The 46,356-nt window shown below is 47.2% G+C and carries 43 protein-coding genes and 1 pseudogene; 21 read left to right on the top strand and 23 right to left on the bottom strand.

The genetic code is table 11. From position 1 onward, the window contains the following. Positions 1–238 (top strand): annotated as a pseudogene (locus Q0986_RS12245) (transposase); the annotation flags it as partial. Positions 239–407: 169 nt separating this feature from the next. Here Q0986_RS12245 and Q0986_RS12240 read toward each other — a convergent pair. After that, a complete protein-coding gene (locus Q0986_RS12240; protein WP_299410518.1) occupies positions 408–1,568 on the bottom strand; it encodes a glycosyltransferase family 4 protein in 1,161 nt (386 codons plus the stop codon). Between the two features lie 481 nt (positions 1,569–2,049). Between Q0986_RS12240 and Q0986_RS12235 the strand changes: the two genes are divergently transcribed. The 5 genes from Q0986_RS12235 to Q0986_RS12215 all read left to right on the top strand — a co-directional run bounded on the left by Q0986_RS12235 (position 2,050) and on the right by Q0986_RS12215 (position 8,056). Beyond that, positions 2,050–3,564, top strand: a complete 1,515-nt coding sequence (locus Q0986_RS12235; RefSeq protein WP_299410524.1) for a lipopolysaccharide biosynthesis protein — start codon at positions 2,050–2,052, stop codon at positions 3,562–3,564. A gap of 40 nt (positions 3,565–3,604) precedes the next feature. Then, a complete protein-coding gene (locus Q0986_RS12230) occupies positions 3,605–4,354 on the top strand; it encodes a class I SAM-dependent methyltransferase (protein WP_299410515.1) in 750 nt (249 codons plus the stop codon). Positions 4,355–4,359: 5 nt separating this feature from the next. Then, positions 4,360–5,595: a glycosyltransferase gene (locus Q0986_RS12225; protein ID WP_299410513.1), complete on the top strand. Its 1,236-nt coding sequence runs from the start codon at positions 4,360–4,362 to the stop codon at positions 5,593–5,595. Positions 5,596–5,634: 39 nt separating this feature from the next. Further along, a complete protein-coding gene (locus tag Q0986_RS12220) occupies positions 5,635–6,360 on the top strand; it encodes a class I SAM-dependent methyltransferase (protein WP_299410510.1) in 726 nt (241 codons plus the stop codon). A 265-nt stretch (positions 6,361–6,625) separates the two neighbouring features. Further along, on the top strand, positions 6,626–8,056 hold the full coding sequence (locus Q0986_RS12215; RefSeq protein ID WP_299410508.1) for an O-antigen ligase domain-containing protein: 1,431 nt from the start codon (positions 6,626–6,628) through the stop codon (positions 8,054–8,056). Between the two features lie 92 nt (positions 8,057–8,148). Here the strand turns inward: Q0986_RS12215 and plsY are convergent, their stop codons facing one another. From plsY to Q0986_RS12170, 9 genes are all read right to left on the bottom strand, one after another. After that, positions 8,149–8,826: a glycerol-3-phosphate 1-O-acyltransferase PlsY gene (gene plsY, locus Q0986_RS12210; protein WP_299410505.1), complete on the bottom strand. Its 678-nt coding sequence runs from the start codon at positions 8,824–8,826 to the stop codon at positions 8,149–8,151. A 61-nt stretch (positions 8,827–8,887) separates the two neighbouring features. Then, positions 8,888–9,886, bottom strand: a complete 999-nt coding sequence (locus Q0986_RS12205; protein WP_366918576.1) for a rod shape-determining protein — start codon at positions 9,884–9,886, stop codon at positions 8,888–8,890. Between the two features lie 181 nt (positions 9,887–10,067). Beyond that, positions 10,068–11,162, bottom strand: a complete 1,095-nt coding sequence (locus tag Q0986_RS12200) for a DUF3086 domain-containing protein (RefSeq protein WP_299410500.1) — start codon at positions 11,160–11,162, stop codon at positions 10,068–10,070. 47 nt (positions 11,163–11,209) lie between these two features. After that, positions 11,210–11,596, bottom strand: a complete 387-nt coding sequence (locus tag Q0986_RS12195; RefSeq protein ID WP_299410498.1) for a DUF3119 family protein — start codon at positions 11,594–11,596, stop codon at positions 11,210–11,212. 50 nt (positions 11,597–11,646) lie between these two features. Beyond that, positions 11,647–12,444: an MlaE family lipid ABC transporter permease subunit gene (locus Q0986_RS12190; RefSeq protein ID WP_299410521.1), complete on the bottom strand. Its 798-nt coding sequence runs from the start codon at positions 12,442–12,444 to the stop codon at positions 11,647–11,649. Between the two features lie 289 nt (positions 12,445–12,733). Continuing rightward, positions 12,734–13,936, bottom strand: coding sequence for an argininosuccinate synthase (locus Q0986_RS12185; RefSeq protein WP_299410495.1), 1,203 nt, complete (start codon positions 13,934–13,936; stop codon positions 12,734–12,736). Positions 13,937–14,139: 203 nt separating this feature from the next. Further along, positions 14,140–15,435 carry a hypothetical protein gene (locus Q0986_RS12180; RefSeq protein ID WP_299410492.1) on the bottom strand — a complete coding sequence of 432 codons (1,296 nt, stop codon included), beginning with the start codon at positions 15,433–15,435 and terminating at the stop codon, positions 14,140–14,142. Positions 15,436–15,867: 432 nt separating this feature from the next. Further along, complete coding sequence (locus Q0986_RS12175) at positions 15,868–16,347, bottom strand: thioesterase family protein (protein WP_299410490.1); 480 nt, start codon at positions 16,345–16,347, stop codon at positions 15,868–15,870. 10 nt (positions 16,348–16,357) lie between these two features. After that, positions 16,358–16,675, bottom strand: coding sequence for a YkvA family protein (locus tag Q0986_RS12170; protein ID WP_299410487.1), 318 nt, complete (start codon positions 16,673–16,675; stop codon positions 16,358–16,360). Positions 16,676–16,976: 301 nt separating this feature from the next. Between Q0986_RS12170 and Q0986_RS12165 the strand changes: the two genes are divergently transcribed. Further along, positions 16,977–17,657: a MotA/TolQ/ExbB proton channel family protein gene (locus tag Q0986_RS12165; RefSeq protein WP_299410484.1), complete on the top strand. Its 681-nt coding sequence runs from the start codon at positions 16,977–16,979 to the stop codon at positions 17,655–17,657. Positions 17,658–17,694: 37 nt separating this feature from the next. Next, positions 17,695–18,360 carry a biopolymer transporter ExbD gene (locus tag Q0986_RS12160; RefSeq protein ID WP_299410481.1) on the top strand — a complete coding sequence of 222 codons (666 nt, stop codon included), beginning with the start codon at positions 17,695–17,697 and terminating at the stop codon, positions 18,358–18,360. Here the strand turns inward: Q0986_RS12160 and Q0986_RS12155 are convergent. Next, positions 18,357–19,397 carry a TrkA family potassium uptake protein gene (locus Q0986_RS12155; protein WP_299410478.1) on the bottom strand — a complete coding sequence of 347 codons (1,041 nt, stop codon included), beginning with the start codon at positions 19,395–19,397 and terminating at the stop codon, positions 18,357–18,359. The two genes, Q0986_RS12160 and Q0986_RS12155, sit on opposite strands and share 4 nt — an antisense overlap. A 332-nt stretch (positions 19,398–19,729) precedes the next feature. Between Q0986_RS12155 and Q0986_RS12150 the strand changes: the two genes are divergently transcribed. After that, complete coding sequence (locus tag Q0986_RS12150) at positions 19,730–20,158, top strand: phage holin family protein (protein ID WP_299410475.1); 429 nt, start codon at positions 19,730–19,732, stop codon at positions 20,156–20,158. Between the two features lie 40 nt (positions 20,159–20,198). On the opposite strand, the gene Q0986_RS12145 is transcribed toward Q0986_RS12150, so the two are convergent. The 4 genes from Q0986_RS12145 to Q0986_RS12130 are packed head-to-tail and all read right to left on the bottom strand — an operon-like array spanning position 20,199 to position 24,665. Continuing rightward, on the bottom strand, positions 20,199–21,908 hold the full coding sequence (locus Q0986_RS12145) for an NAD+ synthase (protein ID WP_299410472.1): 1,710 nt from the start codon (positions 21,906–21,908) through the stop codon (positions 20,199–20,201). 9 nt (positions 21,909–21,917) lie between these two features. Beyond that, positions 21,918–22,682, bottom strand: coding sequence for an NUDIX domain-containing protein (locus Q0986_RS12140; protein ID WP_299410470.1), 765 nt, complete (start codon positions 22,680–22,682; stop codon positions 21,918–21,920). Beyond that, on the bottom strand, positions 22,610–23,242 hold the full coding sequence (locus tag Q0986_RS12135) for a nicotinate-nucleotide adenylyltransferase (protein ID WP_299410468.1): 633 nt from the start codon (positions 23,240–23,242) through the stop codon (positions 22,610–22,612). Before Q0986_RS12135 ends, Q0986_RS12140 begins: the two co-directional genes overlap by 73 nt. A 40-nt stretch (positions 23,243–23,282) precedes the next feature. Then, positions 23,283–24,665 (bottom strand): nicotinate phosphoribosyltransferase, encoded by a 1,383-nt coding sequence (locus Q0986_RS12130; protein ID WP_299410466.1) that lies wholly within the window; start codon positions 24,663–24,665, stop codon positions 23,283–23,285. Between the two features lie 350 nt (positions 24,666–25,015). Between Q0986_RS12130 and Q0986_RS12125 the strand changes: the two genes are divergently transcribed. The 4 genes from Q0986_RS12125 (at position 25,016) to Q0986_RS12110 (ending at position 28,394) form a co-directional block, all read left to right on the top strand. Then, positions 25,016–25,762 (top strand): hypothetical protein, encoded by a 747-nt coding sequence (locus Q0986_RS12125; RefSeq protein ID WP_299410464.1) that lies wholly within the window; start codon positions 25,016–25,018, stop codon positions 25,760–25,762. Between the two features lie 116 nt (positions 25,763–25,878). Continuing rightward, positions 25,879–26,598: a rhomboid family intramembrane serine protease gene (locus Q0986_RS12120; RefSeq protein WP_299410461.1), complete on the top strand. Its 720-nt coding sequence runs from the start codon at positions 25,879–25,881 to the stop codon at positions 26,596–26,598. A gap of 305 nt (positions 26,599–26,903) precedes the next feature. Further along, positions 26,904–27,029: a hypothetical protein gene (locus Q0986_RS12115; RefSeq protein ID WP_299410459.1), complete on the top strand. Its 126-nt coding sequence runs from the start codon at positions 26,904–26,906 to the stop codon at positions 27,027–27,029. Positions 27,030–27,350: 321 nt separating this feature from the next. Beyond that, positions 27,351–28,394, top strand: coding sequence for an N-acetylmuramoyl-L-alanine amidase (locus tag Q0986_RS12110; RefSeq protein ID WP_299410456.1), 1,044 nt, complete (start codon positions 27,351–27,353; stop codon positions 28,392–28,394). Positions 28,395–28,427: 33 nt separating this feature from the next. On the opposite strand, the gene Q0986_RS12105 is transcribed toward Q0986_RS12110, so the two are convergent. The 4 genes from Q0986_RS12105 to Q0986_RS12090 all read right to left on the bottom strand — a co-directional run bounded on the left by Q0986_RS12105 (position 28,428) and on the right by Q0986_RS12090 (position 34,890). Beyond that, entirely contained in the window at positions 28,428–30,797 is a 2,370-nt protein-coding gene (locus tag Q0986_RS12105) for a hypothetical protein (protein ID WP_299410454.1), read from the bottom strand. Then, positions 30,794–31,573 carry a PP2C family serine/threonine-protein phosphatase gene (locus tag Q0986_RS12100; RefSeq protein ID WP_299410452.1) on the bottom strand — a complete coding sequence of 260 codons (780 nt, stop codon included), beginning with the start codon at positions 31,571–31,573 and terminating at the stop codon, positions 30,794–30,796. The genes Q0986_RS12105 and Q0986_RS12100 overlap by 4 nt, the downstream gene beginning before the upstream one ends. 107 nt (positions 31,574–31,680) lie before the next feature. Continuing rightward, positions 31,681–32,343 (bottom strand): VWA domain-containing protein, encoded by a 663-nt coding sequence (locus Q0986_RS12095; protein ID WP_299410449.1) that lies wholly within the window; start codon positions 32,341–32,343, stop codon positions 31,681–31,683. Positions 32,344–32,628: 285 nt separating this feature from the next. Further along, complete coding sequence (locus Q0986_RS12090; RefSeq protein ID WP_299410446.1) at positions 32,629–34,890, bottom strand: bifunctional (p)ppGpp synthetase/guanosine-3',5'-bis(diphosphate) 3'-pyrophosphohydrolase; 2,262 nt, start codon at positions 34,888–34,890, stop codon at positions 32,629–32,631. A gap of 246 nt (positions 34,891–35,136) precedes the next feature. Between Q0986_RS12090 and Q0986_RS12085 the strand changes: the two genes are divergently transcribed. From Q0986_RS12085 to Q0986_RS12070, 4 genes are all read left to right on the top strand, one after another. Further along, positions 35,137–37,731 (top strand): DNA polymerase III subunit alpha, encoded by a 2,595-nt coding sequence (locus tag Q0986_RS12085; protein ID WP_299410444.1) that lies wholly within the window; start codon positions 35,137–35,139, stop codon positions 37,729–37,731. Positions 37,732–37,759: 28 nt separating this feature from the next. Next, positions 37,760–38,155, top strand: a complete 396-nt coding sequence (locus Q0986_RS12080) for a hypothetical protein (RefSeq protein ID WP_299410441.1) — start codon at positions 37,760–37,762, stop codon at positions 38,153–38,155. A gap of 761 nt (positions 38,156–38,916) precedes the next feature. Beyond that, positions 38,917–39,453, top strand: a complete 537-nt coding sequence (locus Q0986_RS12075; RefSeq protein WP_299410439.1) for a hypothetical protein — start codon at positions 38,917–38,919, stop codon at positions 39,451–39,453. Between the two features lie 164 nt (positions 39,454–39,617). Beyond that, positions 39,618–40,193: a tRNA-(ms[2]io[6]A)-hydroxylase gene (locus tag Q0986_RS12070; protein WP_299410436.1), complete on the top strand. Its 576-nt coding sequence runs from the start codon at positions 39,618–39,620 to the stop codon at positions 40,191–40,193. 39 nt (positions 40,194–40,232) lie between these two features. On the opposite strand, the gene Q0986_RS12065 is transcribed toward Q0986_RS12070, so the two are convergent. After that, positions 40,233–40,466 carry a CTB family bacteriocin gene (locus Q0986_RS12065; RefSeq protein WP_299410433.1) on the bottom strand — a complete coding sequence of 78 codons (234 nt, stop codon included), beginning with the start codon at positions 40,464–40,466 and terminating at the stop codon, positions 40,233–40,235. A 157-nt stretch (positions 40,467–40,623) separates the two neighbouring features. Further along, positions 40,624–40,857 (bottom strand): CTB family bacteriocin, encoded by a 234-nt coding sequence (locus Q0986_RS12060; protein WP_299410430.1) that lies wholly within the window; start codon positions 40,855–40,857, stop codon positions 40,624–40,626. Between the two features lie 206 nt (positions 40,858–41,063). Here Q0986_RS12060 and Q0986_RS12055 point away from each other — a divergent pair, with 206 nt between their 5' ends. Together Q0986_RS12055 and Q0986_RS12050 are read left to right on the top strand one after the other, a co-directional pair. Then, positions 41,064–42,467, top strand: a complete 1,404-nt coding sequence (locus Q0986_RS12055) for a hypothetical protein (RefSeq protein ID WP_299410427.1) — start codon at positions 41,064–41,066, stop codon at positions 42,465–42,467. A gap of 37 nt (positions 42,468–42,504) precedes the next feature. Beyond that, a complete protein-coding gene (locus Q0986_RS12050) occupies positions 42,505–43,095 on the top strand; it encodes a hypothetical protein (RefSeq protein WP_299410425.1) in 591 nt (196 codons plus the stop codon). Positions 43,096–43,435: 340 nt separating this feature from the next. Here Q0986_RS12050 and Q0986_RS12045 read toward each other — a convergent pair whose 3' ends face one another. After that, on the bottom strand, positions 43,436–44,368 hold the full coding sequence (locus Q0986_RS12045) for a LysR family transcriptional regulator (RefSeq protein WP_299410423.1): 933 nt from the start codon (positions 44,366–44,368) through the stop codon (positions 43,436–43,438). Between the two features lie 108 nt (positions 44,369–44,476). On the opposite strand from Q0986_RS12045, the gene Q0986_RS12040 reads away from it, so the two are divergent. Together Q0986_RS12040 and Q0986_RS12035 are read left to right on the top strand one after the other, a co-directional pair. Then, positions 44,477–45,160: an SDR family oxidoreductase gene (locus Q0986_RS12040; RefSeq protein ID WP_299410420.1), complete on the top strand. Its 684-nt coding sequence runs from the start codon at positions 44,477–44,479 to the stop codon at positions 45,158–45,160. A gap of 9 nt (positions 45,161–45,169) precedes the next feature. Continuing rightward, a complete protein-coding gene (locus tag Q0986_RS12035; protein WP_299410418.1) occupies positions 45,170–45,715 on the top strand; it encodes a DUF924 family protein in 546 nt (181 codons plus the stop codon). Between the two features lie 343 nt (positions 45,716–46,058). On the opposite strand, the gene infC is transcribed toward Q0986_RS12035, so the two are convergent. Further along, positions 46,059–46,356, bottom strand: a 298-nt coding sequence (gene infC, locus Q0986_RS12030) for a translation initiation factor IF-3 (RefSeq protein ID WP_299410416.1), incomplete at its 5' end; no start/stop codon positions are given.

The raw sequence follows: 46,356 nt of genomic DNA, 5'->3' as shown, positions 1-46,356 counted from the left end.
CGAGTTGATGCTATGGCTGTGTGAACATGGCATTTTGCCTTTGTACACGCCGCTTTCTGGCAGTTGGTTGAATATGGCTGAGTCGATCCAGCGCATCCTTAAGCGACGCGCGTTGGATGGCCAACATCCCGAAACGCCTCAACAGATCATGGACCGATTTGAGGCCGTCGCCAAGGTATGGAATCAACATCCAACGCCGTTTGAATGGGGTGGCAAACGAGCAGTACGACGGCAATGAGGGCAAATAAGATGACAAGGCCATCGGCTAGGAGGCTCTGTAGCGGTTACTCTGGCTTTAGTTGCATGAAAAGTAATGGCAATGTTCACACCAAATGACCCACTAGAACGATATGTAAAGCTTTAGTGCCAGAGGGATAGGAGCGCGACTGCAAGGAACAATAATCTGACTATTTAGGGACAGTTTGATGTCTCTTGGTGTTGAGAGCCTGTTCATAAGTCGCAAGTCTTGCTGCAGCGATTTTTTTCCAACTATAACCTTGAGCAGTTGTATAGGCATTCTGGCGGAGTTGGTGTAACAAAGGCCGATCAATAATTAATTTTTCTAAGGCTACGCCCAGAGCGTTACTCTCGCGAGTTGGAACAACCAAGGCATCATAACCATCCCTCACAATTTCCATGGGTCCTGCAGCTGAGGTTGTGATTGGTGCTAAACCGCAAGCCATACCTTCAATTAACGCTTTGCCAAAGGCTTCGGATATCGTCGGAAACAGTTTAATGTGATGTCCTGCTAACAACTCAGGCAAGGATTCATGGTCATATCGAGGGATCACAGTAATGCGATCGCACACCTCTGGATCAAAATCAGCATAAACCATCTCAGAACTCAGACATTCACGACAGCTCGTCCCCAGAAAACTCACATGAACTTGAGGATATTGGCATAGAATTCGATTCAAAGCTGGCGTACTGTATTGAATCCCCTTACGTGGGATATAAGTTCCCACCTGAGCGATACGGATGATCGAAGATGCCTCTAAGGGTGTCGGTGCGAAGGGCAGCCCTAGGAAATCGTCAGGCAAACCATTAGCGACAATATGGATTTGTTCTGGAGGCAAACCAAAGTGCAGGGTCACATATTCAGCTTCTTGGCGATTGAGTAGAAAAGCAGCATCTGCAGTTCGAAAAGAAGTTGCCACCTCCCATAAATGGGGTCCCCCTCGATACAATCTATATTTCCAACTGAGTTGGCGATTCCCTCGGCGAACATCTTCTAGAATTTCTTTTGTTTCTAGATGTTCTAAACCATGACTCCGAGTCACCAATAAAGGTTGAGAAGATCGCTGGAGATGCTTAAAACTTCCCCATAACCACCCGTCCCCAGTCGACATATCAATGACATCGATCCTGAGCTTTTCTAACTGCCGTAAGAGATGAAATGCAACAAATTCTGGGAACAGCAAATCTTTAAATCCAGGAGGAATATTAACCCCAAAATCATCAAAGGAGTAATAGTACACCTGATGTCCCTGCTTTCGATAAGCGTCTCCCAGCTTCAAGGTACTTCCAGCCGCACCAGAATTAGGGTCCAAGTGTTCATGAATAGTCAACAAAATATTCATCAGCTGTCACAGAGACTAAGAGCGGGCAAGGCATCCAGAATAAGACGTGAGGTTAGTTCAAAGGGTTTACACCCGTTTACACCCTAATTTTCTGCACCACATCGAGATTACTATGTATAACTCAGAAACTACTATATAGTTGTCTGACTCAGATGACGCCTTCATAGTCCCTTGGACGTTACTGACTACAACGTTTTATGATGCTCTGCTCTCGACTCTGTCGATTTAACCAATAAGCCTATTGTTAGACTAGGATGCAAAGCTGGGGCTTGCCATCTATATGTTTTCTCTTGCTCTTTCGCCACTTTTACCTCAACGGATTAGCAACTTTTAGACACTAAGCTTCTTCTGAAAGACTAACTGAGTCTAAATGAATATCTGATCTAGCTAGCGACATTATATGGAGTAAAGCCATACTTAGTATCTCTTTGATATATCGATTGAGAAAGGAGCAGCCAAGTTGTCCAAAATGTCTAATCGGGGTGTTCCTAACGAAAAAAATAGAGAATTCTTCAAAACTGAACATTTACAGCCCAATTTAAAGAGACGTTCCATCCAGGGTGGCCTCATCACTGTCTCATCTCAAGGCGTCAAATTTGCGCTGACCCTGATTTCGAACATTTGTTTAGCCAGATTACTGACGCCTGCTGATCATGGCTTGGTGAGTATGGTGATGGCAGTGATAGGCTTTATGAAGCTCTTCAAAGACTTGGGGCTATCGATGGCCACTGTACAACGAAAAGAAATTAATCATGCTCAGGTAAGTACGTTATTTTGGATCAACCTAGCCTTTAGTCTTTTAATTGGGTTGATCACAGTGATCCTTGCACCTGTGATCGCTCAGTTCTATCAAGAACCTCGCCTAGTCTGGATTACCATTGCTTTAGCGAGTGGGATTGTAATCAGTGGTTTAGGGACTCAGCACATCGCTTTACTCCAACGCCAAATGCAATATTCAAAGCTTGCTGCTTGTGAACTTATCGCGCAAGTCTGTGGTGTTGGTCTAGCGATTGTGGCTGCCTTGCAAGGCATGGGATATTGGGCGTTGGTTATTTATCCCATTGCTACAGCCACAACCTTAACATTAGGTGCGCTGCTGAGCTGCGGGTGGATTCCAGGATGGCCATCTTGGGATCCAGAGATTCCTTCAATGTTGAAATTTGGAGGAAACTTAACAGGATTTACGGTCATTAATTATTGTGCTCGAAATGTTGACAACATTTTGATTGGTAAATATCTAGGTAAAACCCAATTAGGATTATATGCCAAGGCCTATCAGCTTCTCTTACTCCCCATCAAGCAAATCAATGGACCGATCAGAAGTGTTGCGATTCCGCTGTTGAGTCGCTTATCTGACTCACCCGAAAAATATCGAAGAGCCTACATTAAAATTGTCCAAAAGCTGATGTTATTGACAGTCCCTTTAGTTGCTTTTATGATGGCAACCTCTGATTGGCTGATCGCCATCTTATTAGGCAAGCAATGGATACCTGCAACACCGATATTTCTATGGTTAGGACTGGCAGGGGCCATGCAGCCTGTTGCTAACTCAGTTGGGTGGCTACTCATTTCCCAAGGGCAGACTGATCGAATGCTAATTTGGGGAATCATCAGCACTATACTGGCAGTCACCTCCTTTGGTATTGGTTTACCTTGGGGAGCAACGGGAGTCGCAGCCTCTTATGCCCTAGTGTGGATTTTGATCACGATGCCGCTATTATTTTGGTTTGTTGGCAAGTCTGGCCCCGTTCGCACCCAAGATTTCTATGTAGCCACTGCACCTATTATCCTGGCTCTCATAACTACTGCAGCCGCTTTACTATGCTTTCGATTTTACTTTCAATCACCTCATATCCTATTGGGCTGCCTACTTGCTGGTGTGATTACTATTTCAGTCTTTATAGGGACGTTGCTAACATTTCCCAGTGGTAGAGCAATCGTTCAAGATTCTAAGGATATTATGAAAAATTTCACCCGTACGTAATCTACATTTTTGAGAAAATAGTCTTTCAAGTCACATTTATATGCTTAACAAGGAAACATGGACTGCGACCAAGTTTGTAAAGACCAAGCAAGGCTATAGTTTTTCAACGGATCCTACACAAGTACTTATTGGTTCCCGATTAATTGCCTCTATTCAAGTATCACTGTATCAAGATTTAATTGAAAAACATGCCAGTGGTCTGCTGTTGGATTTAGGGTGTGGTAATGTTCCTCTTTATCAAATGTATAAAGATTATATAATAGATAATATTTGTGTTGATTGGAGTAGCAGCTTCCATGAAAACCCTTATCTCGATCATGAGGTAAATATCAATGATGGCATCCCTCTACAAGGTAAGATATTTGACACAATTCTGATGACAGATGTACTCGAACATATTTCTAACCCAGAGCTAGTTATGAGTGAAGTGTCTAGACTTTTAAAACCAAGAGGAAAACTAATCTTGACAGTGCCTTTTTTATATAAGATTCATGAAAAACCCTATGATTATTTTCGGTATACTGAATTTTCTCTTAAAATGTTTTGTCAAAAAAATAAGCTAGATATCTTACACTTAGAACCCTACGGCGGGACATTTGAAATTATTTTAGATATTACTGCAAAGCAATTAGCCCGTTTCTCTCTTATATCTTCAGCGCATCTTTTTCTGAGTCGGTTAGTCGTTAATTCTAGGTTTGGGAAAAAAGTCTCAGCTAAAACATCAAAGAATTTTCCGCTAGGATATGGTCTTGTTGCTCAAAAGCAAGATAATTCAGATAAACAACAGTAATTTTAATGAAAATCGCATTTTTAGTTGGCGAATTCCCTGCCATATCAGAAACATTTATCCTCAGCCAAATCACAGCATTGATTGATTGTGGCCATCAAGTTTCGATTTATGCTCAGAGGCCGTCTAAAGATGTAAAAATGCATAAAGACTTTGATAAGTATCAGCTTCAAGACTGTACTTTTTACTATCCCACTCTGTCCAAAAACATTGTTAAAAGATATATTTATGCTTTCTCTCAATCTGCTTCTTTCTTTTGGCAGCGGCCACTGCTAATTCTGAAGGCATTAAATATATTTAAGTATGGGAGAGAAGCGGCCTCGTTAAGAATATTATATCGAGCCATCCCTTTCCTTCATCGAAATCATCATTATGATGTGATCCATTGCCATCATGGTCATGTAGGGATCATTGGGGCTGCATTAAGAGAAATGGGTGCAGTAAAAGGTACTTTGGTAACCACCTTTCATGGTTATGATGTCAATGTTATCCCTATGCTGCGTGGGAGAGAGATATATACCCATCTTTTTCAAATGAGTGATAGGTTCACTGCGAATTCAAAATTTACGATATCCAAACTGATTGAACTAGGATGTCCAGTAGGAAAAATAGACTGTTTACCTGTCGGTCTTGATATCTCATTGTATAACTTTCAGCATAGAGTACTGCCGTTAGCAGAACAACCTATTCGAGTGATGACGGTTGCGCGCTTGGTTGAGAAAAAAGGGATAGAATATTCCATCAGAGCTATTGCAAAAGTTATTTCAGAAGTCCCGAATATAAAATATTATATCGTGGGTGAAGGACCATTGCTTGGCCAGCTTGAGGATCTGATTGTGGAGCTAAATATACAGAATTATGTATATTTATTAGGCCGAAAAACTAAAGAAGAAGTGCAAGAACTATATGCACAATCGCATTTATTTGTTTTATCGAGTGTAACGGCCAAAAACTTTGATCGAGAAGGCCAAGGACTTGTTCTGATAGAAGCACAAGCTATGGGTCTCCCAGTTGTGGCAACACTGCATAATGGTTTTCCAGACAGTGTTGTGGATGGTAAATCTGCGTTTCTAGTGCCAGAGCGAGATGTTGATGCCTTAGCTGAGCGTATTTTATTCCTGCTGAAACATTCTGAACGCTGGCCTGCAATGGGCCAGCAAGGCAGGGATTATGTTGCCGAAAAATTTGATATTCGAAATCTCAACCAAAGGTTAGTCGATATTTATCAATCTTGTCTTACCTGAAATCAGACTTTAACTTTAATGATTTTGCCATATAGTGTTATGCCTTCTATTAAAAAAATAGCTAGAATAAACATCAAGAAAACACTCAACTTTGGAATTAAAAAGTTCTGTCCAATTTGTGCTTCACATATCCGTAGTTTCAATCCCTATGGTGTTAACAAGCGGCCTAATGCAGTCTGCCCCATCTGCTTTAGCCTAGAAAGACATCGATTGATGTGGTTGTACTTTCGACAGGAAACCGATTTATTTCAACAATCTCCCAAAAAGATGCTTCATATTGCGCCAGAGGCTTGTTTTATGGATAGATTTTCTAGCTTATCTCATCTAGATTATTTGCCTGGCGATCTAGATAAGCCAGGAATACCAGTTGTAGATTTAACAGAGATTGATTTCCCTAATAATCATTTTGATATTGTATATTGCTCTCATGTTTTAGAGCATGTACCTAATGATATACAGGCGATGAAAGAGTTGGCTCGTGTTGTGAAATCTTCAGGATGGGCAATCTTGCAAGTACCGATTGTTGGCGATTATACCCAGGAAGATCTTTCTATTACTAATCCAACCGAGAGAGCTCGTCTGTATGGACAACCTGATCATGTTCGACAATATGGTAAAGACTACAAAGATCGCTTAGAGGAAGCTGGATTTCAGGTTCAAGTCATCCCTTATTTATCTCATTTTACTGACCAAGAATCTGAACAATATGGCTTTGGTACTGATAATCATGATATTTATTTGTGTCGATCCCTAGCTCACTCTTAAATAAAGGAGTAAATATGGATGACGTTGGTTTCTCTTTGGCTACTTGATACAAGACTTTATCAGGTTTGCTAATATCCTTTGCAAGGCCCTAAGAAAATAATATAGAGAACTTGAATATATAACTATTTTGTTTTCTATTGACTATGGAAAATTCAATACTATTATTCTAATTGTAGGTTAACTCACTTTATCACTATTAAGATATTCGCACCAAAAGGCAATCACACTGCAGTTTCAGGAATCTATACACTCTTCTGATTGATTAATGGATACCAATGCATCATTATCACTAGCAAATTCGCCTAACACAAAACAGGCATGGATTTTAATTAGTGTTTTTTCGCTTGTTTTGAGCTTACTTATTTTAGCTGGAGTAGGTCTGTCAGCTGCTCTTTTTTTCTTTCTAGGCTCTGTTTCTCTAGGAGGATATCTATACTTTAAACACCCTCACCTCTACGTGGGCTTTGTCTGGTGGCTATGGTTTGTTGGACCGTTAATTAGACGTCTGATTGATTTTAGAAGGGGTTCACTCACTCCTGGTCACTTTATGTTAACGCCTTCATTAGTCGCATTAATCAGTATTATTACATTTGTTAAGTATTTGCCTCGTTTTTATAAAAATCAAGCTTTACCTTTTGTTCTGTGTGCAGGCAGTATTTTTTATGGTTTTGTGATTGGCGTGGTTTATCGCAATCCTCTAAATAGCAATATATATGGCACATTGCAAATTTTAGGGCCTCTTTTCTTTGGCTATCATCTTTTTACGACCTCTTATAATTATCCTCTGTATCGAAAAACAATTTTGCGTGTATTTCTTTGGGGCGTAATTGTAATGGGAGTTTATGGTATCGCCCAACGATTATTTTTGCCCAGCTGGGATCAATTTTATTTACTCAATATTGAGAAAGAACACCAGATTGCTGAGGGGATTGATTCAACTTTCGGCCTTTTTAGTACCACAGAAGGACGCCAGCAGTTTGCCGGTTTGTTGGCAGCAGGTTTAATCCTTATCCTTTGTCAAGAAGGAAAACTACTGGGATTTATGGGGGCTGCCCTTGGATATTTAACCCTGTTGCTGTCTCGAGCTAGAGCAGGATGGTTAAGTTGGCTAGTTAGCTTGGTGCTGTTTATTCCTTCTCTGAAACCAAAACTTCAGGTACGAATCGTCAGCGTGGTTTGTATCTCGGGAATATTAGTGATTCCCTTAACCACCATGGAACCCTTCTCAACGTTCATCAGTGATCGTGTCGGTAGCTTGTCGGATATTGAAGGAGATAATAGTCTGTACACCAGGAGAGTGGCTTACAATTTCTTGTTCGCAAAAGCCATTACTGAGGTCGTGGGAAAAGGAATTGGTCTCAACTTGGCTAATTATGCTCAGATTTCTACTTTTGATGGCGCAATATTACCCATGTTTTTTTGGTTGGGATGGTTAGGAATAATTTTCTTTAGCGGTGGTATTGCTATGCTTTTATGTAAATTGCTAACGGCTAGCATTTCACGCACTGACTCTTTTGCGAATGCTTCAAGAGCAATTGCTATCGGAATTTTTATCCAAATTGGTTTTAATTTGATTTTTATTGCTTCGCTAGCACTGGTATTTTGGGGCTTTTTGGGGATGGCTCTAGCTGCAAACTCTTACTATAAAAGTCCAAGGCAAAATTTTGGATATGGCACATTGCCAAGCCATTATTAGCAAAATTTAGCGTAGCCTTAAACTCAAAAGACTAGAGTGAGCAACGTTGTCCTCGGGAATGGCTACTTTGTGAGGGATAGGTTACTCCAAACTTATGTTGCGTCAGTAGATACGGCTTTTTTCTGACCCAAGCGGGGTTCGGTTCCTGCTAATAACCGTTGAATATTCGCCCAATGTCGCCATACCACATAAACACCTGCTGTGATGCTAAAGAGAATGTAAGCCAGGGGTTGTTGGGCAACAAACATAAGAATCGGTAGTGAGATCGCTGCACTGATTGAACTGAGCGAGACAATCCGTGACAAGGATAGAACCAACGCGAAAATCCCCATAGCAGCTAGACCCACCGTCCAGCTCATCACTAATAGGACACCTAACCCCGTCGCCACGGACTTCCCACCTGTAAAATTAAGCCAAATAGATTTACTATGACCCAAAATCGCCATTAGCCCGGCCAAAATTACCAAGAAAGATAGCCATAATGCTGTATCGGTCGTCTCAGGTGCTTGACTCAAAAACGTGGTGTTTGTATAGGCCCATCGTACTAGAGCGGCTGATCCTGCCCCTTTAAGGATATCTACGACTAACGTGGCTAAGCCTGGTCCCTTGCCTAGAGTCCGCAAGACATTTGTGGCTCCTGTTGATTTAGACCCATGCTCCCGGATATCAATACCTTGAAGAATTTTACCGAGCAAATAGCCGGTAGGAAAAGATCCCAAAAAGTAGGCAATGCTTAACAATACACCGTTACAAAGTAGCCAAATCGCCATAGGGAAGACCAAACGCGCTCACCCTCTATTGTTCCATGCCTGGCAGCCCAGGCTAAAGGGTTTAAAGGCGTTTTTGCAAAACCCGCTCTAGTGTTTTGAAATTTTCTAAAACCTTACCCGTGCCTAAGGCCACACAACTGAGAGGATCCGGCGGCATATGCACCACCAGACCCGTTTCATAGCTAATCAGCGTATCCAGACCGCGGAGCTGGGCTCCGCCTCCAGTAATCACAATGCCTCGATCAATTAAGTCTGCTGCTAATTCTGGTGGAATTTTTTCCAAAACTCGTTTAATGGCCGCAATAATGCGGGCCAAAGACTCAGCCAATGCCTCTCGAATTTCTGCGCCCTGGAGGACGACACTGCCGGGCAAACCTGACAACAGCCGTAGACCCGAAATCTCTACCGTGGCTGCATCATATTCAGGGTGGGGATAGACGGTGCCGATTTTGATTTTGATGGTTTCGGCTGTTTTCTCTCCGATCAGTAAATCATGATTCTTTTTGACATGGCGGCAAATAATCTGGTCAAATGTGTTGCCTGCCACCCGTAGCGATTCCGTCACGACCGTTCCCATATAGCTGACGACCGCAATTTCCGTGGTGCCGCCTCCCATATTGACGACCATATTGCCAATCGGTTCTTCTACAGGCAGATCAGCACCAATGGCCGCGGCTAGGGGTTCATCAATTAAGTACACTTCCCGCGCTCCTGCTTGGGCAGCGACTTCGGATAAGGCCCGTTTTTCAATACTGGTAGACCCCACAGGGCTACTAATAATCACCCGAGGATACAGCAGCGTTTGCCCCTTCTGTACTTGCTGGATAAAGTGCTTGAGCATCAACCGAGCGGTCTCAAATCCCACAATAGCCCCATCTGCAAGGGGATGATTAACCACGATACTAGAAGGATTACGACGCCACATCGCCTCTGCTTCACTGCCAATGGCGAGCAAAGACTGACTCGTTTGATCTTGGGCAACCACAGAGGGTTCTCGCAGCACAATCCCTTGATCACTGAGGAAGATAAGGGTATTTGCAGTGCCTAGATCGATGCCAATGCCATGGGATAGATGATTTAACGGACCCAAATCCTAATACCTCCAGGACACCTGTCTCTTTAATGCAGATAAAACACCCGATATTGCCTAAAGACCTGTCAGGCCAACCCCTTGTGTGATCACTCAAGCCCTTGCTTAGTCTAGCGGTCTTTTTCCCACACCCGCGAAATATTCAGGATTGCTATTCAAACCAATCAAAGGTAGCTCGTTCCTTGCGAAGCTGTGGTTCTGGCGCAAAGGCTAACCAGAGAGGAAATTGCAGAATTGATAAACTGACTTCTTCTTCTGCATCATCGATCAGAATTAGGGGGAGTTGTTGTTCCTTGACGAGCCGATCGGCTTTTTGAGCCAAGGCACCGGGGGATTCAAATAAAATTAAGCCCCGTTCTGGGCCAAAATCTGAGCGATCAATGCCTAGACAGTCTTGCAGACCCCGGCGCCAGTCCCCTAAACGCTCGGGAGAATCTGCCAAAATCAGGGTGCGAACAGAACTACCGTATAGCTGCCGCAAAATCGAGATCGTGGCAGAAGCGACTAAGATATTCTGCAAGCGACTGCTTAAGGTCCGTAAGGCCCCCCGTCCGCCAAAGGTAAAAAACCAGCTTGCGACCCGCTCAGCATGAATGGGTTCAAAGGTCCGGCGCAACTGCCAGGGCGGACCATAGTAATTAGGATTGGTGCGGTATTGATCGAGAATTTGGCGAATTTGGCGAGTTTCTTCCGCAAATTCCTGGGTAGCAAATTTGGGACCCGACCGCTGAGGAGGTGTAGACTGCTGTTGAGGGGGGCGAGATTGCCGAGGTGCCGCCGAACGTGGTGGTCGCTGCTCTGCTGTGGAGGGCCGGGGGGCTGGTGGGGCCTGAGGAACTGTCTTGGGTTTGGGGGCTTCTTTTTCTTTAGGGGCGAGTTCTAACTTCTCTGCTGCAATCACCAGATCTTGTAGGCTAGTCACAAGATAGTCATGAAACCCATGAATCCGAATCGCTAAGTCTTGCGACACGCCAGCAAAGCTTTGGCGCATTTCTGTCTGGACCCGTTCTTGGCGACGCTCCAACTGATCGACGGCAATTTGTAAGGCTTGCTTGCGCTCTTCTAAGGTTTTGAGGTGGTCATTGGCAAACCGTTCTAGGGCTGTTTGGGTCGCCGAAAGCTGCTGTTCCAGGAGTTTAGCTTTGGTCCCTCTTAGTTCAGCAATATCGGCTCGGAGGGTTTGCGCTTCTTTTTGGAGTTGTTCCACAGAGGGGGTGTTGTTGGCGATACCGGAAGAATCAGTCACGTTAATCCACTTGAATCAGTAAAACAATGGCTCTTGAGCAGAATACCTTAGGATCTGGGGCATCGCTCTTCTAAGCAGGTTAATAGCGTGCGAGCATCAAAGAGCATGGGCATAAAGTGAATGCTTTTGACTTCTTTGAAAAAGAACAGGATGGGAACCGGGGGAAATAAAATTAGCCAATCTTGCCACTCGGCAAAGGGAAACTGGCGCAATTGTTGGTTGCCGCGATAGAGTTCAAAGGCCGTGGCTGTAAATTGAACCTGGATGGTGGCCGCCTGAAATCCAAGAAAGCAACTGATGAGGATAACGGGAATCCCAGCCCAAGGGGTGAGGACGGTGAGGAGAATGCCTGCGATCGCACCCCCAATCGGCACCCAATAGCGGGGCGCCAAAACGACCGTTGATTGTGTATTCGAAACCTGAGAAACAGCCATTACACGTTTATATGGTGAGCAAACTGATATCCATTCTAAGGGGTTCTGCTTCACAAGTTTTGTAAGGCCGTCCCCCCTGCACCTTGAAACATCACCCAGGATAAGAAGAAGTTGGTGATAAACACCAACACCAGCGCGGTCACCACTGCTGCAGTCGTGGATTGACCGACGCCTTTTGCTCCACCGTAAGTCGTCAATCCCCAGCTAGAACCAACAATGGCAATAATGCCACCAAAAATCGCCGCCTTAATCATGGAGTTCCAAATATCCCAAACCCCTAAAAAGCTATGCACCGAGTCTAAAAAGACACTATAGGGAATGTCATAGAGTACGGCAGCGACCACCATACCGCCAAGCACACCTGCGACCAAAGAAATAAGGGTCAAAATCGGCAACATCAGGGTACAGGCCAACAGACGAGGCACGACCAAATAGTCCACGGGGTCAGTATCTAACATCTGTAATGCATCAATTTGTTCCGTTACCCGCATCGTGCCAATTTCAGCAGCAAAGGCAGAGCAAACGCGACCCGTAATAATCACTGCTGTTAGGACCGGGGCCAGTTCCCGAGTCAGGGCAAGCGCCAGCACTCCTCCCACCGTTTGCACCAGGCCAAAGGCGATAAACTCTCGGGCAACTTGAATGGTAAAGACCATGCCTACAAAACTAGCCGTTAGAAGAGCGACTAAGAGAGACTCTGGTCCCACGATGGCCATTTGTTCAATGGTATTGCGGCGGTGAATCTTGCCTCTCAGTAGATGAACCACCACCTGCCCGCCTAGAAACAGGGCCGCAATCAAGCGACGGCTCCAAATATTAAATCCCGTCCAGGCCAGTAAGGATTTCAAAAACACCTAAACTGGGTCGCCACAATGGTGTTCAAGGGGTAGGGTTTGGAGGATATCAATCATACTGTTTCATCGCGTAACAAGTACTGAGCGGCAAACCACCACCAACATATTACTTTGGCACTGAGAATTGTGACACCACAGCCTGACAAGCTGAGAGGAATGGTTCACTTCAGATTGGCATTTTGATGAACTCTTTCTGTCTGTGGCTAACAGCGTTAACTTGGCAACGTGCTTCTGCTAACCACACGACTGCAACTGGCTGTTGAGTGTTTATACGAGTCAGCACTTAGGATCGTTGTTGTTGTGACCATACCCGAGTCGGCAGACCCCAAACGTAGATAAACCCTTCCGCCGCTTTGTGCTCGAAAGCATCTTCAGCCCCATAGGTTGCTAAGTCAGGCGTATAGAGAGAATGAGAGGATTGGCGACCCACCACTGTTGCCGAGCCCTTCAATAACTTGACTCGCACCGTGCCCGTAACTTGCTTTTGCGTTTGCTGAACAAAAGCATCTAGGGCATCTTTGAGGGGGCTAAACCAGAGGCCGTTATAGACCAGCTGACTATAGGTTTCTTCAATCCCTCGCTTGTAATGAGTGACATCTGCCGTTAGGGCTAAGCTCTCTAGTTCTCGGTGAGCCTGAATCAACACCAGCAGGGCAGGGGCTTCATAGATTTCGCGAGATTTAATGCCGACTAAGCGATTTTCCACCATATCAATGCGGCCCACCCCATGCTTACCCACCACTTGATTCAGCTGTTCAACGAGGGCAACAGGGCTAAGGGCTTGTCCATTCAGTTGGGTGGGAAGGCCTTGGGCAAAGTCAATGTCAACGTACTCAGGCTGATCCGGGGTATCGGCAATAGCCTGGGTTAGATCATAGACTTCTTCTAACGGCTCTACCCAGGGGTCTTCTAAGGGACCGGCTTCCACACTTCGCCCCAATAAATTACGATCAATACTGTAGGGAGATGATTTTTTCACAGGTGACTGCACCCCATACTTTTCCCCGTAGGCAATCGTTTCTTCCCGGCTCATCCCCCATTCACGGGCAGGAGCAAGGACTTTGAGGTCGGGATTCAGTGCAGCAATCGACACATCAAAGCGCACCTGATCATTACCTTTCCCTGTACAGCCGTGAGCGACGGCATCAGCACCGTGGGTCTGAGCGGCTTCCACGAGCAGTTTGGCAATTAAGGGTCGAGCTAAAGCCGTGGAGAGGGGATATCGATTTTCGTAAAGCGCGTTGGCCTGAATGGCGGGAAAGGCATAGTCAGCAATAAAGCGCTGAGTGCCATCAGCAATCAAAGATTGAGCAGCGCCAGCATCTAGTGCTTTCTTGCGGATGGGTTCTAGCTCATCTCCTTGACCTAAGTCCGCAGCAAGGGTGATGACTTCTTCAACACCCCATTCGTGCTTGAGATATGGAATACAAACGGAGGTATCAACGCCCCCAGAATAGGCCAATACAACTTTTTTAGCACGTCCCATGATGGCTCGTTCCCCAGGAAAACTGCGTTCCTTATTATGCAGGGTTAAAGGTCAGATTGCTACCAAATATCAGTAGTCATCTTTCTTGAGTCGTTTTGAGACCAGAAAACGGAAAAAATGAGACGAAGTGAGGCTCCTATAAAGATGAGCCACAGACTGAGTATTCCTGTTGAAGTTTTAGCTAAAAGCGATAGCCAGAAACGCTACAGAACAGATACATAGGAATAGTCAAACTTGCCAAACTGACTGCACCAAGCCAGGTTCAGTTTCTCAAAACAGTGGACTAACCATTGGACTGTTGACTGTTTGTGAGTTTCATAGTGGCTGAACAGAAGTGCAAAGCGCTTTTCTAGGTATGGTTTCACCTTCTTGCAGAGTAAAACAACCTTGAGTAGCAAGCTAATCGTTGAGGTCGAGCCGATATTGTTGATCAGGTCCATAAAGATCCAATGTTTGGGCTGTCGACGACTTTCAATCACCAGGAAATTGAAGACTTGCTGGCAGGTCCGCACCATGAGGAAGTCATTCATGTTGCGATCATTGCTTTCTGGAAACATCTCTTGTAAGCATTGATGCAATTGATTGTTAAACCGACATTGGCCAAACTTGGTATCGACGGATGCAACTAAGTATTCGTATAAGTCTTTTTTGAAATGCTTGTAGGATGATTGAGCTGCCCCTTGCCGTCTTAAAAAGTGCTGTGCTAAGTCTTGATGCGTGTTGCGAGCATCTACTTTGCCGACAAAGTGCTTTAAGGAACTGCGAAGATCAGAATCACTTAACAACGTAGGGTTATAGACCGGTTGAATAATTCTGCCAGTGCTCGGTTGTCCCACGGTTTGAATGATGGATGTAGACTGTCTAGCACTGCGTTTCAAGATATCTGTCATATACAGCGATAACTCGAGTTCAAACCTTTTCTGCGTCTGAATCTGAGCTTGGTGCACCACTTGTTGGTGTTCTTGCGTGTCTCCCTGAGACACCAGGCAGTGTTTATAGAGATAGGGATATCGCTGTAACAGCGTTACCAAAGGTTGTTGAGCAGAGGTAGCAGAACGAGGGTTGATAAAGTCTGAAAATCGCCTTAACCGTTGGAAGTGAGCACTTTTGACAAACTGCTTGACTAACAATCGAAGGCGGGTTGTGGTTTGGGTTCGCCCTAAGCTAGCGGGCATGCAACTCGCTTGTCCCAATAGTTCGATTAAATTTGGAATGGCGTACCGACAATCCAATTGAGTCTGCCACCGATTCACCAAAATATAGCAACACCGATTGAAAAATAACGAAAACTCTTCTTGCTTGCTGGCAGATTTAACAATGGCATTGACCGCTTGCCGAATCTCAGGCTCTTGATATCCTGAGGTTCCCAAAAAGAGGGATTGAAATCGGTGCAAAACCTCTTGGGGAGATTCGGTGCGCACGCAGGCAAGCAGGTGATCGTACACTCTTTGCGCGTTGGAAGTTGCGCGAGATTGATGCTGAGGCAACTGGGTATACACGTGATTTCTAAGTGAGATGATAAGGGTGACAGTTAAATGATCAGGACAATAAACACTGGCGAAGTAATTAACTGCTTCCTAATTCAAGGTGCTCCCAAACCCGCTGAATTATTTTGCGTGTGATTAGTATGCCCATACATGAACATAAATTAAAAACAATGATCAAATTGTGGTGTGATCAAGCGCACACCTAAAGGTGATCCAAATCACCTAAAGAACCCCAATATTTTTCTCTGGATATAATTTAATTCCAACGTAGCATTTCATTTTAGAAACTGTCCAAGAAACCCTTAATCTTTATGGATCTTAAGTTATGGGTCTTAAGCAGGGTGATGGGAAAACGGACACATATCCAAAACGCATAGGATGAATAGAACCTGCCCACCATGATCGATGTGGGTTCTAAATCACCCGCTTGTTCAAGGCTAGCGATCAAGCGCTTGGCTTAGATGACATTTGACTTACAGCATCTTGCAAACGCGGAGGAAATTTGCGTAAGATGCGCTTGCTCTCGGAATTTAAAGGCACTAACGTCACTTGGCCTAAGATACAAGGCTGATCACGGTTGGCGGTAAAAATATGTTGATCCCAAGATAAACGGATTTTCTCGACTTTATTTAAGCGAGATCGGACAATGACGGTGTCTTCCATCCACATCGCTTGTTGGTAGCGGAGCGATAGATCAATCACAGGTAAATCACATCCCTCTTTGACGAGGTCTACATATTCAAGACCCACACTGCGAAGGGCGTCAATGCGGGCTGCTTCCATCCACTCTATATAGGAGCCATGCCAGACAACGCCTGCATAGTCGGTATGTCGGGGTTGAACTCGGGTGCAATATTCAAACCAAATGGGAGACCAGTTAGGATTAGGAACCATTGTGTAGGGGGAATGATGATCAAGCCCCACCTACAATACCTCAATCCTGAACCGGGACGGCATCAACATCTACGGTTTCTGAGGTATCTGGTGTATGGGGGTTAGAGGCATTCGTGTCTGGCTGAGTTGAAACCTGGCGCTGTTTATAGTTCTCGATCCAGAGTTGGGATATCTCGGAAATAAACAATGTCAAGAGAGCAAGATCATCAATTTGGCCAACAATGGGAAAGAGATCAGGAGAAATATCAAAGGGGCTGAATAGGTATGCCAACGTTCCAACAATAATCCACGCACGATATTTGGGATTACGCAGGCTGTTTCGGTACCACTGATACAGTGCTTTGATGGAAAAATTCATAGGTTGGGTTGCAATCCTTTACGTCTCTATTGTGTCAGCAATCGAAAAATTCATCGGGTGTGGATTTCCACCAAAAGGCTGTCTGTGAGTTTTTTTAGGAAATTAGGTTGTTCCTGGAGAGGAATTTAATAATGCTGAAGATAATTCTCAAAAGAGTCTTCTAACGATTGATTAAGGGTAGGTGAGATTTATTTCACAAACGAATAAGTCATGCTATATCGTATACTTCATGATGAGATAAAAACGAACATAAAACTTCGTATATTATTCATCTCAGCGTCAGCTAGGCAAAAGGAACGCCGTGAGTATCATTGAGCTACTGGGAAAGGTAGGGCCAACGATCTGGCCCTTGCTCTTACTTTCTATCTTTGCGATCGCAACCATTTTTGAGCGCTTATGGTTCTGGAGCAATCTGCTCAGAGGCGAGCGAAAAACAGCACGACAAATCATTGATGCTGCTCGTCGAGATTGGGATGAAGCGACTCACCTAGCTAGACAATTTAGCAATCAGCCCATTGGCCGCTTTCTGTTTACACCATTGCGTTTAGCGAACCAGGAACCTGAAATTTTTCGATTAGCTTTAGAAGCCTCTGCCGACGAAGAATTGTCAGCCATGAAAAAGGGCAGCAAGATTTTAGAAACGGTGATTGCTTTAGCGCCGCTTCTGGGTTTGTTTGGAACGATTTTAGGTCTTCAAAATTCCTTGGGAAAATTGAACTTTGAAGAATTTGGTCAGATTGTCGGTAATCCTGCCTTGGGCATCGATCAAGCGCTCACGAGTACCTTAGTAGGACTGGCAATTGCCATTGTTTCCTTAGCCTTTTACCGTTTCTTTCAAGGCCTGGTTTTTAATCAGGCTCGCATCTTTCGCCGGATGGGTAATGAACTGGAACTGGTCTATCGACAATTTTGGTTGCAACCCACAGAGTCCCGGCCAACCTTAACGGCCAAAAGTGATCCACCTTCGATGGGCAATGAATAGTTGTGAGTGGCCTGTTGATTTTTAGTTTGCCTGTGATATGAAAACGTTTTTAGAAAATGAAGATGCCGACATTCAGGTCGAACTGATTCCATTGCTAGATGTTGTTTTCTGTCTGCTGGCGGTCTTTATCTTAGGAACAGTGGGTCTCAGCAGACCCGAAGGCATCAACCTCAACTTACCCATCGCCGAAACAGGCACGACTCAGTTTAGCAGTAAGTTTAGAGTGCAGGTCGGCAATTTGGGGGAGCTACTGGCCAATGATCAACCGGTCAACCAAACTCAATTAAAGCAGCTGGTCAGCCGATATCTGAGGCTCAATCCGCAAGGAGTCGTGATCTTAAAAGCGGATGGCGCGGCCCCTTACAACCAAGTGGTTGCCATCCTAGATCTTTTACGCTCTGTAGGAGGAGAGCGCGTGGCGTTGGAAACTAGACCCAGTGATCCCGTCACACCACCTGGATCGGTTCCAGGGCAGACGCCAAGTCAACCGGGTCAGAATCCACAATCCCCTGATCTATTGCCCGTTCCTTCCGTCGATCAGCCTGGAGCAGGAAATATACCGGGAGCGCCCACTCAGCCCGTTGCACCTACTCAGCCCATTGCGCCCAATCAACCCCTGCCGAACCAACCCCTGCCTGGACAGCCAGTACCCATTTTGCCTGGGACGACCCCAACGCCTCAACCCAGTCCGACCTCTCCTTAACTGAATCCTGCGGTAGACAGGGCCTGATTGAGAGCCTGAAGTTGTTGAGTGGTACCCATACAAATCAGTAGATCTTGGCTACAAAATTTGGTTTGAGCAGAGGGCGAACCAATCAGTTCTCCATTGGCTCGGCGGATGGCAAGGATGGATGCACCCGTCTGCGATCGCACATCTGCGACTCCCAAGGACTGGCCAATATATGGACAGCTATCGGTATCAATCAGCAGCTCTTCGATATAGAAAGCTGGTTCGCTTCCCGTTAAAGCCACATCCATAAAATTCACCACTTGGGGGCGCAGTGCGGCTGCGACCATCCGTTTGCCTACCGTCATATACGGGGCAACCACAGCATCTACGCCCACCTGCTGCATTTTTTGCAGAGCATCTTCACTGTTGGCTCGAACAATAGCCCTAATCTGAGCATTGAGATTTTTAGCAGACAACACGGTGTACAAATTATCGGCATCTGAGGCCAGGGTGGTAATCAGGCCAGTGGCTCGCTGAATGCCAGCTTGCAGCAAGGTTTGATCATTGGTGGCTCCACCTTGAATGCTCATGTAGCCAGCATTTTGGGCCGCTTCTATCAATTCAGCCTCTTGATCAATCACCACAAAGGGAATGGCTTCGGTGGACAATTCCTGAGCAATTTGCTGTCCAGTCCGGCCAAAGCCACAGAGGATAAAGTGTCCTGACAGCTCATCCAACAGTCGTCGTTGTTGTTGCAGCCGGACGCCATCGCGGAAATATCCTTGAATCACGGCTTCCGTAAAGCGATTGGCAATATAGCCCAGCCAAATCACGCCGACGATAATCAGGACAATGGTAAATAATCGACCGCGATCGCTGAGGGGATTCACTTCCATAAAGCCCACGGTGGAGAGGGTGATCACCGTCATATAGAGGGCATCCGTCAACGGCCAGCGCTCGACTAACCAATACCAAAGCGTGCCTGAGACAATGACGCCGCCAAAAGCTCCTATTCCTAAAAATAATTCCCGCTGAATCTGCTGATATTTTTTCTCCAAAATCGAGTACACGGCGATGGTCCATCAAGGGTAATGACTTGAATATCGTGAGGCATAGATGCTCGCTTCTCAATAGTAGGTCCAGAGCGGTGTGCTGTTGACGATGGCTCGAATTGAGTGACTCAACGATAATCCCAATGCCTAGGAATATGACGAAGTATTTCGCTTTTTTATAAACAAATCTAAATATTCTGAGGTTTAGTAGCAAATAATACGGTAGGAGTATTAAGAATCTGAATCAAAACAGTAGTCACTACATGTGGAGTAATCCACTGGGGGACTTATGCGAGTGGCTCCAATTCTGTTAGTTATTAACCCAGACTGTATCCGAGGAGGATAGACGAATGATTCCATTAGCGTATGGTATCAATACGATTTTGGGACTAGTCCTGAAACTGATTGTGACTGCCGTTAGTCTGTTTATTATTTCCAAATTGCCCTTTTTGGGGGTAGAAATTGATAGCCCGGGAAAGGCTGTCTTTTCCGCTTTTATTTTCGGTATCTTGAATGCTTTGGTCGTGCCTTTGTTCGCGCTATTGGAGTTAGGGCCAAAGCTCACAGATGTTGTGATTGCTGGTCCCATTCACTTTGTCCTGAATATCATTATTTTTGCCTTGGCCGCAGCATTGGTGCCTGGGTTTAGATTACAAAACAAAATTTTAGATCCCATCGTCGGATCCATCCTGCTCACCATATTGAATTCAGTGATTAATCACCTCTTACCTTTTGGTGAAACAGCCAAGGCAGCATTGGTTGTGGCTGGCATCGCTTAGCCTCCCCCTTCAATAGTTTATTTGCGCCACTGGCTAGCCATTAGTTCTCAACGGATACAGGCTGAGCTGTTGCAGATGGCCGGGTGGTGCGAGCCGCAATGGGCATACGCCAACCTGTCCCAAAGGCTCGATCCGTAATCTTGAGCCCAGGGGGGGCTTGGCGGCGTTTGAACTCAGCCCTTTTGACCATTTGAATAATTCGGTCCACGATCGCGGCGGGGTGACCTGCCGCGATTATTTGTTGGCTCGATTGATGATGATCCACATAGCGATAGAGGATATCATCGAGAACGTCATAGTCAGGCAGAGAGTCTTGATCCACTTGTCCGGGTTTCAGTTCAGCACTGGGGGGCTTGGTGATTACGGAGTCGGGGATAATGGTTTCCTGCGCTCCCAGTTCAGGTGGCGTGTGGGTATTCAGCCAACGGCATAGCTCATACACCCGAGTCTTAGGTACATCGGCAATGGCCGCCAAGCCCCCATTCATATCGCCATAGAGGGTGCAGTAGCCAACGGCCATTTCTGATTTATTACCCGTAGAGATCAGCAAACGGCCAAATTTATTGGCAATGGCCATCAGCAAATTCCCTCGAATCCGGGCCTGAATATTTTCTTCAGCGACACCGGGTTCAGTCCCGGCAAAAACAGCCCCTAAGATTTGGTCGTAGGTCTGCATTGCTGATGCGATCTCTAACTGTGTCGTGGGCATTCCTAGGTTCTGGGCCAGATCTTCCGCATCTCTGATGGAATGATCAGAACTGTAGGGCGAAGGCATCAGCACGCCCAATACATTCTCAGGACCCAGGGCAGCAGCAGCAATGGCGGCCACTAAGGACGAGTCGATACCGCCACTGAGTCCCAGAACGGCTTGGCTAAATCCACATTTTTGAGCATAGTCTCGCAATCCTAATACCAAGGCTGACCAGATTTCAGCATTGATATCAGAGACCGCAGGCTCAATGCGACTGGGCAGCAGATCATGGGCCTCGTAATCAAAGAGCAACAAGTCAGGTGCAAAGCCCTTGGCCCGCCCCACCACGTCTCCCTGGCGGTTGACGGCCACACTGCGGCCATCAAAAATCAAGTCGTCATTACCGCCCACCTGATTGGCATAGATCAGGGGACAGTGGTACTGCTGAGCATGGTGCCGTAACATAGCTTCTCGCAGGTCTTGTTTGCCGACACAGAAGGGAGAGGCAGATAAGTTGATAATCAAATCCACGTTGTAGCTCATCAGTTCAGCGACTGGATCCACGGCGTAGGCCTGTTTCTCCCAAAAGTCTGAGTTGTTCCACAGATCCTCACAAATGGTGACCCCAATTTTGCCTTCTTTCAGATCCAGGACATTGGCCTGGTTGCCAGGTTCAAAATAGCGATCTTCATCGAACACATCGTAAGTGGGCAGCAAATGCTTATGGAAACACTGCTGAATCTCACCGTTATGCACATGGACAATGCTATTGAAGAGGGGCTTACCGCCCTGGGCCTCGTTCTGCTGCACGCTGCCCACCAACACATGGAGTTTGGCTGGCAACTGGGTGGCCAACTGTTCCAAGGTGGTCTGGGTCGCCGCCACAAAGCTGGGGTCGAGCAACAAGTCTCTAGGGGGATAGCCACATAGGGATAGCTCTGGGGTTAAGAGTAAGGTCGCCCCCTGCTGGTCGGCTGCCGTGGCCGCCGCTGCAATAGCTTCAGCATTTCCGACCAAATCACCAATGGTGGGATTCAATTGTGCGATCGCAATCTTCATGTCTCGTTCCTACACAAAAACTAGTGGTTTATCCTGAAAAGGGGCAAAGGCTTCCACATCGAAGCGATATAACGTGGCCGGACGACCGGCCCCTCGGCAGATTTTCTCGCCCGTATCGGCCAAAAATCCTAATTTCAACAGTCGAGATCGGAAGTTCGAGTAATCCGTAAAGTTTGTGCCCAAAACCGTGCTGTATAGCTGATAAAGATCCGCTAGAGTAAAGCGATCGGGCAATACATCAAAGGCGACCGGGCTATACTCCAACTTGTTACAAAGCCGTCGATGGCCATAGTCGAGGATGTCGGGGTGATCAAAGGCCAGAGCGGGCAAAGTCTCCACTGGATGCCAATCGATTTCACAGCCTTCATCCACGATCAGCATGGCATCTTCAAAGCGAACCAGGGCAAAGTAGCTAACGGATAAGTAGCGGACCCCAAAACTATCGGGGGCTTCCCGTGGATCTCGATGGGGACCACCAAAACTGTAGAGCTGTTCTAAGTACAGGTTCTCCACCCGCAACTTTTCCGCCAGAACCCGATAGGCGGCGGCCTCCAGGGATTCGCCCTCTCGCACCAAGGTTCCCGGTAAGGCCCAATCGCCAGCATAGGGATCGCTGTGGCGCTTGACGAGCAGAGCCAGCAGGCGGTTTTGAGCCGTGTCTACCGAAAAGATGACATTATCGACGCCAACCTTAAACGCTGCTAGGGCTGGGGTGGGGTAGTCAAGAGTAGAGGTTGAGGGCTTTCGTCGAGGTGAGGATGGGGCGCGTTCCATGAGTACAGATGATGTTGTTGAATATAGGCGGCAATAGCGGGCGGGACATCGTTGATATCCCCCGTATGACGGTAGTGGCTGGAGGAGACGGGAGGGCCTTGAAAATTTGCGATGGCAAACCGAGCCCCCAACCGTTGCAAGGCGGTTAAGGCATTCGGATCGAGCTGGGCATCGGGGCGGTGCAAAATCAGAAGCTGGACCTGCTGGAATAAGGTTTCAACCCCGTACCAATGGGGCAATGTTGCCACCACATCCGAACCGACCACCAAGGTAAGCTCTGCCTGGGGCCAGAGCTGTTGGGCCTGCTGCACCGTGAACAGGGTCTTGGAATGACTTAACTCAGGCCGTAACCCTACCTGTTGATGTCGCTGTTGCGAATCCTGAACGAGCAGGGCCAACATCCGTTGGCGTTCAGACAAAATAGACTGGTGCTGCTTAAAGGGATTGTCTGAGGCCCAGACGGCCACATAATCGTAGAGCCCAGCTAACCATTCAATAATGGATTGATGTCCCACGGTGGGCGGATCAGCACTGGTGCCAAAAAGTGCAATTTTTGTCATGGATCGAATCATCTGAGCGAACTGGGCAAGAAGTTAAGGGCTAAGCAGCCTTTGATGTCCGGCGAGTTGCCGCTGTTAGGGCTTGCAAATCGGTCGATAACTGTATGGGCAAAGAAACTGGATTTGTCACACTACGGACGTCTGCTGGCAAGCTCTGCACAGAGCCTAAGGTGCGCTGGGCAATGGTTTCTAGGGATTCTGGGGGGGTGAGTCGTTGTCCTGCTTTCATCATCAGCTGCAAGAGGGGTTGACCCCCTGGGGCTGAATCATTGACTAATCCCAGGTGATCTTCACTCACCTGCCCCTGATCAACCTGGCGAAAAATCTGTTTGCGCCCTGGATAGGTGATCTTGCCATTGGCCTCCTTCATCACGGGCTTGCCGTCGATGTCGACAAGCTTATACACCCCGTTGACGGGGCTGCCGGTCACCAGCTTCGTGCCGACGCCATAGCCGTGGATATGGGCGCCCGCTTGGCGGAGTCGGAGGATTTCTGGTTCATCCAAATCACCACTGACCACAATTTTGGCTTCCGGCAAGAGCTGATGAATCTGTTGGGATAATTCCACCAAATCCCCTGAATCTAGGCGAATCGCCGGTACTTCTAGTTCCCCCGCATTAACCTTCTCCGCCAGAGTTTGGGCTGCTGCGAGGGTGTCATAGGTATCAATCAACAGCGCCGCCTGGGGAAAGGTGTGGTGAAAGGCAGTAAAGGCCTGAAGTTCTGTGCCTTGAGTGGCAGTCATAGCCATGACTAACGCATGGGCCATGGTTCCACTGGGCTGTCGGCCTAGCTTTTGGGCTGCTAAGACATTTGATGTCGCATTTAATCCGGCAGCCAAGGCAGCTCGGGCCGCCCATACAGACGCCTGTGGTCCAAATGCTCGACGGGTTCCAAATTCTAAAATCGTCGCATCAGGACCCGCCACATCTCGTAACCGAGCTGCACGGGTAGCGATTAAGGTTTGATAGTTGATGGTATTGAGGATAAATGTTTCGACCCACTGGGCCTGCCACAACGGCGCTTCAATCCTCAAAAAGGGTTCATTGGCAAAGATTGTTGTTCCCTCCGGAACTGCCCACACGTCACCGGTAAATTTTCCTTCTTCTAGCATGCGCCAAAATTGAGATGGGGCATGACTAAATAAATCGGTTTCTTGGAGATATTGAATTTGCCGATCTGAAAATTTTAGGTTTTGTAGGTAATCTAAAACCTGTGCTAAACCCATGGCGACTAAATAGCCAAACTGGGCAGGTAAGCGCCGAACCGTTAATTCAAAGCTGGCAGGGATATCTGCAAGATTTTCATTCAAATAGCAAGCAGACATAGTGGCTTGATATAAATCGGTTAAGAGATTATAGTCACTGGCAGAGAGGTTTAAAGATTGATCGACTCCCTGAGGGGGCTTAACCAGTCCCAACATTCTTGGACTCCTAGTAAATATAAATAAAACCCTTTTAGAATCAGGGTTAGGCGCTCATCCAAAGAAAAGTTTTAATTTATTTTTGAGACGCTTGTTTTAATTATAGTAAAAATTACCATAAATGCAAAGTCACCTGATGATTTAGGCAGATGATTGCTTTAGTTTGCTGGATCCGAACGGAACAATTTCGTGGGCCCTGCTCGTCAAGCAGAACGTTGGCGTATGGGGTGCAGGAGTCCAGAGATCTTTGCTACGACGGCAAATGATAAGATGGCCGAAACCTGAACTGATTACATCAGCGTCCTAACAGAGTTTATTGAACAGTGTTTATGCAACCCTTCCGCTCATTCATGCCCAGTAACCGATATTTAGCTCTATTGGTTGCGTCTGTCTCTTGTATCTCCTTTTTGCCGATATCAGTTCAAGCGCAGAAAGCGGGTGATCTGGATGGTTCTGGTCCGGGTCAATCCTCTACTCTTGATAATGTTGAAGTGCTCAGCCCCACGATCACGGGTGGTCTGTTTAGCATTCCCGCTGGAAAACGCCTGATGTCTGAAGCCGAAAGCGCCTATGACGGCCAAAATTTTGATGTGGCAGCCAATAAGCTCAAGGATGCTCGCCAGATCATGAATCAGCTTTCCAATTTCTATTCCACCTTGACTTCTAGTTTTTTAGGAGTTGACCGACGGGTGTCCGAAAGCCACCGCAAAAAAGCCCTAGAAACCGCACAACTGAGAGATCAATCAACCTACCAGCTGGCCTTGGTGTATCGGGCTCAAAACAAACCGGAAAAAGCGATTCCCCTGTTGATCGAAATTATTCGTAGCCAAAATCCATCTCGCGATTTAGGCAAGAAGTCTTATCAGCAGCTGGTTGAATTAGGATTTTCTGATGTTCCCTATCCCCGAACACCGGGGTCTAAGACCACCACTTCACCGGCTCCTGAAACGCCTCAGCCCCCTGCATCCGAGTCGCCAGAGGGTGGGGCCGTCAGCCCATCTGAAGTTGCGCCATCTGGTTCACCCGAAACGTCTCCCCCGGATGCACCCGATGTTGCGCCACCGAGCCCTCCAGAGCTTCCCATCCCTGGTCAGTAGATTTGTGGATCAGTCGAGTGGGGGGCAACTCTCCCCCGCTGAAGGATGGATAGATAGCTATCAGCTCAACGGATTAATGCACGTCCATTAATGCTTTGGATCAGGGAAAGAGACTCATGGTTCCTCTTCGTGATGAAAATCCAACCCAAATCACGCCTTATATCACCTATGGCCTGATTGCCCTCAATGTGTTGGTGTTTGGATATGAACTCAGTTTGTCTCCCAGCCAACTCAACCAATTTCTACAGCATTGGGCTGTCGTTCCTCAAGAACTCACCACCAGTTTTGGCGGTGTCTCGATGGCTGATGTAGGCGAATGGAGCACCTTGATTACCTCTCAGTTCCTCCATGGTGGTTTTTTGCACTTGGGGGGCAATATGCTCTACCTCTGGATCTTTGGCAATAATGTGGAAGAGCAGCTGGGACGGGTTCGATTCTTGGGGTTCTATGTCATCTGTGGAGCCTTGGCGGTTTTGGCCCAGTGGTTCTTTAATCCCCTCTCATTGGTGCCGTCTCTCGGGGCGAGTGGTGCGATCGCAGGTGTGATGGGAGCCTATATCTTTCGGTTTCCCCAAGTCAGAATTCTCACCCTGGTCCCCTTAGGAATCTATCTCACGACCTTGCGCATTCCTGCCATTTTGTACCTGGGCTTCTGGTTCTTGCAGCAAGCCTTTTACGGCGTCGCTAGCTTAGAAGCACCCGTTACGATTGGTATGGAGGGGGGAGGTATTGCCTACTGGGCCCATGCAGGTGGGTTCGTCTTTGGGGCGATACTTGGCCCTCTGCTGGGGTTGTTTAGCGCATCCGATTCGGCCCTTATCTCTCCAAACGAATAGATGTCATGACTCAGGCATATTCATTCTGAACGGGCTAGCCAGACTGGAACAATTTCCACCTGTCTGCATACTTGCCTCAATATTGAGCAAAAAGTTCTGAGTCTGTACCTAAACTTACAGATTTATCTAGTTGAAAGATGTAGTCTAATATCCTAAGAAAGGCAAGCATTACTCAATATCGAAATATCTATGCTCTATCTTTACGCCATTCCTTTCACTAATTAGGTTTATCGCTCCATCTCTGCTACTCTCTACTCCCCGACTGCTCCTGGTCGGGGTTTTTTGTTGCAATTGGCAGTGGCTGCATGTGCCAGGTGATTGATTTTCCGATGGCGGATCAGGGCGAGAGTCTAGCTTCTGATATCCGCGCCCGCTTATTCAACGGTTGTCTGGAAGCGTCCCCCCTTGAGCAACAAGGTGATGCGGGCTGAAGATCAGCACCAGGTTTGGGAATTAAGAAACGCTAAGCATATGTCTAAATCGTTGAATCGTTCTTTGAGGTATATCAGCAGAGAGTTTCAGCGTGTTTATTGATGCGTATTGATCCGTCAGCGATCGCAAAAACTTGCATCTTTGGTGAGGATCCATGATGATGGCGAGCGATAAACTCCAAGACTCAAACGGAGGATGACCCGTGCTGGAAACATCAACCGGCTCAAATCAGTCATTAGTTCAATCCTTCGTGATTTACCCCAAGCATAATTTGAGAGAGAGAGTTACCTGCTGAACGACGTATTTGGGATGGAAAGGCTGTGAAAGCAAGCTGGCTATTACCCCTCGCCTTATGTATGGTGGGATGGGCTGAAAGTGCCTCGGCAGGACAACTCACCTACTGGAAATTTAATCCCAGTCAAAGCCGCATTGATTTGATTACGAATTCAGCCATCAAACCGCGCGCTAAAGTGGTGATGAATCCCACCCGTTTGGTGATTGATTTGCCCAATACCACGTTTCGCAAACTGAAAGCCCGTCGCAAAATCAGTCGGTATGTGCGAGAAGTACGGGTGGCCCAGCATAGTCGCAGTACCACGCGCGTTGTGGTTGAGCTGAATTCAAAGTTTACCTTGAGTCCCCGCCGCGTCTTGGTTCGGGGCATTGCTCCTAACCGTTGGTACGTTCAACTCCCCAAATTTTTCCCCCTCAAGGATGCCAAGAAATCCTCTCGCCGCACGGTTGCCGTTAGTGTCCCTCCCCCCAAAATTCCTAAGCCTTCCATTTCCTCTCCTGGACCCATTGTGTCCCAGCCCGTTAAATCAGGGGCTAAGGTGGTGGTGATTGATCCGGGGCATGGCGGGGCTGATCCAGGCGCAGTTGGCATTGGCGGATTACAAGAGAAGCGGATTGTCTTGGATGTCTCCACCCAAGTCCATAATTTGTTGCGCAAGCGCGGGATTAATGCCGTATTGACGCGGGCAAGCGATCGCGAAGTGGACTTGCCGCCACGGGTTTCGAAAGCAGAAGGAGCTAGGGCGAATGCCTTTGTCAGTATTCATGCCAATGCCATTAGCATGAGTCGCCCCGATATCAACGGCTTGGAAACGTACTACTATGCGACGGGATACCGCTTAGCAAGGGCTGTTCATTCGAGTATTCGTGGTTCTGTCTCCGTCTCGGATCGGGGAATTCGACAAGCGCGTTTCTATGTGTTGCGAAAAACATCGATGCCAGCGATTCTCGTCGAACTGGGTTTTGTGACGGGCCGTACTGATGCAGCGAAATTAAGGACTGCAGCCCATCGTCAGCGCCTTGCTGAAGCCATCGCTCAGGGTATTGTCAATTATCTGCAAGGTCGATAGTTCTGGGTTCCCTGCAGGCTCCCCGGTCGCCATTTATGGGTTGAGCAGGGTGCGAATTAATTTTCCGGTCTGTAGATTCCAGATTTTGATGCTGCGATCTCTACTCCCACTCACGAGCCATTTATTATTAGGGCTAATGGCCAAGGCAGAAATACCCTCTTGATGGTCCGTTAAGGTTTTTAGGAGTTTACCTGTTTTTAGATCCCAAATCTTAATCTGCCGATCATCGCCACCACTTACAAACAGCTTGTTATCAAAGCTAACCACCAGCGCTGCGACCATTTTTTCATGGGCATTAAGGGTTTTGACCAATCTACCTGCTGGAAAATCCCATAGACCAATCGCTCCTCCCCAGCTGCCCGTGATTAATGTTTTGCCTTGGTTGCTGAGGGCAATTGCACTCGTAAGTTCAGAGGATTGCCAACCTTGGGTGTTGGGTAATCGCCTCAGCAACTTCCCAGTACTCACCGCCCACTGTTGGATTTGGCCATCACTATTACTGGTCACTAAGGATTTCGCATCGGGACTGATCACCATGGCTTGCTCAGAGGCCATCAGTTGTGAAGGAATGCGGATGACTTTATCAGTTTGGAGATTATAAAGTAGTATGGAGCCTCCCCAAGCACTACTGGCCATCACTTGCGTGTTTGGGTCAATCACCGTTGCCCGCACACCACCTGCAGGTCGCATGGCAGCATAACTCACAAAATTTTTACTGAGTGATGCGGTGGACAGGTCCCACTGCAAGACTTTGCCACTCACACTACTACTGATTAACGACTTTCCCTGATCGATAATATGACTCGATACGACGGGTTCATAGTGCTCAGATAACGTGTTGAGGAGTTGGCCTGTGTTTAAATCCCACACTTTGAGGGTAAAGTCTCTACTCCCACTCACGAGGGTATTGCTGTCAGGGCTAATGGATAACGTAGTAATGGTATCCCAATGGCCTTTTTGGGCATTAGACGGGTCTGCAGAGAGGCTGATACCCGGTTGATTGAGCGTCGAAACATGGGAGGCAATACCTAATTTAGAGGCCAGCCATTGTTTGGCGGCCCGCTCAGTGGAGGTGGATAAATAAGTAAAATTCTGAGGGGTGAGTTCTGGAGCTAGGAGTAAGCCCAATCCGAGGAAACTGAACCCACAGAGAATCATTCCCAAGACTGAATTAGAAATAGAAGGCAGCCAGCTTTTCCGCTGTCCTAAGGGCATTTGGAGGATAGAACGCGTGATCCTTGAGTGAGGAATTTGCATTTTTTGTAATTGCTGCATCCGTTGCGCATAGGCGGCAGCTAAAGCTGGGTTGGCACTGACAGGTGGCTTGGCCCAGGGGTTGGGTTGTTTGGCCTGACTTGGTTTAGGTGCAGGCTTGGGAATCACTGGCTTCGGGCTAAAGATATCAACCCCTAATTTAGATTTGCGATCGCACCAGTAACAATGACCATAACTTTGGCTGTATAGATGATTTGACTCTAAATGACAGGTACTAAGACTCGTAACCGCTTTTTGTAGTGCTTGCATCCATTGTTGAGCAGAAGGTCGCAGATGGGGATGGGTATGCCCTTGGGTAAAACATTGATGAAAACAGGACTGCAACTGCGGGTGGACAATGGATAGCGGAATTGTGTTGGGACCCGGCCGAATCAAACTTTGAGGGGCATAGGGCCAGAAGCCTTTTTCAATCAGCGATGTGGGTTGAGGAGACTCCCCTCGACCAATCCACTTGCCTTTAAAAGGCTGATCGCCAAACAGAAGTAGGAAAACAATCACACCCAACCGAAATCGATCATGAACATCGGTTTGGTCCACACTGGCTAAATCTTTCCCCAACAGCTCAGCAGGCGTAAACCCTTCTGATCCCACTAAGCATCGAAACACCTCGCGCGTATGAGGATCTTGCACCTGAAATGAGTCGGCATCGATGATAGAAATCAGGGCTTGGCTGTTCACCAATATATTTTGTGGTTTGACATCACCCACAACGTAGCCTTCTCGGTGAATCGCTTCCATGGTCGATGCGATATTTAAGGCTGCGGTATGCAGGTAATACCAGTTAAAACGAGGCGCTTTCCGACTGCGTAGCCTGGGATTATAAATCGTAGACAGCTTTACACTCTCGCCAATTTCGGGCATCAAGAAGCCCATGGGCTGGCCTTGTTGGCTTTCCAGTATATCTTGAGGCCAGGCTAAGGATACATGATGTTTTTCCTGCATGGGATCTTGCGGTGGATGGGCGATCATCACTCGCAATTTTTGAAACCGTTCAGGACTGCGCTCATGGTATAACTTGGCCAGGAAACCTTTTCGGCTGGTGGTCCAAACCGTGCCTTCGCCACTACTCGCAATTTTTTTAGTGAGAGATAGCGTCTGCCCAGACACCTGGCCCTTGAGAACCTTCATGCGTCTGCCTCTTGTCCATCCAGACACAGCAGCAAGGTTTTATCATCGTCGGTCTTGGCATTCAAACGATCCGACTCTAAAAATGCTTCTAGGTAAGCTTGGCGGTCTTCTGCGGCTGAAACACTGCGCAGACACTCTAAAAAAGGTCTAAAAAACGGGGCAAAGGCTTGCCAATCATGAAAACGAATGGCAACTTTCTCTAAGCCATCTGTCGCTGCACAGACAAAAGGATGATGTCCAGCACGCACAGATACCTGCATATACGCTACGGCATCCTCACTTGTGACAAACACCGTTTCATTGATATATTCCCCTTTGCTGGGTTCAAATAGGAGGTCAAAGGAATCCATTTGTTCTGATTGAGTAACAATGAAACCATCGCCAATCTGCATGCAAGCGAGCCAGTGAGGTGTCGCAATGAAGCTTAATAATGTACATCCTAACTCGCGGACATGATACTCACCTGTCTCTGCTTCCGCGTGTAAGGCGGCAATAACCGCTTGAATCATCTCTGTAAAAAAGAGATTAGCCTCAGCATTCATCCTCTGAACGTCGATGGCAGACCATTCGTCTGACTGTTGTCCCAGAGTGTTTAAGGCCGTTTTAACTGCGAGCTGGGCACCAACATCAGAGAATTTGGCACTCCCTGCGCCATCCGCAACAGCACCAATAATCGTGTCTCCTTGGAGCACGTAACTTCCATAATCTTGACAAGGTAATTGCTTCTGTTGGTGACGGGTACCAATTGCAGAGTGAACGATTGCTCTCCAGGCCACAGCCTCTCCTTTCGGGATGGGGGAATAACGATAAGAAAGGGGATGATATCGAATCCGCAGATACCTCATACGATGGCAGTATCTTGATGGACATCATCCCAGATCTGTTAGGTTGCAATTTGTCCCCAACCAACGGGAGGTAAAGCGACCATATCGCCCCCAACGGTGCTGCTGGACACGCGCACCATCGAATCACTTAACCAGAGGAACATGGATCGAAAATCCAATCCATGCAACATCAGCGGTGGACGTTCAGGTGGGGCAATCTGATTCAAGATGGACATATCTGCTCCCTGCACGCCCACGGCAAAGAAAGATAGCTTGCGTTGAGCCTCGGCATTCTTAAGACGTTCTGCCGCTTGTTGCCAAGGAGAGTCGGTATTGGGGGCTCCGTCTGTGATTAGAAAGACCCAAGGTCGGTAGTATTGGATGCCATTGTTGCGATAGGTGGTCTTGCGATTTTCCAGTAGATCCAAGGCATAACTGAGCGCTTCTCCCATCGGTGTCAGACCATGGGCTTCGAGTTGCATCGGCATAAACTGATCGATGGTGACGAAATCTTGAACAAGCTCCACTGGCCCAAAACCGACAATGGCGACATCCACTCGCAATGCGGCTTGCTCATCCTGGAGGACCGCTTCTTTGAAGGCTTCTAAGCCACTATTCAAAGCCTCCATCGGTGCTCCAGTCATGGAGCTGGACGTATCGACTAATAATATAACGGGGCAACGATTTTCAGGGTTTTCGACAAATTCTGGTTGTCCAATCATCTAGATATTCTCAAATTTCGGAGTGACTAACTGCATATTCATATACCCCCCAATTTTAAGAGTTGAACTGAACGCTTTAAACCAATGGAACCCATCACCGATGAGCCTGGATTGCTTGTTCAGTAGGTTAACACAGTACTATCCAGTACTAATAATTACTGAAGGCTTAGGGTGGTTTTGGCGTTACGGTTCTAAAAAAATGGCGATTTTCGCTCCATCATAGCCTATGCTTACCCTGATCATGCCACTATTGCTGCCTAGATCACCAGTACGAGTAGCGGTGCTTTAGTCCTCGATCTGACTAAGACGTCTGAGTTTGAGGACATCACTCATTTTTCGAATTTGCGCACACATTTGGTCGAGTTGATTGCAATGTTCGATATCTAGACCCAAATTAATCACCGCCGTTTGGCCGGGGAAGGTTTTGACTTGGGCATTATGGACATTGACTTTACTGTCGGTCAGGCGCGTCAAAATATCTTTAAGAATGCCTACCCGATCAATCACTTCAATTTGGATTTCGATAGGATAAGTGTATCGACGGCCTTGTGAGGTTTGATGGGCAGGGTTCCAACTCACAGGAATCAGCCGATCGCCTGGAATATTGCCAATATTCTTGCAGCCTTGACGGTGAATTGAGATACCCCGATTACTCAGGGTGACAGCCCCGATAATCGGCTCACCTGGAACAGGATGACAGCAGCCTGCCATATGGTAGACCAACCCTTCCACACCGGTAATCGGCGAGTCACTGGAACTAGGAAGGGGTCTGGGACTGGCTTGGGTGGGTAAATTAACATCCGTCAGACTTGAGGTTGTGGGCTCGGTATCAGCTTGTTGGCTACGAATCGTTTCCCGCAGGCGGTTAGCGACTGAATTTAGGGTCACTTCCCCATAGCCAAGGGCGGCCAGTAGGTCTTCAGGTGTTTGATAATTGCATCGATTGGCAACTATCTGCATCGGCTCAGATTTGAGTAGAGCGTCGAAGCCTTTTTTACCCAAGGCTTTTTCCAACATTTCCCGACCGCGCAAGATATTTTCTTCTCGGTGGGACCGTTTATACCATTGCCGAATGCGGTTGCGGGCGGCGTTGCTAGCGGCAAAATTGAGCCAATCCAGACTCGGGTGGGCACTCTTTTGGGTCATAATCTCGACAATATCGCCATTATCGAGGGGGGTATCGAGGGTCACCATGCGTCCGTTAACGCGAGCCCCAAAGCAGTGGTTGCCAACTTCCGTATGAATCCGATAGGCAAAATCGACAGGGGTGGCCCCTTGGGTGAGATCAATTAGATCGCCTTTGGGGGTAAACACATAGACTTCGCTGTCAAATAAATTGTCTTTGACGTTGTCTAGGTATTCTTGAGCGTCTTTGAGGTCACTTTGCCACTCTAGAAGTTGACGCAGCCAAGTGAATTTTTCGTCATTGGGACTCCAAGCCGTTTTCCCCGGCTGGTTGGAAGACTCTTTATATTTCCAGTGAGCGGCAATTCCATACTCGGCAATATGGTGCATGGCTTCGGTGCGGATTTGCACTTCCAGAGGCCGCCCCCCTAAGCCAATGACAACGGTATGGAGCGATTGGTAACGGTTAGATTTGGGCAAGCCAATATAGTCTTTGAACCGTCCAGGGATGGGACGGAAACAGTCATGGACCACCGCTAACGCGCGGTAACATTCTTCGTTGGTTTTGACGATTACCCGAACGGCGGCGACATCATAAATTTCATGAAATTCCTTCTGTTGCCGCTCCATTTTCTGGCTAATGCTAAACAGATGTTTAGGGCGGCCAGAAATTTCCAGGTGATTCGGACAAATGGGTTCCAGGCGATCATGCAGAATGGTGATCGCTTGCTCAATATGTTCTTCCCGATCCGTGCGCTTATCGGCAACCAGCTGCTGCATGCGCCGATAGGTATCGGGTTCTAGATACTTAAAGGCGAGATCTTCCAATTCCCACTTGAACCGCCAAATCCCGAGGCGGTTGGCTAGAGGAGCAAAGACGTCTCGCGTTTCTTGGGCAATGCGCCGCTGTTTGGCGGGGGGCAAATGCTCTAAGGTCCGCATATTGTGGAGACGGTCGGCGAGTTTAACCACAATCACCCGGATATCTTGGGCCATGGCTAAGAACATGCGCCGGAAGTTTTCGGCTTCCCGCTCGGTTTTGGTAGAGAAATTAAATTTAGAAAGCTTGGTGACGCCTTCTACTAGCTGGCGAACTTCTAGACCAAATTCCGCTTCGATGGTTTCGGGGGTGACGTCTGTATCTTCGACGACATCATGGAGGAAGCCAGCGGCGATCATGGCTGCGCTACCGCCTAAATCCCGGAGCAGCTCGGCGACGGATACGGGGTGGGCAATATAGGGTTCTCCGGAGGCCCGTCGTTGGCCTTCATGGAGTTGGTAGCCAAAATTAAAGGCGCGACAGATCAGGGTTTGTTCGGCAATGCCATCCTTGTCTTCAGCACCATCGACCTCCAGCATACATTCCTGTAGCCAAATAGGCAGTTCGAGATCGGTCGGTGAGACTGTAGCTTTCAGATTCATGCTACATCGGGGGGCGGAGAAGACAGTTAAACAAATCTTAACAGAGGCTTGACCCCTATGGATTAACTTTTATAAAAGTGCAATCTTAATTTATTTGTATAAACTCTATTCTACCCAACTCCAGGTTAGCTGCTGCAGGTGACGGGGAAACCCCTATGCAGTGGTCAATCACAAATAATGTCAGGACTGTAGTCGTTGGAATCGCAATCCGTTACCCTATAGCCAGGTTTAGCAAGGAAGTGGCCTATGTCTTTTGTGGGTTTACATATTCACAGTGACTATAGTCTCTTGGATGGAGCCAGTCAGCTGCCGGATTTGGTATCTCGTGCTGTGGAACTGAATATGCCCGCCATTGCCTTGACAGACCATGGGGTTATGTATGGGGCGATTGGCTTAATTAAGACCTGCAAGAAGCAGGGAATTAAGCCGATTGTCGGCAACGAAATGTACGTGATCAATGGCGATATCACCAAGCAGGAGCGTCGGCCTCGCTATCACCAGGTGGTGTTGGCGAAGAATAAGAAGGGCTACCAAAACCTGGTTAAACTCACCACGATTTCTAGCCTGCATGGGGTTCAGGGGCGGGGTATCTTCTCTCGACCCTGTATTAATAAAGACCTGCTAGAAGAGCACCATGAAGGACTGATTGTCACGAGCGCCTGCTTAGGGGGAGAAATCCCCCAGGCGATTATGAAAGAAAAGCCGGATATCGCTCGGCGGATTGCTAAGTGGTACAAGGAGCTTTTTGGCGATGACTATTATCTAGAAATTCAAGACCACGGCTCCCAGGAAGATCGGGTGGTGAACGTGGAGCTGGTGCGGATTGCCCAGGAACTGGATATTAAGGTTATCGCTACCAATGACTCCCACTTTATCTCTTGCTATGACGTGGAGTCCCATGATGCCCTGCTCTGTATCCAGACAGGCAAGCTGATCACCGAAGACAAGCGGCTGCGCTATAGCGGCACGGAGTATCTAAAAACTGCGGATGAGATGGCCCTGATGTTTCGGGATCATCTGACGGATGACGTGATTTCGGATGCGATCGCAACCACTCTAGAAGTCGCAGACAAGATCGAAACCTACGATATCTTTCGAGACCCCCAAAGTCCTGACTACGACGTGCCTGAGGGCTATACAGCAGAAACCTATCTTGAAGAAGTGACCTGGGATGGCCTGTTGGATCGCTGTAACTGCAAAGAGCGGTCTGAAATCACCGATACCTATAAAGAGCGCCTGGAATATGAGCTGGAAATGCTCCAGCAGATGGGCTTTTCCACCTATTTCTTGGTGGTATGGGATTACATTAAATATGCCCGCGACAACAATATTCCTGTAGGTCCGGGGCGGGGCAGTGCGGCGGGTTCCCTGGTGGCCTATGCTCTGGGGATTACTAATATTGACCCCGTTCACCATGGCCTCTTGTTTGAGCGTTTCCTCAATCCAGAACGGAAGTCCATGCCTGATATTGATACGGACTTCTGTATCGAAAAGCGGGACGCCATGATTGACTATGTGACCCGTAAATATGGCGAAGATCGGGTAGCTCAGATTATTACCTTTAACCGCATGACCTCCAAGGCGGTGCTCAAAGATGTGGCGCGGGTGCTGGATATCCCCTATGGGGAAGCAGATCGGATGGCGAAGTTGATTCCGGTGGCGCGGGGTAAACCCACGAAGCTGAAGGTGATGATCTCCGATGAGACGCCTGCCCCAGAGTTTAAGGAAAAATACGATAAAGATCAGATTGTGCGTCGCTGGCTGGATATGGCCATCCGCATTGAGGGCACCAACAAAACCTTTGGGGTGCATGCGGCGGGGGTGGTGATTGCCTCGGAACCCTTGGATCAGATTGTGCCTTTGCAGCGCAATAACGACGGGGCGGTGATTACCCAATACTTTATGGAGGATCTGGAGTCCCTGGGCCTGCTGAAAATGGACTTTTTGGGCCTCAAGAACCTAACGATGATCCAAAAAACCACGGATCTGCTGAAGCAAAATCGCCAGCTCGACCTGGATGTGGATCGGGTGCCGATGGATGACCCAGAAGCCTTCCAGCTCCTAGCGCGCGGGGAACTGGAAGGGGTCTTCCAGCTAGAGTCGTCCGGGATGCGGCAGGTGGTGAAAGATCTAAAGCCTTCCAATATTGAGGATATTTCTTCGATTCTGGCCCTCTATCGACCGGGTCCGCTTGATGCGGGACTGATTCCTAAGTTTATTAACCGCAAGCATGGTCGCGAAAGTATTGACTATCCCCATGATCTGATTAAGCCGATTCTGGAAGAAACCTACGGCATTATGGTCTATCAAGAGCAAATCATGAAGATTGCTCAGGATATGGCTGGATATTCTCTAGGGCAAGCCGATTTGCTGCGGCGGGCCATGGGTAAAAAGAAAATGGCGGAGATGGAGAAGCACCGCGAGATCTTTATTGAGGGTGCTGCTGAAAAAGGGGTCGATAAGAAGGTCTCCGAAAATCTCTTTGACCAAATGCTGTTATTTGCGGAATATTGCCTGAGTTATGACACGCCAGTGCTGACGTTGGAGTATGGTTGGCTGCCCATTGGTCAGGTGGTGCAGGAGCAGATTGAGTGTCAGGTGTTTTCGATTAATGAGCGGGGGCATCTGTATACGCAACCGATTGCCCAGTGGCATCATCGAGGGCAGCAGGAGGTGTTTGAATACACCTTGGCGGATGGTTCGAAGATTCAGGCAACGGCGGAACATCAGTTTATGACGACGGATGGGCAGATGTATCCGATTCAGCAGATTTTTGAGGAAGGATTGAGTTTGAAGCAGCTGCCTTTACCTTGGCAGGCAGGGTTGCAGCAGGCCAGTTAAAACTGTCCAGGAGATTTGGGGGTTGATTATGCGAACTGAGATGATGGACCCGATGCTTCAGGCGACTCCAACCTTTGAACCTGTTTGGAATGCGTTTTTAGCAGAATGGAATGATGGCAGAGAACCACTACCGATCTATCTCGTGTTCAGTGATTTAGCGAGGCATATAACCAAATTAATAGAGAATAGTTCAAAAGCAGAATTGGTAAAGGTTTTCAGAGTTGTTGAAATGTGGTGTGATGACGGGGATGACGAGGTCCAAGAATCAGTCACCGTTGGTTTGCTAGAGGATTTGCATAATACCAATGTGGTTGGCATGGGTAAACCTGAAAAGATAGAGCAATATCTTGGCCCTCAATCGAAGCGAGGGTGGCAAAAGGTGCAATCTTTTTGGGCCAAGGGAGAACTGATTAGTGACAATTAGAAGGAGATATTGGCATGGCACAAGAATTTATCACCCAAGAGCATATCGGCACAGATGGTATATTGCATCGGGAGCGTGTCACCTTTTTGAGAGAATATTCAGACTGCGCTCAAGCCCATTGATTTCGTAGTGGTTGAGACATGTAAAACTAGAGAATTTATTTTCCTTTCTAAAAGGTGACACGCTCCCTATTGCATCTCAATATCGACACAGCACTTCAAAATACCGATGTTGCTGTCAAGGTTGTTGTTGAGCCCAAAGCTGATCAGCAAGCATCATTAGACCTCACTAATAGAGTCCAAGCAATGGAGCAGTATTTTGCTACTCCATTTCCACAAATACCAATTCTTTCCAACACAGCTAGTAGCCGAGAAGAAATCTATGGCGAATGTGGATGAAGATTCTGGTAGATACCAAACGTTTTATGGTGTGAACAACTCAGGCCTACAAACGTTTCTCTCTATGGATAAGTATTGACTATCCAAAATTTATTTCCTCAGTATAAGTTAGACTCTACTATTGGCTGACACTGATGAGAAGAGGTTGAGGAATTCTAGGAACAGTAGAATTTTTTAAATGAAGATTATTTATTTGTTGCAACGCTAACTTTTGCTCATGTTAAATATGAGTTAATATGTCGTTTTAGAATTAGATCGATCAGATAGTTTTCTCATGGAATTATTAAACTAAACTTCTCCACTCTTGTGTAGCCTAAAAAATCTATTTCGGATTTCTCTTTTTGAATTTTTAATCTCATTAATATGAATCAGAATCAGATTGAAAGTAACAAAATCATTAATATGATGAGGCAACATATTCGAACATATATCGAACAGCCAAATGTTGTCTTTGGTGATATGCCAATTTGTCCTTTTTCTGCGAAAGCTCATCAAGGGAATAAGGTTAACTATATTGTTTATGATTTTCAGCTTTCTGAAAGCTTGGATATAGATTCTGGCTTGTTGGATGTGATTAAAGAGTTTTCAGGGAATGAGTCTAGTGAGGTTTTGATAGTAATTCATCCTGACAAGCAAGCCTTGTCATTAGAAGAAATGGTGAAGTTTATGCAGGGTTTAAATAAGATAATCGATTCGTTTGGATTAATTGCATTTAGTGGGCATCCGCTTGATGAATTTAATATTAAGGGTGTGTTCACTAGACGAGATCCCTATATAAGCTTTACAGTTCAAGATAGAAACACACTTGAATCTTTTTCAAAAAAATTAAAAAATACAGTTTATTATGATAATTGGACCCTAGAGAATTTGAATTCTCTTCAGTTCTCAAACAGCCTCTGAGTGATATAACGACTCCTTCCTCGAAGGGCTGACCACATACCCTATAGTTCGATAGATCGAGGCGAGTAGAGAGTACGGTACGTCAACACAATATTTAGCCAACTGCGAAGCGATATTCTCCCCGAAGATCGCGATAATGGATCAAGTTCATCCTGGGAAATGGTGTGACGATACCTCTAAAATGTGACAGCTCTGAAGCCTGGCTGCAAGCTGTTTTAGCTGACTTTAATACCTTCTTGCTCGATCATGCGGCTAATGAAAAGAAAGCATCCGGTGTTGCCCTTAACCTTGCCGCCCACTATCCCGACAAGCCGGATTTAGTGACAGCCATGATTGACTTGGCGATCGAAGAGCTCAGTCATTATCGCGATGTTTTTAAACTGATTCGGGAACGCCATCTGTCTCCCCTGCCGGATCAAAAGGATGTTTATGTCAATCAGCTGCGCAGTCTGATCCGTAAGGGGTCAGAAAACTACTTTCTAGATCGCCTGCTGATTGCCGCCATTATCGAAGCCCGAGGGTTAGAACGATTCACCAAAATTGCGATAGCGCTACCAAATGGCCCTTTAAAGGGGTTTTATCAAGCCATTGCTCATTCTGAGGCTCGGCATGCGACCTTATTTCTAACGTTAGCGGAGCAATATTGTGCCAGCGAAGCGATTTCACCGCGTTTAGAGACGCTATTAACCCACGAGGCCCAGATTCTGACCGATTTACCCCATCGAGCTATGCTCCATTAGCATGGGGGTGAGCGATAGTAATTGCTTTAGTCTTGAGAACTAGTCAACCGCACCAAACTGAATACTCTTGGCATCGGTATACACTTCTTGATTGGCTGCATCAATGGCACCAAAGGACGCTGAACCACCAGGGCCTGAAGCGGCACCCCCGACAGAGCTCAGCAACTCAGTATTGGAATAGAAGGATGTAGCGTTGATATTAAGCGTAGTAACAGCACCACCGGCAACGAGTTCTTGCTGTTGATCAGATAGCTCAGTAAATAATTCAGACATGGTTTTACCCCGCAGTAAGTAGATTTGAATTCAATCTGGGGGCGACTAAACGTGCAAACTTTCATGAGTGAGCGTAAGAAATGAGTGACGCATTCCAACTCATTCGACTGTTTAGTCGCCTTGCCGTTAATGTTGGTGACTGGACTCAGTGTTGAGATTAGTCAACCGCACCAAACTGAATACTCTTGGCATCAGTAAAGATTTCTTGGTTAGCACCAGCAATATTACCTGCAGCAGCTGAACCACCCGGAGTGGAAGCAGCTAATCCATTAGAACCCAACAACTCAGTATCAGAGTAGAAGCTTGTGGCATTGATATTGAGAGTGGTAATGGCTCCACCAGCAACGAGTTCTTGCTGTTGATCAGACAATTCAGTAAATAATTCAGACATGGTTTGACCTCAAAGGATAGATGATGAATGGCGCTTAGAGCGCGTATCAACTTGTTACTGAATGTATTAGACCATCCGGTTTTGAGTCATTCAGTGATGTCTGAGACGTTTCACGGTGATTGAGGACACATCTAAAGTGCTGTGGGTGTGTCTATCAGCAGAGACTTGTACTTAGGGGTGACATAAGGTATCGTGCGATCGCACAGTTGCCCCGCACTTCTTTCATGGTCGCCCAAGGCATTGATCGTTATCTAGAACGCTATGCCGAACCCATGGTCAGCGAGTTGAGAGAGGATCTCCAAACCGCATTGCATTCAACCTATGCATATGTCTTAGTCATTCCCCTCTTTGATGAAGCGCTCAACTGCCTCAATACCGTCCTCCCCGCTGGCATGAGCCATACCCTGACGATTGGCGTTGTTAATGCTGCGGTGGATGCAGACCCGGCTGCGATTCTGCGCACTCAAGCCTTTTTGGCACAATTTAGCCCCCAGTCTCCCGGCACGGTTATTCATCAGTCCTCAGGCAACACCTTGCTGCTGATCGATTGCTGTACCGCTCAGCGACAGCTGCCCCGCAAACAAGGGGTTGGTCTCGCCCGTAAAATTGGGGGTGATATCGCTTTAGCCTGTATTGCAGATGGCAGGGTGGATAGCCCCTGGATTCACTGTACAGATGGGGATGTGGTGCTTCCTGATAACTACTTTGAGACGCCAAAGTTGGCCCCCGATGTGGCAGTAGCTATTTACCCGTTTTGCCACCACCCTCCTCATGACGATATTGTGCGGTACGAAATATCGCTCCGTTATTACGTCACTGCCTTAGCGCAGGCAGGCTCACCCTACGCTTTTCAGACCATTGGGAGTTTGCTCAAAATTAATGCGGCTCACTATGCAATGGTGCGAGGATTTCCCAAACTTCAGGCTGCTGAAGATTTTTACATGCTCAATAAGCTCGCTAAAACGGGCAAAGTGATCCGTTTGAACCAGCCTGAAGTGATGCTCTCTTCCCGGATTTCCCAGCGAGTCCCGTTTGGGACAGGGGCTGCTATGGCTCGACTATCTAGAAACGAAGCGATGCACCTGTATCATCCCCAGATTTTTATTGCATTACACCGTTGGCTACAGCTTGATCAGTGGTTGTGGGATGAGCTGCGGGCCATGTGCTCTGAACCGTCTGAGGTCCACACACATTTGCACATGTGGTGGCAACAACAAGCGCTAAGCGACGCTTTATTGCAAACCTTACTTTATCTCAAGGTGGATCACGCACTGGCGCAAGCCTTTCGACAATGCCGCGATTTCACGCATTTTCGATTCTTCTTACACGTTTGGTTTGATGCCTTTCGAACCCTCAAATTTATCCACTACCAAAGAGATCAGTATTGGCCTTCTCTAGAGATTGTGGAGGCGATGGTCCAGTCTGGGGAAGGACAGCCCCAATTCCCATCAAAATGCATAAAATATTCTTCTGCTGAGAGAAAACAAGCAAAATGGCAGTCTTCTCAAGATTTTCTCAATATTTTGCAACACTTACAATGGAAAGAATCGCGGCTACCTGCAGCGGTCGGTCCAACTTGTTGGAAGAGCACCCATCGCAGTGATGGCTAGCCTCTAATCTATTGATCTGAGTTCTAGAGGGGATGTTATGAAAATAGCAGACGAAGAGTATACACTGAGCGTTCTCAAGATGGTGGTTAATGCGGATCTGGATAATACTATTTCCACTTCCATCCAAGATCTTGCATCGCTGGAATCAAACCGAGACCAAATCGTTTGGAAAATTGCTACACGCATTTATACCCATAGTGGCCATAAAATTGAACTGCCTATTGTGCGTGATCTCGTTGATGCTCGTATTCGCGACCTCAAACGCCAATTAGCGCAACCACAAAATCCTCATGAGCAGATCCAGCAAAAAGTGTCCACGGCCACCGAGGTCGAGTCAGCGCGAGTCATCTTTATAAAAATTTGCTCGATTATTTGTCGATGTACTGAGATCAGCTCCAGTCGAGTCAGCATGGATAGTCGAATTGGAGAGTTAGCGAATAAGCAAGAGCTGGCTAAAATTTGGGTCAACCTTGAAGCAGTCTTTGATATTCATATTCCAGAGCAAGCAGCGGCAGAGCTCCAAACCGTTAAACATGCTGTTGACTTTATTGCGAATCGGCAAATGATGAAACGGCGGCAGAAATCTCAGCCCTTAAGCAAAGCGCTCGTGTCCTTGGCCCTTAAGTAAAGCTGGGAACGGCTGTTCTATCTGGCCTGTTTCTGAACCGGGTGTCCATTGCTAACCAGGCTCCACAGACTCAGGACAGTAACTCTGCCTGTTCTAGCAACCCAATACTCTCCCTCTTTTGTCACTCTGGCCAGATAGAATCTGTAATAAAGGGGCAAAAGAGGGATGCCTTTGAGAAAACAGTATAGCTTTTGGCTGAGTCCCTGCAGGACGATTCACCTCAATAGCGTCGCAAGATTTACCTGTTTGCAACTGAAGACAGAGATGCGATCGCAAAAGCAACCGTTCCAGAACTCCAGAAATTATTCCCTACCCGTAAGGAAGCCAAAGTCTGCGCACCTCAATATCTATCCATGGTGTTCTTAGGTGAGATCTCCAAAACCTGCTTACAATGAACCTTCAAGAAATCAAGAAACGCCCTAACTCTCGGAGACAGGTGCTGCCTGTGAGTAACCAGCGCATGAACCATAAAACCCGGTTGTAACTGATCAGGAAGAATAACCTCTAGCTGTTGTTCTTCAATCTCTTTTTGAATTTGAAATCGCATTAGCCGAGTAATCCCTAATCCTGCAACTGCTGCATTCAGCAGCGCACCGCCGTTATCAGCATTGAAAGTCCCTTTAACTGGAACGGTTTCCCACGCTTCATTCACAAAGAAGTCCCAGACAACCGGACGACCATTGAACACATAGCACAAACAATTGTGATGCAGCAGGTCACCCAGACCTGTAGGCCTGCCGTGGGCGTCAAGATAGTCCGGTGAGGCGCAAAGCGCGAAGCTGGCATGACCGAGATGCGTACGAATCAAGCTAGAGTCGTCTAGGTCGCCTAATCGAATAGCAACATCAATTCCTTCAACAACTAGATCAACCAGGCGATCGCTTAGACGTAAGTCGATTTCTACTTCTGGATATAAAGACATAAACTGCGGAATCGACTGTACCAGCAGCCACTGGCCGAAGTCGAGTGAAGCGCTGACGGTGAGCTTTCCTTTTGGCCTACCGCCTGAGAGGATGCTTTGTTCAGCGGCCTCTAGTTCTCGCAATAATCTAGCGACCTCCTCGTAATAGGTGGTGCCTTCCGGTGTCAAGTTAAGCGAACGGGTCGTTCTTTGTAGAAGTCGGATACCAAGCCGATTCTCTAGCTTTGCAACCCGTTTGCTAATTGCAGATGGCGTTGTACCCAGAACCCGTGCAGCGGCACTGAAGCTATTAAGCTCTACGCTTTCAACGAAAGCCAGGAGTTCAGGTAATTGATTGTGAATTGCTAACATTATGTCTTTTCAGGCACAAGTGCTGTGCCCAAATGCATACTTCTCTTCTTTTTAAGCACAAATTAGCATGATCGTAAACATTTAAGTTTTGAAGAAGGAAACCTGACTATGCCTACCTATCTACTCATCGGCGCAAGCCGAGGTATTGGCGGTTCAACCGCTCAGTATTTGGTGTCCAAAGGGGCCGAGATTCTGGGCGTTTCAAGATCGCCAGCGATCGCTGGTACCTGGATTGAGGCGGATATCGGAACAGATCAGGGCATAGACCGTATCGCAGAAGCGGTTGGCGATCGCACCCTAGACGGGCTGCTGTTTCTCGGCGGAGCTTGGGAGAAAGGAGCCTTTACGGAAGAGTATGATTTTGTGTCTAGCCCTAAAGATGAGGTGCGATCGCTCATTTCAGTTAACCTCATTGCCCCCATCTTGCTGGCTCGGGCACTTGCTCAGAATCTAGCAAAGGCGGAAAACCCTAGGATTATCTTGAACGGCGCGCTCTCCGGGCTTCCAAATGCAGCAACACCAGAAGTTGCCAATACAGCTACCAAGTTCGGCATGCAGGGCGTCGCACAGTCGCTGAATATGTCCTTACGCGCTTATGGTATCGGTACAACGGTTGTTAATCCAGGCAATGTAGCGACGCCCGAAGTCATGGAGGATATTGCTGAAGGACGTTTCGGGAACCAAGTACCTATCCCAATCGAAGACATCTTGCATACCTATGAGTACATTTTGCACTTAAGCGCTAGCACCGTGCCCGTTGAGATCAATTTGGCTCAGAAAAAGCCTGGTTAGGAGTAAAGCATGCTGACCGAGTCAAACAAAATCTTGAATTTTTGGGCAGACGCAGGACCGGAGCGGTGGTGGAGCAAAGATCCGTCATTCGACGCATTAATATTGAGCCATTTTGGACGCTTGCATCAGCGTGCTGCGATGGGTGGCTGCGACGATTGGGAGTTTCAAGGTCCAAATGCTGCCCTGGCATTGATCATCGTGCTTGACCAGTTCTCCCGAAACCTGTATCGAGATTCACCTGCTGCCTACGCCTGTGATGCAAAGGCATTAGCAATAGTTCATCGGCTCATGAAAAACGGCGATGATAGACGGATGCGCGATGATATTGGTCAATTTTTGTACATGCCGCTTATGCATTCCGAGAACTTGTCCGACCAAGACATATCGGTTCGAGAGACAGCACGTATTGAAGGCCCGGACGATCTGAAATCGGCACATCGGCATCGAGATATCATCGCGCGTTTTGGTCGATTTCCGCATCGCAATGCCGTGCTAGGGCGTGTTAGCACACCCGCTGAGATCGCGTTTCTGAAGAACGGTGGTTTTTCCGGTTAACTACTGCACTTCGGGCACTTTTTTCTTTCTAGCCATGGTACGGTCTCCTAGTGTGTTTGAATTCTAGACCGCTTACACAAAACCCTGATCAGCCGAAGCCTCTAAACACATTCTGCTCAAACATGGCTATGCTGAAATCCCCAATGACACCCAACCTAAACTGACCAGCTACGACGATGGTGATTGGGTCTTCTTTCGAACGACAGTGCCATAACAATACCCAGCCAAATAAGTCAGCGGTTAGAGTGCTGCATTTCACAATCCACACTCCAACCGCCAAATTCTAATTGCTGATGCTGATTTATTCTTTACTTGCCTTCATTTAGAGAAGGCAAGGTCGGCTTTATGAAGGTACAAGCTGCACAATCAACGCTCGTCGATCAAAGATTTGAACCTCACCCACCTTACTTAAATCATCGATCACTCTCTGCAGTAAATCGGTAGCGCGATCGCGATGTTGATGCTCTCGGCCTCGCAAACGGACTTGGAACTTAACACTGTCCCCTTTCTCTAACCATTGCAACGCCCTGCTAATGCGAACCCCATAATCAGCCTCACCTACATTGGGGCGGAGTTTGACTTCTTTGAGGGAAGGTTTGGAAGAAGACTGTTTCTGCTTTTTTTTCTGCTCGTATCGATAC

Origin of the sequence: Acaryochloris sp. IP29b_bin.148 (assembly GCF_028285565.1) — a bacterium.
Lineage (GTDB): Bacteria > Cyanobacteriota > Cyanobacteriia > Thermosynechococcales > Thermosynechococcaceae > Acaryochloris.
Note: the sequence above shows the minus strand (reverse complement) of the source record. Positions and strands in the feature narration are given on the sequence as shown.

Coding starts and splice junctions, on each gene's coding strand:
- Q0986_RS12235 (WP_299410524.1), top strand. CDS start 2,050: ATGTCTAATCGGGGTGTTCCTAACGAAAAAAATAGAGAATTCTTCAAA.
- Q0986_RS12230 (WP_299410515.1), top strand. CDS start 3,605: ATGCTTAACAAGGAAACATGGACTGCGACCAAGTTTGTAAAGACCAAG.
- Q0986_RS12225 (WP_299410513.1), top strand. CDS start 4,360: ATGAAAATCGCATTTTTAGTTGGCGAATTCCCTGCCATATCAGAAACA.
- Q0986_RS12220 (WP_299410510.1), top strand. CDS start 5,635: ATGCCTTCTATTAAAAAAATAGCTAGAATAAACATCAAGAAAACACTC.
- Q0986_RS12215 (WP_299410508.1), top strand. CDS start 6,626: ATGGATACCAATGCATCATTATCACTAGCAAATTCGCCTAACACAAAA.
- plsY (WP_299410505.1), bottom strand. CDS start 8,826: ATGGCGATTTGGCTACTTTGTAACGGTGTATTGTTAAGCATTGCCTAC.
- Q0986_RS12195 (WP_299410498.1), bottom strand. CDS start 11,596: ATGGCTGTTTCTCAGGTTTCGAATACACAATCAACGGTCGTTTTGGCG.
- Q0986_RS12185 (WP_299410495.1), bottom strand. CDS start 13,936: ATGGGACGTGCTAAAAAAGTTGTATTGGCCTATTCTGGGGGCGTTGAT.
- Q0986_RS12170 (WP_299410487.1), bottom strand. CDS start 16,675: ATGAATTTTTCCATCAAAGCACTGTATCAGTGGTACCGAAACAGCCTG.
- Q0986_RS12160 (WP_299410481.1), top strand. CDS start 17,695: ATGAAAACGTTTTTAGAAAATGAAGATGCCGACATTCAGGTCGAACTG.
- Q0986_RS12150 (WP_299410475.1), top strand. CDS start 19,730: ATGATTCCATTAGCGTATGGTATCAATACGATTTTGGGACTAGTCCTG.
- Q0986_RS12145 (WP_299410472.1), bottom strand. CDS start 21,908: ATGAAGATTGCGATCGCACAATTGAATCCCACCATTGGTGATTTGGTC.
- Q0986_RS12140 (WP_299410470.1), bottom strand. CDS start 22,682: ATGGAACGCGCCCCATCCTCACCTCGACGAAAGCCCTCAACCTCTACT.
- Q0986_RS12135 (WP_299410468.1), bottom strand. CDS start 23,242: ATGACAAAAATTGCACTTTTTGGCACCAGTGCTGATCCGCCCACCGTG.
- Q0986_RS12130 (WP_299410466.1), bottom strand. CDS start 24,665: ATGTTGGGACTGGTTAAGCCCCCTCAGGGAGTCGATCAATCTTTAAAC.
- Q0986_RS12125 (WP_299410464.1), top strand. CDS start 25,016: ATGCCCAGTAACCGATATTTAGCTCTATTGGTTGCGTCTGTCTCTTGT.
- Q0986_RS12120 (WP_299410461.1), top strand. CDS start 25,879: ATGGTTCCTCTTCGTGATGAAAATCCAACCCAAATCACGCCTTATATC.
- Q0986_RS12115 (WP_299410459.1), top strand. CDS start 26,904: ATGTGCCAGGTGATTGATTTTCCGATGGCGGATCAGGGCGAGAGTCTA.
- Q0986_RS12105 (WP_299410454.1), bottom strand. CDS start 30,797: ATGAAGGTTCTCAAGGGCCAGGTGTCTGGGCAGACGCTATCTCTCACT.
- Q0986_RS12095 (WP_299410449.1), bottom strand. CDS start 32,343: ATGATTGGACAACCAGAATTTGTCGAAAACCCTGAAAATCGTTGCCCC.
- Q0986_RS12090 (WP_299410446.1), bottom strand. CDS start 34,890: ATGAATCTGAAAGCTACAGTCTCACCGACCGATCTCGAACTGCCTATT.
- Q0986_RS12085 (WP_299410444.1), top strand. CDS start 35,137: ATGTCTTTTGTGGGTTTACATATTCACAGTGACTATAGTCTCTTGGAT.
- Q0986_RS12080 (WP_299410441.1), top strand. CDS start 37,760: ATGCGAACTGAGATGATGGACCCGATGCTTCAGGCGACTCCAACCTTT.
- Q0986_RS12075 (WP_299410439.1), top strand. CDS start 38,917: ATGAATCAGAATCAGATTGAAAGTAACAAAATCATTAATATGATGAGG.
- Q0986_RS12065 (WP_299410433.1), bottom strand. CDS start 40,466: ATGTCTGAATTATTTACTGAGCTATCTGATCAACAGCAAGAACTCGTT.
- Q0986_RS12060 (WP_299410430.1), bottom strand. CDS start 40,857: ATGTCTGAATTATTTACTGAATTGTCTGATCAACAGCAAGAACTCGTT.
- Q0986_RS12050 (WP_299410425.1), top strand. CDS start 42,505: ATGAAAATAGCAGACGAAGAGTATACACTGAGCGTTCTCAAGATGGTG.
- Q0986_RS12045 (WP_299410423.1), bottom strand. CDS start 44,368: ATGTTAGCAATTCACAATCAATTACCTGAACTCCTGGCTTTCGTTGAA.
- Q0986_RS12040 (WP_299410420.1), top strand. CDS start 44,477: ATGCCTACCTATCTACTCATCGGCGCAAGCCGAGGTATTGGCGGTTCA.
- Q0986_RS12035 (WP_299410418.1), top strand. CDS start 45,170: ATGCTGACCGAGTCAAACAAAATCTTGAATTTTTGGGCAGACGCAGGA.